At 69.6% G+C, this 57,370-nt stretch carries 53 protein-coding genes (2 of these 53 cut by a window edge); 19 read left to right on the top strand and 34 right to left on the bottom strand.

Going from position 1 to position 57,370, the window contains the following annotated elements; all coding sequences use genetic code 11:
* Positions 1–640: the 5' end (the start) of a sensor histidine kinase gene (locus DMC64_RS12980; protein WP_037341059.1), read on the bottom strand. It extends 884 nt beyond the left edge of the window; only the first 640 of its 1,524 coding nucleotides appear in the window; the start codon lies at positions 638–640; its stop codon lies off the left edge, out of view.
* Positions 641–746: 106 nt separating this feature from the next.
* On the opposite strand from DMC64_RS12980, the gene DMC64_RS43665 reads away from it, so the two are divergent.
* On the top strand, positions 747–821 hold the full coding sequence (locus tag DMC64_RS43665; RefSeq protein WP_369299112.1) for a 50S ribosomal protein bL37: 75 nt from the start codon (positions 747–749) through the stop codon (positions 819–821).
* A gap of 69 nt (positions 822–890) precedes the next feature.
* On the opposite strand, the gene rsrA is transcribed toward DMC64_RS43665, so the two are convergent.
* Both rsrA and DMC64_RS12970 read right to left on the bottom strand, forming a co-directional pair.
* Entirely contained in the window at positions 891–1,214 is a 324-nt protein-coding gene (gene rsrA, locus DMC64_RS12975; RefSeq protein WP_125733630.1) for a mycothiol system anti-sigma-R factor, read from the bottom strand.
* Complete coding sequence (locus DMC64_RS12970) at positions 1,211–1,849, bottom strand: sigma-70 family RNA polymerase sigma factor (protein ID WP_026466946.1); 639 nt, start codon at positions 1,847–1,849, stop codon at positions 1,211–1,213. The genes rsrA and DMC64_RS12970 overlap by 4 nt, the downstream gene beginning before the upstream one ends.
* 190 nt (positions 1,850–2,039) lie before the next feature.
* Between DMC64_RS12970 and ybaK the strand changes: the two genes are divergently transcribed.
* Positions 2,040–2,516, top strand: coding sequence for a Cys-tRNA(Pro) deacylase (gene ybaK, locus DMC64_RS12965; RefSeq protein WP_038508656.1), 477 nt, complete (start codon positions 2,040–2,042; stop codon positions 2,514–2,516).
* A gap of 82 nt (positions 2,517–2,598) precedes the next feature.
* Here ybaK and DMC64_RS12960 read toward each other — a convergent pair whose 3' ends face one another.
* Positions 2,599–3,207 (bottom strand): alpha/beta family hydrolase, encoded by a 609-nt coding sequence (locus tag DMC64_RS12960; RefSeq protein WP_037341054.1) that lies wholly within the window; start codon positions 3,205–3,207, stop codon positions 2,599–2,601.
* The gene (locus tag DMC64_RS12955; RefSeq protein WP_125733629.1) at positions 3,204–3,962 is read right to left on the bottom strand and encodes an SOS response-associated peptidase; all 759 of its coding nucleotides are present in this window, start codon (positions 3,960–3,962) and stop codon (positions 3,204–3,206) included. Before DMC64_RS12955 ends, DMC64_RS12960 begins: the two co-directional genes overlap by 4 nt.
* A 101-nt stretch (positions 3,963–4,063) precedes the next feature.
* On the opposite strand from DMC64_RS12955, the gene rsgA reads away from it, so the two are divergent.
* From rsgA to DMC64_RS12930, 5 genes are all read left to right on the top strand, one after another.
* Complete coding sequence (gene rsgA, locus DMC64_RS12950) at positions 4,064–5,074, top strand: ribosome small subunit-dependent GTPase A (RefSeq protein ID WP_037341048.1); 1,011 nt, start codon at positions 4,064–4,066, stop codon at positions 5,072–5,074.
* 60 nt (positions 5,075–5,134) lie between these two features.
* Positions 5,135–6,028, top strand: coding sequence for a hypothetical protein (locus tag DMC64_RS12945; RefSeq protein WP_125733628.1), 894 nt, complete (start codon positions 5,135–5,137; stop codon positions 6,026–6,028).
* Entirely contained in the window at positions 6,028–6,903 is an 876-nt protein-coding gene (locus tag DMC64_RS12940; RefSeq protein ID WP_125733627.1) for a hypothetical protein, read from the top strand. The genes DMC64_RS12945 and DMC64_RS12940 overlap by 1 nt, the downstream gene beginning before the upstream one ends.
* A 141-nt stretch (positions 6,904–7,044) precedes the next feature.
* Positions 7,045–7,725 (top strand): hypothetical protein, encoded by a 681-nt coding sequence (locus tag DMC64_RS12935; protein ID WP_125733626.1) that lies wholly within the window; start codon positions 7,045–7,047, stop codon positions 7,723–7,725.
* Positions 7,726–7,797: 72 nt separating this feature from the next.
* Positions 7,798–8,592 (top strand): hypothetical protein, encoded by a 795-nt coding sequence (locus DMC64_RS12930; protein WP_125733625.1) that lies wholly within the window; start codon positions 7,798–7,800, stop codon positions 8,590–8,592.
* Positions 8,593–8,786: 194 nt separating this feature from the next.
* Here the strand turns inward: DMC64_RS12930 and DMC64_RS12925 are convergent, their stop codons facing one another.
* Both DMC64_RS12925 and DMC64_RS12920 read right to left on the bottom strand, forming a co-directional pair.
* Positions 8,787–9,278: a hypothetical protein gene (locus DMC64_RS12925; protein ID WP_125733624.1), complete on the bottom strand. Its 492-nt coding sequence runs from the start codon at positions 9,276–9,278 to the stop codon at positions 8,787–8,789.
* Positions 9,275–10,681 carry a wax ester/triacylglycerol synthase family O-acyltransferase gene (locus DMC64_RS12920; protein ID WP_125733623.1) on the bottom strand — a complete coding sequence of 469 codons (1,407 nt, stop codon included), beginning with the start codon at positions 10,679–10,681 and terminating at the stop codon, positions 9,275–9,277. The genes DMC64_RS12925 and DMC64_RS12920 overlap by 4 nt, the downstream gene beginning before the upstream one ends.
* A gap of 34 nt (positions 10,682–10,715) precedes the next feature.
* On the opposite strand from DMC64_RS12920, the gene DMC64_RS12915 reads away from it, so the two are divergent.
* Complete coding sequence (locus DMC64_RS12915) at positions 10,716–11,495, top strand: RNA methyltransferase (protein WP_125689887.1); 780 nt, start codon at positions 10,716–10,718, stop codon at positions 11,493–11,495.
* On the opposite strand, the gene DMC64_RS12910 is transcribed toward DMC64_RS12915, so the two are convergent.
* Positions 11,470–11,874 (bottom strand): HAD family hydrolase, encoded by a 405-nt coding sequence (locus DMC64_RS12910; RefSeq protein WP_125733622.1) that lies wholly within the window; start codon positions 11,872–11,874, stop codon positions 11,470–11,472. The genes DMC64_RS12915 and DMC64_RS12910 overlap by 26 nt on opposite strands.
* 112 nt (positions 11,875–11,986) lie before the next feature.
* Between DMC64_RS12910 and DMC64_RS12905 the strand changes: the two genes are divergently transcribed.
* Complete coding sequence (locus DMC64_RS12905; protein WP_037341031.1) at positions 11,987–12,490, top strand: Rv3235 family protein; 504 nt, start codon at positions 11,987–11,989, stop codon at positions 12,488–12,490.
* Between the two features lie 65 nt (positions 12,491–12,555).
* Here DMC64_RS12905 and secA read toward each other — a convergent pair whose 3' ends face one another.
* From secA to DMC64_RS12865, 8 genes are all read right to left on the bottom strand, one after another.
* Positions 12,556–15,387, bottom strand: coding sequence for a preprotein translocase subunit SecA (gene secA, locus DMC64_RS12900; RefSeq protein WP_037341027.1), 2,832 nt, complete (start codon positions 15,385–15,387; stop codon positions 12,556–12,558).
* A gap of 235 nt (positions 15,388–15,622) precedes the next feature.
* On the bottom strand, positions 15,623–16,312 hold the full coding sequence (gene hpf, locus DMC64_RS12895; protein WP_037341024.1) for a ribosome hibernation-promoting factor, HPF/YfiA family: 690 nt from the start codon (positions 16,310–16,312) through the stop codon (positions 15,623–15,625).
* 552 nt (positions 16,313–16,864) lie between these two features.
* A complete protein-coding gene (locus DMC64_RS12890) occupies positions 16,865–17,503 on the bottom strand; it encodes a ComF family protein (protein ID WP_125733621.1) in 639 nt (212 codons plus the stop codon).
* Positions 17,504–17,873: 370 nt separating this feature from the next.
* Positions 17,874–19,604 (bottom strand): LpqB family beta-propeller domain-containing protein, encoded by a 1,731-nt coding sequence (locus DMC64_RS12885; protein WP_037341019.1) that lies wholly within the window; start codon positions 19,602–19,604, stop codon positions 17,874–17,876.
* The gene (gene mtrB, locus DMC64_RS12880; RefSeq protein ID WP_125733620.1) at positions 19,601–21,316 is read right to left on the bottom strand and encodes an MtrAB system histidine kinase MtrB; all 1,716 of its coding nucleotides are present in this window, start codon (positions 21,314–21,316) and stop codon (positions 19,601–19,603) included. The genes DMC64_RS12885 and mtrB overlap by 4 nt, the downstream gene beginning before the upstream one ends.
* A 7-nt stretch (positions 21,317–21,323) precedes the next feature.
* The gene (gene mtrA / locus DMC64_RS12875; RefSeq protein WP_005150760.1) at positions 21,324–22,001 is read right to left on the bottom strand and encodes an MtrAB system response regulator MtrA; all 678 of its coding nucleotides are present in this window, start codon (positions 21,999–22,001) and stop codon (positions 21,324–21,326) included.
* A gap of 111 nt (positions 22,002–22,112) precedes the next feature.
* Positions 22,113–23,249 (bottom strand): NAD(P)/FAD-dependent oxidoreductase, encoded by a 1,137-nt coding sequence (locus DMC64_RS12870; protein WP_125733619.1) that lies wholly within the window; start codon positions 23,247–23,249, stop codon positions 22,113–22,115.
* The gene (locus DMC64_RS12865; protein WP_037341010.1) at positions 23,246–23,563 is read right to left on the bottom strand and encodes a bifunctional 3-phenylpropionate/cinnamic acid dioxygenase ferredoxin subunit; all 318 of its coding nucleotides are present in this window, start codon (positions 23,561–23,563) and stop codon (positions 23,246–23,248) included. Before DMC64_RS12865 ends, DMC64_RS12870 begins: the two co-directional genes overlap by 4 nt.
* 152 nt (positions 23,564–23,715) lie before the next feature.
* On the opposite strand from DMC64_RS12865, the gene DMC64_RS12860 reads away from it, so the two are divergent.
* The 4 genes from DMC64_RS12860 (at position 23,716) to DMC64_RS12845 (ending at position 29,472) form a co-directional block, all read left to right on the top strand.
* Positions 23,716–24,501, top strand: coding sequence for an IclR family transcriptional regulator (locus tag DMC64_RS12860; RefSeq protein ID WP_125733618.1), 786 nt, complete (start codon positions 23,716–23,718; stop codon positions 24,499–24,501).
* A 266-nt stretch (positions 24,502–24,767) separates the two neighbouring features.
* Positions 24,768–27,206, top strand: a complete 2,439-nt coding sequence (locus DMC64_RS12855) for an FAD-dependent oxidoreductase (RefSeq protein WP_125733617.1) — start codon at positions 24,768–24,770, stop codon at positions 27,204–27,206.
* A complete protein-coding gene (gene solA / locus DMC64_RS12850) occupies positions 27,203–28,348 on the top strand; it encodes an N-methyl-L-tryptophan oxidase (protein WP_125733616.1) in 1,146 nt (381 codons plus the stop codon). The genes DMC64_RS12855 and solA overlap by 4 nt, the downstream gene beginning before the upstream one ends.
* On the top strand, positions 28,345–29,472 hold the full coding sequence (locus DMC64_RS12845) for an aromatic ring-hydroxylating dioxygenase subunit alpha (protein WP_125733615.1): 1,128 nt from the start codon (positions 28,345–28,347) through the stop codon (positions 29,470–29,472). Before solA ends, DMC64_RS12845 begins: the two co-directional genes overlap by 4 nt.
* Positions 29,473–29,501: 29 nt before the next feature.
* Here DMC64_RS12845 and DMC64_RS12840 read toward each other — a convergent pair whose 3' ends face one another.
* From DMC64_RS12840 to DMC64_RS12830, 3 genes are all read right to left on the bottom strand, one after another.
* Complete coding sequence (locus DMC64_RS12840) at positions 29,502–30,134, bottom strand: dTMP kinase (protein WP_199754968.1); 633 nt, start codon at positions 30,132–30,134, stop codon at positions 29,502–29,504.
* Positions 30,135–30,273: 139 nt separating this feature from the next.
* Positions 30,274–31,041 (bottom strand): hypothetical protein, encoded by a 768-nt coding sequence (locus tag DMC64_RS12835; protein WP_037340997.1) that lies wholly within the window; start codon positions 31,039–31,041, stop codon positions 30,274–30,276.
* Entirely contained in the window at positions 31,038–31,607 is a 570-nt protein-coding gene (locus DMC64_RS12830; protein ID WP_037340996.1) for a papain-like cysteine protease family protein, read from the bottom strand. Before DMC64_RS12830 ends, DMC64_RS12835 begins: the two co-directional genes overlap by 4 nt.
* 250 nt (positions 31,608–31,857) lie before the next feature.
* On the opposite strand from DMC64_RS12830, the gene DMC64_RS12825 reads away from it, so the two are divergent.
* Complete coding sequence (locus DMC64_RS12825; RefSeq protein ID WP_052120762.1) at positions 31,858–32,892, top strand: hypothetical protein; 1,035 nt, start codon at positions 31,858–31,860, stop codon at positions 32,890–32,892.
* A gap of 67 nt (positions 32,893–32,959) precedes the next feature.
* Here DMC64_RS12825 and ahcY read toward each other — a convergent pair whose 3' ends face one another.
* Positions 32,960–34,432: an adenosylhomocysteinase gene (gene ahcY, locus DMC64_RS12820; protein WP_037340993.1), complete on the bottom strand. Its 1,473-nt coding sequence runs from the start codon at positions 34,430–34,432 to the stop codon at positions 32,960–32,962.
* Positions 34,433–34,523: 91 nt separating this feature from the next.
* On the opposite strand from ahcY, the gene DMC64_RS12815 reads away from it, so the two are divergent.
* On the top strand, positions 34,524–36,818 hold the full coding sequence (locus DMC64_RS12815) for a hypothetical protein (RefSeq protein ID WP_233629633.1): 2,295 nt from the start codon (positions 34,524–34,526) through the stop codon (positions 36,816–36,818).
* Positions 36,819–36,862: 44 nt separating this feature from the next.
* Here the strand turns inward: DMC64_RS12815 and DMC64_RS12810 are convergent, their stop codons facing one another.
* The 3 genes from DMC64_RS12810 to DMC64_RS12800 all read right to left on the bottom strand — a co-directional run bounded on the left by DMC64_RS12810 (position 36,863) and on the right by DMC64_RS12800 (position 40,496).
* Positions 36,863–37,567, bottom strand: coding sequence for an LPXTG cell wall anchor domain-containing protein (locus tag DMC64_RS12810; RefSeq protein ID WP_052120760.1), 705 nt, complete (start codon positions 37,565–37,567; stop codon positions 36,863–36,865).
* Positions 37,568–37,823: 256 nt separating this feature from the next.
* Positions 37,824–39,344, bottom strand: a complete 1,521-nt coding sequence (locus DMC64_RS12805) for an amino acid permease (RefSeq protein ID WP_037340988.1) — start codon at positions 39,342–39,344, stop codon at positions 37,824–37,826.
* A gap of 237 nt (positions 39,345–39,581) precedes the next feature.
* Positions 39,582–40,496 (bottom strand): cation diffusion facilitator family transporter, encoded by a 915-nt coding sequence (locus DMC64_RS12800; protein WP_125733613.1) that lies wholly within the window; start codon positions 40,494–40,496, stop codon positions 39,582–39,584.
* A 144-nt stretch (positions 40,497–40,640) separates the two neighbouring features.
* Between DMC64_RS12800 and DMC64_RS12795 the strand changes: the two genes are divergently transcribed.
* The gene (locus DMC64_RS12795) at positions 40,641–43,640 is read left to right on the top strand and encodes a BTAD domain-containing putative transcriptional regulator (protein ID WP_125733612.1); all 3,000 of its coding nucleotides are present in this window, start codon (positions 40,641–40,643) and stop codon (positions 43,638–43,640) included.
* 52 nt (positions 43,641–43,692) lie between these two features.
* On the opposite strand, the gene DMC64_RS12790 is transcribed toward DMC64_RS12795, so the two are convergent.
* The 6 genes from DMC64_RS12790 to DMC64_RS12765 form a co-directional block, all read right to left on the bottom strand.
* Positions 43,693–44,202 carry a hypothetical protein gene (locus DMC64_RS12790; protein ID WP_125733611.1) on the bottom strand — a complete coding sequence of 170 codons (510 nt, stop codon included), beginning with the start codon at positions 44,200–44,202 and terminating at the stop codon, positions 43,693–43,695.
* Positions 44,203–44,391: 189 nt separating this feature from the next.
* Positions 44,392–45,615, bottom strand: a complete 1,224-nt coding sequence (gene manA / locus DMC64_RS12785) for a mannose-6-phosphate isomerase, class I (RefSeq protein ID WP_016337106.1) — start codon at positions 45,613–45,615, stop codon at positions 44,392–44,394.
* Between the two features lie 66 nt (positions 45,616–45,681).
* Positions 45,682–46,773: a hypothetical protein gene (locus DMC64_RS12780; protein WP_037340981.1), complete on the bottom strand. Its 1,092-nt coding sequence runs from the start codon at positions 46,771–46,773 to the stop codon at positions 45,682–45,684.
* The gene (locus tag DMC64_RS12775) at positions 46,757–46,978 is read right to left on the bottom strand and encodes a Trm112 family protein (protein ID WP_037340979.1); all 222 of its coding nucleotides are present in this window, start codon (positions 46,976–46,978) and stop codon (positions 46,757–46,759) included. Before DMC64_RS12775 ends, DMC64_RS12780 begins: the two co-directional genes overlap by 17 nt.
* A 52-nt stretch (positions 46,979–47,030) precedes the next feature.
* Complete coding sequence (locus DMC64_RS12770; RefSeq protein WP_037340978.1) at positions 47,031–48,386, bottom strand: phosphomannomutase/phosphoglucomutase; 1,356 nt, start codon at positions 48,384–48,386, stop codon at positions 47,031–47,033.
* 72 nt (positions 48,387–48,458) lie between these two features.
* Positions 48,459–48,812 carry a DUF3499 domain-containing protein gene (locus DMC64_RS12765; protein WP_073848429.1) on the bottom strand — a complete coding sequence of 118 codons (354 nt, stop codon included), beginning with the start codon at positions 48,810–48,812 and terminating at the stop codon, positions 48,459–48,461.
* Positions 48,813–48,928: 116 nt separating this feature from the next.
* Here DMC64_RS12765 and DMC64_RS12760 point away from each other — a divergent pair, with 116 nt between their 5' ends.
* Positions 48,929–49,360: a metallopeptidase family protein gene (locus DMC64_RS12760; protein ID WP_005150818.1), complete on the top strand. Its 432-nt coding sequence runs from the start codon at positions 48,929–48,931 to the stop codon at positions 49,358–49,360.
* A gap of 287 nt (positions 49,361–49,647) precedes the next feature.
* Here DMC64_RS12760 and DMC64_RS12755 read toward each other — a convergent pair whose 3' ends face one another.
* Entirely contained in the window at positions 49,648–52,914 is a 3,267-nt protein-coding gene (locus DMC64_RS12755; RefSeq protein ID WP_233629632.1) for a glycosyltransferase family 2 protein, read from the bottom strand.
* A gap of 132 nt (positions 52,915–53,046) precedes the next feature.
* Positions 53,047–53,430: a WhiB family transcriptional regulator gene (locus DMC64_RS12750; RefSeq protein WP_007028952.1), complete on the bottom strand. Its 384-nt coding sequence runs from the start codon at positions 53,428–53,430 to the stop codon at positions 53,047–53,049.
* A 171-nt stretch (positions 53,431–53,601) separates the two neighbouring features.
* Between DMC64_RS12750 and DMC64_RS12745 the strand changes: the two genes are divergently transcribed.
* Positions 53,602–54,363 carry a site-2 protease family protein gene (locus DMC64_RS12745; protein WP_038508544.1) on the top strand — a complete coding sequence of 254 codons (762 nt, stop codon included), beginning with the start codon at positions 53,602–53,604 and terminating at the stop codon, positions 54,361–54,363.
* Here DMC64_RS12745 and DMC64_RS12740 read toward each other — a convergent pair.
* Genes DMC64_RS12740 through mshB form a run of 3 tightly spaced genes read right to left on the bottom strand, consistent with a single transcriptional unit; the run spans position 54,347 to position 56,401 of the window.
* On the bottom strand, positions 54,347–55,153 hold the full coding sequence (locus DMC64_RS12740) for a hypothetical protein (protein ID WP_037340963.1): 807 nt from the start codon (positions 55,151–55,153) through the stop codon (positions 54,347–54,349). The genes DMC64_RS12745 and DMC64_RS12740 overlap by 17 nt on opposite strands.
* Positions 55,146–55,562: a hypothetical protein gene (locus DMC64_RS12735; RefSeq protein ID WP_125733610.1), complete on the bottom strand. Its 417-nt coding sequence runs from the start codon at positions 55,560–55,562 to the stop codon at positions 55,146–55,148. Before DMC64_RS12735 ends, DMC64_RS12740 begins: the two co-directional genes overlap by 8 nt.
* Entirely contained in the window at positions 55,559–56,401 is an 843-nt protein-coding gene (gene mshB / locus DMC64_RS12730; RefSeq protein ID WP_037340958.1) for an N-acetyl-1-D-myo-inositol-2-amino-2-deoxy-alpha-D-glucopyranoside deacetylase, read from the bottom strand. Before mshB ends, DMC64_RS12735 begins: the two co-directional genes overlap by 4 nt.
* A gap of 156 nt (positions 56,402–56,557) precedes the next feature.
* On the opposite strand from mshB, the gene DMC64_RS12725 reads away from it, so the two are divergent.
* Positions 56,558–57,370, top strand: the 5' portion of a protein-coding gene (locus DMC64_RS12725) for an ABC transporter ATP-binding protein (RefSeq protein ID WP_052120758.1). It continues 969 nt past the right edge of the window; 813 of the gene's 1,782 nt are visible here — the first part of the coding sequence; its start codon is at positions 56,558–56,560; its stop codon lies beyond the right edge, outside the window.

Here is a 57,370-nt window from a genome sequence, read left to right as displayed (position 1 = left end):
CGACGAGATCCGATTCGTGCCCCATCCGGTGATAGGCCGACAACCCGTTCGGGCTGGCGAAGACCACGGTGCCGGTCGGGTCGAGACGGATGAGACCGTCGCCGACCCGCGGGCTGGTGTGGGTGTCCGTCTGGTTCCCCGGGCTGGGGAAGGTGCCGTCGACGATCATCTGGCACAGGTCGCCCGCACTCCCGAGATAGGCGATCTCGAGCGGACTCGGCACGCGGGACGCGGCCAGGTTGGTCTCGCGGCTGAGCACGGCGATCACCGTGCCGCCGAACACCACCGGGATGGCCTCACGCCGCATCGGCAGGTCGCGGTACCAATGCGGGTCCTCTTCGCGGCAGATCCGCACCTCGCGGCTCGCCTTGGCCAGCTGCGGATGCTCGTCCTCGGTGAACCGGGAGCCGACGACGTCCTCCGGATGGGCGGTCGGCGCCGTCGTCGGGCGCGCGTGCGCGACGCACACGAAGTCGCCGCCGTCGGGCTGCAGCTCCTCCGACACGGCGACCCAGAGCAGGAAGTCGGCGAAGGACAGGTCGGCCAGCAGCTGCCATTCGGCGACCACGGTCTGGAGATGGTCCGCGGCTTGACCGGACAGGCCGGTGTTCTCCGCGAGGAGATCGGAAAGGGTGGACACGTCCCCATCCAAGCAGGGTGAGGGCCGCATGACACACTGGAGAGGTTGACCCTGGCCCAGCGGTGTCGTATCACCCCGCGCGGGCCACTCGGACGAGGAGTGAAACATGTCGAAGCGCGCCCGCAAGCGTCGCGACCGTAAGAAGAACGGCGCGAACCACGGCAAGAAGCCCAACTCCTGATCATCGATCAGACGACGAAGGCCCCCGCACCGATCCGGTACGGGGGCCTTCGTGTGTCCTGGGCCGTGGTTACTCGAACGTCTGCTCGATCTTGACCTCGGTCCGCTCGATGGTGACCGAGCCCTTGGTCTGCACCGTCTGGCGGATGGAGGCCCGCAGCCGGGACTTGAGGTCGTCCGGCGCGTGGTCGCCACCGCATTTGCGGGCGAGCAGCTGCTTGATGTGCTCGTCGATGCCGTATTCCTCGAGGCACGGCGGGCAGTCCTCGATGTGCTTGCGCAGGGCGGCGTCACGCTCGGCGCTGCACTCCTTGTCCAGGAGCAGGTAGATGTCGGCGAGGGCCTCCTCGCACCTGACCTTGTCGTCCGCTCCGGCGCAGTAGTCCTCGCTCATCGCCCCGCCACCTCCTGCTGTTTGCCCGCGCGGATGAAGCCGCGCTCGCGCGCGACGTCGGCGAGCAGGTCACGGAGCTGGGCGCGGCCGCGGTGCAGCCGGGACATCACGGTGCCGATGGGCGTGTCCATGATCTCGGCGATCTCCTTGTACGCGAAACCTTCGACATCGGCGAGGTAGACCGCGAGGCGGAACTCCTCGGGCAGCTTCTGCAGCGCTTCCTTGACGTCGGCGTCGGGCAGGTTGTCCATCGCCTCGACCTCGGCCGAGCGCAGCCCGCTGGAGGTGTGACTCTCCGCCTTGGCGATCTGCCAGTCGGTGATCTCCTCGGTGGGCTGCTGCACCGGCTGGCGCTGACGCTTGCGATAGCCGTTGATGTAGGTGTTCGTGAGGATGCGGTACATCCACGCCTTGAGGTTCGTACCCGCCTTGAAAGACGCGAAGGCCGCGTACGCCTTCAGGTAAGTCTCCTGGACGAGGTCCTCCGCGTCGGCGGGATTCCGGGTCATCCGCATGGCGGCCGAGTACAGCTGGTCGAGCAGGGGCATCGCGTCCCGCTCGAAGCGCTCGGCCCGCGCGGCCGCCTCTTCGGCGTCCGTGCCCGTGTCCGGCGCGGGATTCTGCGTGCTCGGCAAACCGTTCCCTTCCCGATCGGCGTCGATGCGCTTGTGCGCATGAGACGTCGCCGAGTTTACGCGCGGACGGATCACCTGGCCGCCCGGCGTGCGCGGGATCAGGATTCGGGGGGCTTCGAGTGTGGTGGACACGTGCCTTTCAACAGTGACGCCCGGCCGGGCATTCCCGGGCCGCTCGTAGACTCCGCCCATGGCAGGCAAGGGAACCCCGGCGACGGCGCTGCTGGTGAAGCAGAAAGTGGCGCATGTTCTGCACGCCTACGACCACGACCCGCGGGCCGAGTCGTACGGCCTCGAAGCTGTCGAAGCGCTGGGGCTCGACCCCGCGCGCGTGTTCAAGACGCTGGTCGCCGAGGTCGACGGGAAACTGACCGTCGGTGTGGTCCCGGTCACCGGTCAGCTGGATCTGAAGGCGCTGGCGGCCGCCGCGGGCGGGAAGAAGGCGAAGATGGCCGACCCCGCCGCCGCGCAGCGCGCGACGGGGTACGTGCTCGGCGGGATCTCGCCGCTCGGGCACCGGAGCAGGCTGCCGGTGGTGATCGATTCGTCGGCGGAGAAGTTCGAGACCGTGCACTGCTCGGCGGGGCGGCGCGGGCTGGAGGTCGAACTCGCGCCCGGCGATCTGGCGCGGCTCACCGGTGCCGTGGTGGCGCCGATCGCCGGCTGACCACTCCCCGCGTTTCGTCCTCTGAATGCGGTCGTTGCACGCGCAAGGACCGCATTCAGAGGACGAAACGCGGGCGAAGAGGTCAGGTCAGCGGCCGCAGCACCCGCTGCAGCCACTCGGCGGCCGCGCGTGACACGCCTTCGAGGTCGGCGCTCAGGTTGTGATCTCCCTGGAGCACCACGATCTCGTGATGCGGCCCGGCCTTCGGCAGCCCGAACGGGTCCCGTTCACCTTGCACCACCAGCGTCGGGACCTCGACGGCGTCCAATTCACCCTGCCGGCTCTTCTCCGGCTTTCCCGGCGGATGCTCGGGGAAGGCCAGGCAGAGCACCGCCACCGCCTGCCCCGCCGCGGCGGTCCGGCAGGCGACGCGGGCCCCGGACGATCGGCCGCCGAACACGATCGGGAGGTCGTCGAAGCGCTCTGAGATCTCGTCGGCGACGGTGAGCCAGGCGGTGTCGAGCTGGGTGGCGGGGGCGGGCGCCCGGCGGCCCGCCACCCGGTACGGCTGCTCGACGAGCGCGACGTGGACACCGGCCGCCTGCGCCGCGCGGGTGACCGCGACCAGATCCTTCGCGCCGATCCCGCCGCCCGCGCCGTGGCCGAGCATCAGGACCGCGACCCCTTCTTCGGCACAGTGCAGCTCGGCCCGCGCGGGGCCGTAGGCGGTGTCGATCTCCAGTTTCGTCATGGGTTCGGCAGCTCGAAGAGCGCGCTGTCGGCGGCGGGTTCGACGCGGTCCAGCAGCTGCGGGCCGTTGTTGCGGACGTTGTTGACCAGGCTGGACACCGGCCGCAGCTCGATCGTATCGACCAGGTCCACCGGGGGCGGGACGAGCAGTTCGGTGACGTCGGGCCGGTCGGGGTCGAGCCAGGTGTCCCACTTCTCGCGCGGCATCAGCAGCGGCATGCGGTGGTGGATGTCGGTGAGCCTGCCGACCGAGTCGGTGGTGATCACGGAGAAGGTGATCAGCGGATCGGCGTCCTTGTCGTCCTTCGGCCGCCAGGTCTCCCAGATCCCCGCGAACGCGAGCGATCCGTCACCCGGCCCGGTCATGAAGAAGGGCTGCTTCTCCTTGCCGTCGCGCCGCCACTCGTACCAGCCGTCGGCGGGGACCAGGCAGCGCCTCGCCGAGACCGCCTTCTTGAAGGACGGCTTCTCCTTCGCCGTCTCGGCGCGCGTGTTGATCATCTTCGAGCCGACACCGGGGTCCTTCGCCCAGAACGGGACCAGGCCCCAGCGCATCATCCGCAGCGACCGGACGGCGGGTTCGTCTTCGAGCACCGCGCCGTCGGCGTCACGCGGATGCCGTTGCACGACGGTGGGCACGTCCTTGGTCGGCGCCACGTTGTGATCGGTCCGGATCCGGCCTTCGGTCAGGTCCACCGCGGCGAACTCGTCGATCAGCGCCGCCGGGTCCTTGGTGGCGGCATAACGCCCGCACATGCGAAAACCTCCCTAATCGACAGCCATCGTTACACGCCGGACAGACGATGGCGAGCAGCATGGGATCATTGTTCCGCGGTGTTCGAAGAGCAGGAGGCGGTTTGGCGGGCAAGGACTGGCGCAGGCTGGACGAATCCGACGTGCGGATCCGTCCCGGCAAGGGCACCAGGCCGCGCAGCAAACGTCGTCCCGAGCACGCGGACGCCTCCACCGCGATGGTCATCGGCAAGGACCGCGGCCGCTGGACCTGCGCGATCGACTCCGATCCGGATCGCGTCGTCACCGCGATGCGGGCCCGTGAGCTGGGCCGGGTCCCGGTCGTCGTCGGCGACACCGTCGGCATCGTCGGCGACGTGAGCGGGAAACCGGACACCCTCGCCCGCATCATCCGGGTGGACGAGCGCTCCAGTGTGCTGCGGCGGACCGCGGACGACACCGACCCCTTCGAACGAGTGGTGGTCGCCAACGCCGAGCAGCTGCTGATCGTGACCGCGCTGGCCGATCCCCCGCCGCGGACCGGATTCATCGACCGGTGTCTCGTCGCCTGTTACGCGGGCGGTCTCGAACCGGTCCTCTGCCTGACGAAGGCCGACCTCGCGAGCCCGGACGAGCTCCTCGCCGGTTACGCGGGCCTCGACATCCCGGCGGTGGTGACCCGCCACGACGAGCATCCGGAGGAACTGACCGGGCGGCTCAAGGGCCGGGTCACCGCGCTGGTCGGGCATTCCGGGGTCGGCAAGTCCACTTTGGTCAATCGCCTGGTGCCCGACGCCGGACTCGCGACCGGCGTGGTCAGCGCGGTCGGCAAGGGCAGGCACACGTCCGTCGCGGCGGTCGCGCTCCCGCTGCCCGGCGGCGGCTGGGTGGTCGACACCCCCGGCGTCCGCTCGTTCGGGCTGGCGCATGTGACCGCCGACGACATCGTGCTCGCGTTCGAGGAATTCGCCGCGGCCGCCGAAGAGTGTCCGTCGGGCTGCGGTCATCTCGGACCGCCTTCGGACCCGGACTGCGCGCTCGACGACGTGGTCACAGATGGTGATGCCAGTCACGAACGACTGGAGTCTTTGCGCCGCCTTCTGGGTTCCCGAGCCGGTCATGACGACGATCGGTAACTAAATCCGATCTTGCGCGATACCCCGTTCGGATTAGATCAACTTTTCTGAGGGGTCCACTTGAAGCGCGTAACCATGCTCGCCGCCATCACCACGGCCGCCGTCCTGGCGCTGTCCGCTTGCGGTGGCGAGACGCAGCCCGGCACGGCTGCTCCCGCTCCTTCCGAGGGGAAGAGCCTGCTTTCGTCGCCGCTCGGCGACCCGATCCAGCTCGCGGCGCTGACCCGCGAGAGCACCAAGAAGGCCAAGTCCTCGAAGGTCTCCATGGATGCCTCCTCCGGCGGCCAGACCATGACCGTGACCGGTCAGGGGCTGTACGACGGCGAGAACAGCAAGTTCTCGATGTCGATGGACAGCGACGGCAAGAAGATGGACATCCTGTTCGTCGACAAGGCGCTGTACTTCAAGCTCGACGCCGCCGACAAGGCGGAGATGAAGACCGACAAGGAGTACGTGAAGGTCTCGGCCGACGGCCAGGACCCGCTCTCCCAGCTGCTCGGCAAGATGATGTCGAAGGCCGTCAAGGACAGCGACCCGTCGCGCACCCTCGAGCAGGTTTCGAAGGCGGGCAAGATCACGAAGTCGGACCAGGCCCAGCTGAACGGTGAGCTGACCAACCACTACGTGATCGACATCGAGGTCGAGAAGGCGATCGCGCTCGTGGTGGGCGAAGCCGGTGTGCCGCTCCCGCCGGAGGCGCAGAAGCAGCTCGACGCGAAGCTCAAGGGCAAGAACGTCACCATCCCCACCGAGCTGTGGCTCAACGCCGACAACCTTCCGCTGCAGGTCACCATGGACCAGACCGCGTTCATGAAGGCGCTGGGCGCTCCGGGTGAGGGTTCGTCGACGGCCACGATCAAGTACACCGACTGGGGAACGCCGATCACCGTCACCGCCCCGCCCGCCGACCAGGTCGGCGACCTGGCCGAGATCATGAAGAAGGCCGGACGCTGATGCGTGCCGGCTTCAAGCTCGTCGCGGTGGCCGCGGCCCTGACCCTCGTGGTCACGGGCTGCGGCACCCGCCCGGCCGGCCCGGCCGAGAACAAGGGCGGCGAGCTCGCGCTGGCCAACCCGTTCGCCGACGCCTCCGGTCTCGTCGAGGCCGCGAAGCAGGGGACACGGAAGACGAAGTCGTCCAAGACGACCATCGACGCGATCACCAAAGACGCCAAGGTCACGGGCACTCTGCTGGCCTACTACGACGGTCCGGCCTCGAAGATCGAGGCGAACCTGACCATCGCGGGCGAAGCAGGCGTCCTGCGTCTGGTCGACCAGACGCTGTACCTCAAGCTGCCCCCGTCGGAACAGGCCGAACTCAAGACGGACAAGGCCTGGGGGAAGATCGAGCTGAACAGCGCGGATCCCCGGGCGAAGGCCATGGGGAAGGCCTTGCTGCGGTCGTTCGAGATGGGCGACCCGGCGAAACAGCTGGAGCTGATCGAGAAGGCCGGGCGCATCATCCGGTCCGAGCAGACCCAGCTGGACGGCGTCCCGGTGAACCACTACTTCGTCGAGTACGACGTCAAGAAGCAGATCGAACTGTTCCTCGGCGGCGATGTCCCCGCCGACCAGCGGGCCGAGATCGAGAAGCGGCTCGGGGACAAGGATGTGCGGGTCCCGGCCGAATTGTGGTTCAACGCCGAGCAGCTCCCGCTGAAGCTGACCATGGATCTGACCTCGGTCATGAAGTCGACCGGAGCGTCTGAAGCCGGCGAGGTCAAGTCGACCTACACCTACAGCGACTGGGGCACGCCGGTGAATGTCACCGCGCCGCCGGCCCCCGAGGTGGCCGACTACACCGAACTGCTGAAGAAGGCGGGCAACTAGCCCGTTTCGCGCGTGAAGGCCCCCTTCCCTCGGCTGAGCCGAGGGAAGGGGGCCTTCACGCGCTTCCGAACCATCGGACGGTGGAAATTCACGCGACAGGCACTACGGTGGTGGTTCAGACCATTCACCCGAGGGAGTCCCATGCGTGCCACCGGATTCGCCGTCGTCTGTACCGCTCTCCTGCTCGTGGCCGGCTGTTCCGGCGAAGAGAAACCGGCGGCGCACCCGGTGAATGACGCGGCGCAGCTGGCCTCGGTCGCCGCCGCGGGCACGCAGAAGGCCCGTTCGTCCAAGATCTCGCTCGAAACCACCGCGGACGACGGCCGCAAGGTCGTGGTCACCAGTTCCGGGCTCTACGAGGGACCGAACAGCAAGTTCTCCATGGTCGCCGAGGTCGCGGGCGAGAAACGGGACCTGATCTTCGCCGACGGCGTCCTCTACTACCACCTGTCGGACACGCAGGTCCAGGAACTCAAGACCGACAAGGAATGGGTCAAGATCACCGCCGACGGCAAGGACTCGCTCTCCACCGCCAACGGCGCGCTGATGACGAACGTCGTCGAGACGATGGATCCGACCCGGACGATCGAGCGGATCTCGAAGTCGGGCAAGGTCACCAAATCCGAACAGGGCGACGTGAACGGCACGGCCGCCACGCGGTACGTCCTCGACCTCGGTGGCGCGCCCGCCGAGATGTGGCTGGACGCCGAGCAGCGCCCGGTGCAGGTCAGCATGGGCAAGGCGACGGTCAAGTACGACAGCTGGGCTTCGGACGTGGTGATCATCGCGCCGCCGCCCGAGGCGGTCGGCGACAGCCGCTGAGCCGTTCCCCCGATCGGGGTGTGGCCCGCGGCTGTGTTTCGCTTGGGTGCCCGCGATCGAAAGCAGGTCCTCATGCGGAGAACGGCCCTGTCCACCGTCGTGCTCGTACTCGGTGTGCTGCTCGCCGCCTGTGACGGCGACGCCGTCTCGTTCGCCGACGCCCGCGCGCTCGCCGACGGGGCCACGTCCGCCATGACCGGCAAGGCCGCGAAGTTCACCACCGACGTCACGGCGGGCACGATGCGGTCGAAGAGCCAGGGGCAGGCCAAGGTCGCGGGAACGGGTACCGCGCTGGCGATGACCACGGACTTCCTCGGCGAGCCGATCGAACTCCGGCTGGTCGACAGGATCGTCTTCGCCAAGGTCCCCGAGACCGCCCGCGAGGAGGTGCCCGGCGGGAAACCGTGGGTCAAGGTCTCCCCCGATGGCGCCGACCCGTTCTCGCAGGTCGCCGGGGGCAGCATCGACCAACTCGCGAAGCAGAACGACCCCGCCCGCGCGCTCGACCAGGTGCGGAAAGCGGGCACGGTCACCGGATCCGAGCACGGCGAACTCGACGGGATGTCCGCCGAGCGCTATCGGCTGGACGTCGACCTGGCCGCGCTGGGCGGTGACCTGCCCGCCGGTTTGTCGGCCGAGGCCGTCGCCGAGCTGCGGGGCAAGGTCGGGAAGCTCCCCATGGAGGTCTGGCTCGACGACGCGCGCTTGCCGCTGCAGATCGTGCTCGACCTTGCCCCCGTCCTCGCCGCTTCGGGGGCCCCGGACAGCGCGACCGCCAAGATCGTCACGCGCTACAGCGAGTGGGGAACGCAGGCCGACATCCAAGCGCCTCCGCCGGAGGAGATCGGGGAGATCCCGGCGGGCTGATCCGTCACGTTCTCGTCTTCCGTCTCGTCGGGTTCGTGAAGGCCGGATCGCCGCAGTGCGCGCGACCGCGCGGAAGTTGTCCGGCTGGGCCGAGAACGCCCAGTGCCCTCTTCCTGGTTCTGACGCGTTTCGTCCTCTGAATGCGGTAGTTGCGCGCGCAAGGACCGCATTCAGAGGACGAAACGCGAGGGAGGCTAGAGGAGTTCCAGCAGGAAAGGGAGCTCTTGGGGCGCGTACCAGGCGAGTTCGTGGTCTTCGGCGTCGCCGAGGGTGAACTCGGCGTCCGGGTCGCCGAGGTCGGCCTGGTCGATCACCGCAGCGGCGGCCTGGACGGACTCGGCGGCTTCGGCCGCGTCGACGTGGATCGCGGCGACGTCGGCGATCTTCACCGGCCCGGCCAGCCGCACGACGGCGGCGTCGAGATCCGGGCGCAGCGTGACCTCGTCGATGTCGGCCGAGATCACCACCCGCCGCGGCTCGGGCTTCTCCTCGGCCGCGATCAGCCGGAGCGACGCCCTGGCGGCGTCGAGCAGCGCGGCGTACTCGAGTTCTTCGTCGGATCCGCTGGCGTAGGACTCCCGCAGCGCCGGGGTCAGCGCGAATCCCGTGCCGCTGCGCGCCCGGAGCTCTCCGGCGGTTTCGAGCTCACGGAGCATCGCGATCGTCCCGGGTAGATAAACCCTCACCAGTGCGCACCCTTCAGCTCTTCCAACGATTCCTCGATCATCCCGGCGAGCACGTCCACATCGGACACGGCCTTGCGATCGCCGTTCAGTCCGAAGTAGACACCGCCGTGATACGAGGTGACCCCGATCGCCAGCGCCTGATTGCGCACCAGCGGCATGACCGGGAACATCTCCACCATCTTCGCCTGTCCCGCGTAGAGCGGCACCTGCGGGCCCGGCGAGTTCGTGATCAGCACGTTGAAAATACGTCCCGACATCGACCCGGCCACCCGCGCGCCGAGCGAATGCAGCGTCGGCGGGGCGAAACCGCCGACCGTCAGCAGCCCGCGCGCGGCGACCGAACGGCCCGAGTCGAGGTGGTCCGCCATCGCGTGGCCGATGTGCTGCAGCCGCAGCACCGCGTTCGGCTCCCCGACCGGGAGATCGACCAGGTAGGCGTCGACCTGGTTCCCGACCAGCGCCGGCGTCGAGTACTCGGCCGTCTCGGCGTCGCGGACGGCCATCGGCACCAGCGCGCGCACGGTGGTCGTCGCGGTCAGGTTCGAGCCGCGGGAGAGCAGCCATTCCCGCAGCGCGCCGGTGATCACCGCGACCACGACGTCGTTGACCGTGCCGCCGTGCGCGGCGCGGACCTTGCGGAGATCCTCCAGCCGCGTACGGACCCCGGCGAACATGCGGCCGCCGGAGGTGCGGACGTTGAGTGGCCCGGACGGCGCCGGATTCACCATGGTCTTCAGCGCCGAAGCGACGTCGCCGACCGTTTCGGTGACCTTGCCCGCCATCGCGGTGGCGTCGTGGGCGATGGAGCGGACGTTCTCCACCAGCTCCGTCGGCCGCTGCACGGTCTCGGCGACCGCGTCGAGGATCAGCTGCGTGCGGCTCGGTTCCCGGCGCGGATGCCAGGTGTCGTCGAACGGTTCCGGCTCCTGCGGGGTGGCGTCGAGTATCAGCTGCCCGATCTCGATGGTGCCGATCCCGTCCACGACCGACTGGTGCGTCTTGGTCACCAGCGCGACGCGGTCGCCCGCGAGCCCCTCGACGAAGTACGCCTCCCAGAGCGGCCTTCCCGGGTCGAGCCGCCGCGACATCAGCCGCGCCACGAGGTCGAACAGCTGGCCGTCGGAGCCCGGCTGGGGCAGCGCGGACCGCCGGACGTGATAGTTCAGGTCGAAGTCGACGTCGTCGACCCACGCCGGCCGGGCGAGATGACCGGGCACCTCCAGCACCCGCTGCCGGTAGCGCGGCAGGAACGCCAGGCGCTGCCCGATCAGGTCGAGCAGCCGCTCGTGGGTGAAGCCCTCGCGCGGTCGCTCGAAGATCGCCACGCCGCCGACGTGCATCGGGGTCGAGTGGTCTTCCACGTACAGGAACGAGGCGTCCAGCGCGGAGAGGCGGTCGGGCATGGGCCGATCCTTACACAGTGGGACACTCGCCGGTGTGGGTGATGAGTCGGTGATCTCGCCGAAAGACCGGTTCCTGACGGTGTACGGCCGCAAACCGGTGCTCGAGGCATTGGACGACGCGGCGCTCGAGGTGGACAAGGTGATCCTCGCCGACACCGTGCGCGGGCCGAACGCCGCCGAGATCCAGCGTGCCGCGAAAGCCGCCGGGGTGCCGGTGCAGCGGGCGAGCGCGCATCGCGTCAAGGTGCTGGCGGGCAACGGCAAACAGGACCAGGGCGTGCTGGCCGACGTCGTCGCCCCGCGTATGCGATCGCTGCACGCGGCGCTGTCCGACGGCAGGCCGCCGTCGCGGGTGCTGCTGCTCGACGGCATCACCACCCCGGCGAACGTCGGGATGATCCTGCGCACGGCGACCGCCGCCGGACTGGACGGGGTCGTCGTGCCGCGGCGCGGGGTCGCCGCCCTGGACCCGATGGTGGTCAAGGCTTCGGCCGGGGTCGCGTTCCGCGCGCCGGTGCTGCGGTGCGGCAGCGCGCGCGAAGCGGCCGAGATGCTCACCGAAGCCGGTTACGGGATCTACGCGCTGGGCGCTTCGGCGCGCAGCTCGGTGTTCGACGTCGAACTGCCGCAGCGCGCGGCGTTCGTGCTGGGCGGGGAGACGAACGGCGTCGGCGCCGAGGTCGGCGAACTGGTGACGGAGTGGGTGTCGATCCCGATGCCCGGCGAAGTCGAGTCGCTGAACGTCTCCGCCGCCGCCGCGGTGCTGTCGTTCGAGCTGGTGCGCCGGGCTAAGGCTTCGGGAACAACGCGCTGAGCTCGGTGAGCGTCTCCTCGACCGACGTGTGGTGCACTCCCGCCATCCCGGCCGCGACCGCCGCGCGGACGTTGTGCGGGGCGTCGTCGACGAACACGCACCGGTCGGCGGGCAGATCGAGCAGCCCCGCGGTGAGCAGGTAGACCTCGCGGTCGGGTTTGGCCACGCCGACCTCGCCGGAGAAGACGAGCGCGTCGAAGAACGGGCCGAGTGACCGCTTGGCCTCGTCCGACGCGCCGGGAGCGTTCGAGAGCAAGGCCGTTTTGACACCGCGCTCCCTGACCGAGCGCAGGAAGGCGTACAGCTCGTCCGCGCCCACGTCAGTGAGCACCCCGGCGTAGTCGACGACCAGCCCTTTCAGCACGCGCCCACCGTACACAAGCGATCACCGCCCGGTTCATCCTCTCGGGCGGTCCTTGTCGCGGCTTCGCCCGCCGCGTGCCCCTTAGTTGCTGGGCGTGGCCGAGGGGGCCGCGGAGGGGGACTGCTCGATGAAGTCGTACGTACTGAGACGGCTCGAACCGTACGAACCGCCGTACCGGGTCGCCGACCGGCCCGACGGCCTGACGCACCGGGCGGCGGCGCCGGACAACCAGCTCGTGCTGGATCTGCCGCTGGCCGGGGAAAGCGTCGTGGAGGAACCGCGGCCGTCACCGGACACCCCGGACGGCAGGCAGATCGGCAGGCTGCTGACCACCATCCTCGAAGCCTGTGACGGCCGCCGTCCGCCGGTCCAGGTGCGGCCGATCCTCGACCCGGCGCTCCACCACGCGTTGCTCGAAAGCGGCCTTCGTCGTCCGGCGGGCGGCTACCGGCCGAAGTCGGTCCACCTGGGTCATCCGGCGGACGGCGTCGTCGAAGCCTGCGCGACCGTCGAACAGAACGGACGCTGCCTCGCCTTGGCCGCCCGCTTCGAGCGGACGCCGTCGGGCTGGGTGTGCACCCGCTTCCATCTGCTGAAGCCTCCGCGACGGGTCTCCGCGCTCGCGGCCTGATGCGCGTGAAGGCCTCCTTTCCTCGGCTGAGCCGAGGGAAGGAGGCCTTCACGCGCTTGGGGCCGTTAGCGGCGCGGGCCCTTCTTGCCCTTCTTCTGGGAGGCGCGCTGCGCGGCGCGACGCTCCCGGCGGGTTCCGCTCTGGTCGCCACCGGCACTGCCGGCACTGTCCGAATGCGACTCGACGCCGCCGTCCTCGGACGGGCCCGACATGGTCAGCCCGGACTGCGAACCACCGCCGAGTCCCTTGCCCCGCAAGGCGGACGGCACGGACTTGGTGTCGGTCGCCGGACCCTGCGGAGGCGTCGGACGGGCGTGCCTGCCGTCGCCGTTCGCGGCCTGGCCGTTCCCGGAGCCGACCCCGGCGGGCAGCGCGGACGCGGACTCCGGCGCCGGGGTGGTGGGCTCGGCCTGCTCGACCTGGAGGTTGAACAGGAAGCCGACGGCCTCCTCCTTCAGCGACTCCAGCATCGCGCGGAACATGTCGTAGCCCTCGCGCTGGTACTCGATGACCGGGTCGCGCTGCGCCAGGGCACGCATGCCGATGCCCTCCTTGAGATAGTCCATCTCGTAGAGGTGCTCACGCCACTTGCGGTCGAGCACGGTGAGCATCACCTGACGCTCCAGGCTCCGCATCGCGCCTTCGCCGACCTTGCCGTCGATCTCGGCCTCGCGCTCGTCGTACGCGCGGTGGGCGTCTTCGAGCAGCGCCTCACGCAGCCTGTCGGCGTCGAGGTCGTCGTCCTCGGTGAGCTCTTCCCAGGTGACCTTGACCGGGTACAGCTGCTTCAGCGCCGTCCACAGCTTCTCGTGGTCCCAGTCCTCGGCGTAGCCCGAGGAGGTCTCCTCGGTGACGTACGCGTTGATGACGTCGACCAGCATGTGCTCGATCTGCTCGCGCAGATCCTCGCCTTCGAGGACGCGCAGACGCTCGGCGTAGATCACCTTGCGCTGCTCGTTCATGACCTCGTCGTACTTGAGGACGTTCTTGCGGATCTCCATGTTCTGCTGCTCGACCTGCGTCTGAGCGCTCTTGATCGCCTTGGAGACCATCTTGTGCTCGATCGGCACGTCGTCCGGCAGCCGCATGGTGGTCATGACCCGCTCGACCATCGTCGCGTTGAAGCGGCGCATGAGCTCGTCACCGAGCGAAAGGTAGAACCGGGACTCGCCCGGGTCGCCCTGACGGCCGGAACGACCGCGGAGCTGGTTGTCGATCCGGCGGGACTCGTGCCGCTCGGTGCCGAGCACGTACAGCCCGCCGGCCTCGCGGACCTCCTCGGCCTCGGCCTTCGTGTCGGCCTGGACCTCTTCGAGCACCTTCGGCCACGCGGCCTCGTACTCCTCGGAGTGCTCCACCGGGTCGAGGCCGCGGGCGCGCAGCACCTCGTCGGCGATGATGTCCGGGTTGCCGCCGAGCACGATGTCGGTACCGCGGCCCGCCATGTTGGTGGCGACCGTGACCGCGCCCTTGCGCCCGGCGCGGGCGACGATCAGGGCCTCCCGGTCGTGGTGCTTGGCGTTGAGGACCTCGTGCGGGACACCCAGCTTGAGCAGCAGCTTCGACAGGTGCTCGGACTTCTCGACACTCGTGGTGCCGACCAGCACCGGCTGGCCCTTCTCGTGCCGCTCGGCGATGTCCTCGGCGACGGCCTCGAACTTGGCCTGCTCGGTCTTGTAGATCAGGTCGGCCTGGTCGGCGCGGACCATCGGCTTGTTCGTCGGGATCGGCACCACACCCAGCTTGTAGGTCTGGTGGAACTCGGCCGCCTCGGTCTCGGCGGTACCGGTCATCCCCGACAGCTTGTCGTAGAGCCGGAAGTAGTTCTGCAGCGTGATCGTGGCGAGCGTCTGGTTCTCGGCCTTGATCTCGACGCCTTCCTTGGCCTCGATCGCCTGGTGCATGCCCTCGTTGTAGCGGCGGCCGTGCAGGATGCGGCCGGTGAACTCGTCGACGATGAGGACCTCGCCGTCGCGGACGATGTAGTCCTTGTCGCGCTTGTAGAGCTCCTTGACCTTCAGCGCGTTGTTCAGGTAGCCGACCAGCGGCGTGTTCGCGGCCTCGTAGAGGTTGTCGATGCCGAGCTGGTCCTCGACGAAGGCGACACCCTTCTCGGTGACACCGACGGTGCGCTTGCGGATGTCGACCTCGTAGTGGATGTCCGGCTTCATCAGCGGCGTCATCCGGGCGAACTCGACGTACCAGCGCGAGGACTGGTCGGCCGGGCCGGAGATGATCAGCGGCGTCCGGGCCTCGTCGATGAGGATGGAGTCCACCTCGTCGACGATCGCGAAGTTGTGGCCGCGCTGCACGCAGTCCTCGAGGCTCCACGCCATGTTGTCGCGGAGGTAGTCGAAACCGAACTCGTTGTTCGTGCCGTGCGTGATGTCGGCGGCGTACTGCTGGCGGCGGACCTCGGGCGTCTGGTCGGCCAGGATGACCCCGACCTCGAGGCCGAGGAAGCGGTGGATGCGGCCCATCCACTCGGCGTCACGTTTGGCGAGGTAGTCGTTCACCGTGATGACGTGCACGCCCTTGCCGGAGATGGCGTTCAGGTACGCGGGGAGGACCTGGGTCAGGGTCTTGCCCTCACCGGTCTTCATCTCCGAGACCTGGCCGAGGTGCAGCGCGGCGCCGCCCATCAGCTGGACGTCGTAGGGGCGCTGGCCGAGCACGCGCCAAGCCGCTTCCCTCGCCACCGCGAACGCCTCCGGCAGGAGGTCGTCGAGTGACTCGCCGTCCGCGTGCCGTTTACGGAACTCCTCGGTCTTGGCCCGCAGGGCGGTGTCCGAAAGTTCCTTGACGTCGTCTTCGAGGGTGTTGATGTGATCGGCGATGTTGCGCAGCCGCTTCACCATTTTGCCCTCGCCCGCGCGGAGCAGGCGGTTCAGCACCATCCGGTCGACCTCACTAGCTGATTGTGATCGCACCCGAGCCGGTCCCGGGCAATCTCGTCCGCGGCGGTGCCTGGTAACGCACCACCGTCCGCCCCCATCGTAGGGAACACCTCGGTGTTCGCGCACGCACCGTCTGTCGGTACCTGACGAGACGGGGGCGGGTCCCGCCTGATCCGGACATGACGGCGGCCCGCACGGGACGCGTGCGGGCCGCCGTCAGGGCAGTAGGGGCCGGCTAGCTGAGCCGGATGACGCCGTAGTCGAAGCCTCGCCTCCGGTAGACGACGCTCGGGCACCCGGCGTCGGAGTCGTTGAACAGGTAGAAGTCGTGACCGACCAGTTCCATCTCGTAGAGAGCCTGGTCGACCGTCATGGGCTCCGCGTCATGCTTCTTCTCGCGGACGACGCGACCGGGCTGGTGTTCGGTCACCCCGTCATCCCAGCGCTGCTGCTGGGGCATCTCGAACTCACCGCTCTCGACAGCGAAACCGTTGGCCATGGGTTCGGCCTCAGGCGCTTCGAGCACAGCGGTACCCGCCAGATGTCGGGTGTCGGTGGTCATTCCACCGGCGGCCGCCATCGAAGTCGCCTCGGCGACGGATTCCGGGCGGCTGCGGCCGTAGTGCACGCGCCGGCGGTCGTGTGTCTTCCGCAACCTGTTCTCGAGCTTGTTCAGTGCGGAATCCAGCGCTGCGTAGAAGTCGCCGGCACACGCTTCGGCGCGTACGGCGGGGCCACGGCCCTTACCGGTGATTTCGACGCGCTGGCAGTTCTTCGACTGCCGGCGATTGGGCTCGTGGAAGAGCTCCACGTCGTAACGGATGACCTTCTTGTCGTAGCGCTCTAGCCGGGCCAGCTTTTCGCTGACGAGTGCCCGATAGTGGTCGGGCACCTCCACGTTGCGGCCCTTAACGACGATGTCCATACACGACCTCCCTCGCTGAAATGACTGCGAGCTGTAGATGTGTTCACTAGGGCGCCGGTAATGCGGGGACGAAGCCCGGATCGCGGGCGGTGAGGGAACTCGGCATACGGCCACGACGTCTCGTGTCGGATGTCCGAGCGCGGACTCAGCGCGGCTCCGGCGCCAGGGACATGGGCTGGTCACCTCCCTGCCTGCCGGGATTGCTGATAGCGCTGCACGTTAGCTGCATCACGCCGCGAGCAACAGCCCCCGAGCCGGGGGATATCAGGACGTGAGACCTCGTCACCGCACGCGACGACGACGCTGTGGCCAGCGGGACAATCCGGCTTGTCGGGCGTCGTCCCCGTGATTTCTTTTCACGCGGACGGCGCAAGCCTTCGGACAGGAAAATGCGGAGGGTGCCCAGTGGGCCGTGCCCGGGGGAATCCGCCGCCACCCCGGTGGAGTGGCGGGCCGTCGGAGTGTTCCCCAGAAGGTCCCTCATATCCCGTCAACGCCCATGTACCCATTCCCGTTCCCGATCATTCATCACTCTTGTAGGTGACGCTCCGATCACCCGGCGGCGGCCAGCGCTACCACCGCGGAAACGTGAATTCCGCTTATGTCCAAAAAGCGCGTACAAGCGGCGGCGGTCGCTCCGGTTGTGATCACGTCGTCAAGAAGAACGACCTTCTCCCGGCAGGCTCCCGGGACCAGGCGAATACGGCCGTCGAGGTTCGCCGATCGCTGGACCCTGGTGAGCCCCACCGCATCACGGACACCGGCCCCGAGCTTGAGGACAGCTGCCACCGTCGCCGGCTTTCCCTTGTCCGCCAGTGCTTTCACGCATTCCTCGGCGATCCGCCGGACGTGCGGTCCACCCCGGACACGCGAGGCGGACCGTCGCGAAGGGACCGGGACGAGGCACGGTTCCGGCTCCGGTTCCGGCAGGTGGACGAGGGCTTCGGCGACGGCCCGGCCGAAGGAGGGGGCGAGGTCGCGGCGGCCGCGTTCCTTGTACGCGAGGATCAGGCGACGGGCGTCGTCGGCGTAGGGGGCCAGGGCGTAGACGGGCACCAGACCGGCCGTCGGGCCGCGGATGATCTCGCTGAGCGAACCCCAGGTGGTCTGACAGGTCGCACAACAGGGCGCACCCGGTGCTCCGCAGGACGCGCAACGGGCGGGGATGAGGAGGTCCAGGAGTTTGGGCATGGGGCGAGTGTCGGCCGGGGCTCCGACAGTTCCGGGCGCCGCCGGGGTGTGAGAGGTCCGGTTTGGACACTTTGCGGCGTGAGGGGGCCGGTCATGGCTGGGCGCCGCTGAAAAAGTCAATCGAGGAGAAGGCTGCTTCGCGGCTTCGGGGCTCCTTCGCACGGCTCTCGGTCCGTGAAGGCCTCCTTCACTACCTTGAGGGTAGTGAAGGAGGCCTTCACGGACTTTCCGCGTGCTAGCACCGCTAGGAAAGCTAGCGGTAGCAAAGGTCCCTTGCTCACCTTGGCGATGTCCTGAAGGCCACCTTCAGGACGCTGGACGTCTCAAAGGTGGCCTTCAGGGCATGACCTGCGCGCCCGAGCCCGAAACCTCAGCCCGGGTAGAACGGGTCCGCATCGGTGACGGTGTGCGCCTGCGGCCGCCAGACCTCGCCCAGCTCGGAGGCGACCCACAGCCCACCCGCGTCCGCGACCAGGTTCTGCCTGCTCGGCGCCGCGGTGACGCCGTGCACCGGCGGGGTCAGGTTCGAGCCGCTGAAGGGGTCCATCCGCTGCCCGTCCAGCGGCACCTTGACCACCGGCAGCGAATTCGACGACGTCGCGACGATCAGGTGGTCCTGGGTCGCCCAGTCGACGTCGACGACGTCCTTGAGGTCGCGTTCCTGCAGTTTCCGCGGCGCCCGCAGGGCCACCGAGTCCGCCGTCCGCACGATCGAGGCGACCACCAGCTGCCCGTTGACCACCGCGGCGAGCCGGGATCCGTCCCGCGAGAGGCGCAGTTCGGTGATCTGCCCCAGCCCGGTGAGCATGGTCGCGTCGACGCCTGCCTTCACCCAGCGGCCGTCCGCGGCCAGCGTGACCCGGGCGACGGTGTTGTGGTCGACCACCGTCCAGACCTCGCCGGAGACCCCGCCGCCACCACGGGCGACCGGACGCCAGGTGGGGCGGCTCAGGCTGCCGCCGAACAGGTCCACCGAAGCGAGGTCGTGTCCCAGATCGCCGACCCGCAGCCATTGCCTGCCGTCGCGTTCTTCGACCACGGCGAGGCGTTTGCCGTCGACGGACTGCGCGGCGCTGACGACCTTGTACCCGCCGTTGCCCGCGGGTCCGCCGACCGGCTGCCCGTCGCCGAGCGACCGGACCCGCCCGTTCACGGTCATCAGGCCCAGCAGTTCCGAGTTGGGCGCGATGTCCACGTTGTAGTTGGGCAGTTCGCTGGAGCGCCAGTATTCGTGTTCCGGCACCAGCGCGGTGCCGTCGGCCAGCAGCCGGACCCGGCTCAGCGTCACCGTCTGCAGCGACAGGACGATCTGCGCGGCGATCAGGTTCCGGTCCACGAGGCTGGCCCCGCCGACGCCGGTCAGGTTGATGTCCAGTGTCCCGTCGTCCGTGCTGCGCACGTTGCTTTCGATGGTGACCTGGTCGCCGAGCAGGTCCTTGACCGCGCCCTTCAACCCCTCCGACGGGCCCTGCAGCACCAGGTCCATCACCCGGCCGGGCAATCCGGCCTGCGGTTTCGCCGCGACGTACCGGAGGTCGGGGACGAAGGCGCCGGAGTCCGGCGAGTAGAAGCTGATCGGCACCCGGAAGTAGTTGAGCGCGAAGTCCTCGTCGGTGACGGCGAGTTCCTGCGGCGGGTCCACGATCCGCCACTGGCCGTTCTGCTGCTTCCGCAGCTTGAACTGCTGCGAGTACTCGGCCTTCACCGGGAGGAACGCGCTGTCGGGGCTGAGGGTCCCGAGTTTGAACCCGCGGACGTTCACGACCTGCTCGTCCGGGTTGCCCGACGAAGACGAAGTGTCGTAAACGGTGCCGAAGGTGTCGTCGATGATCGTCAGCCCCGGCGACGGCTTCCAGTTACGCCGGGCGTCGTCGTCGAGGTAGACGCGCGCGGCGGCGCTCGCCGTACCCGGCGCCGCCGAGTTGCGGATGAACTGGCGGGTGACGGTCAGCGGGTCGATCCCGGCCGCGGGTTCGGGGACGTCCGCCGGCGCCTGGCCGGGTTTGTCCCCGGACACGACGACGGGCTGGGATTCGAGCGGGATGTTCGCGCAGCCTGCGACCAGCAGGAACACCGCGAGCAGGACCAGCAGCCGTTTCACCGGCCGACCTCCTCGGGCTCGGCGAGGATCGCGTCGGGCGCGGGCCGGACTTCGAGCAGTCCGGACGACCCGTGCGTGTCGGTCGCCTTGTGATCGGGCGGGGGCAGGACCAGCGGGCTCTCCCCCATCGGTGTGTCCTGCCGCCGCGGCAGCACGAGCCGGAAGCAGGCGCCGTGGCCGGTCTCGCCCCAGGCGTCGAGCACGCCGCCGTGCAGCCGGGCGTCCTCCTGGCTGATCGCGAGGCCGAGGCCGGTGCCGCCGGTCCGGCGGTTACGGGACGGGTCGGCGCGCCAGAACCGGTTGAACACCAGCTCCGCCTCGCCGGGCCGGAGCCCGACGCCGCGGTCCCGCACGGTGATGGCGACCGCGGTCTCGTTGACCGCCAGCGTCAGCACCACCGGGTTCCCCTCGCTGTGGTCCACCGCGTTCGCCAGCAGATTGCGCAGGATCCGCTCGACGCGGCGCGCGTCGACCTCGGCGGGTGCCTCCTCGTCCGGGAGGACCAGTTCGACCGAGCTTCCCGCGTTGCCCGCGATCACCCGGACCTGCTCGACGGCCCTGGTCGCGATCGGCCGGACGTCGATCAGCTCGGCCGAGAGCTCCTCGACACCGGCGTCCAGCCTGCTGATCTCCAGCAGATCGCCGAGCAGTGCCTCGAACCGGTCGAGTTCGTCGACCAGCAGTTCGGTGGAGCGGGCGAGCCCGGCCGGGAACTGCTCGCGCGACGCGTGCAGCACGTCGGCCGCCATCCGGACGGTGGTCAGCGGGGTGCGCAGTTCGTGCGAGACGTCGGAGGTGAACCGGCGCTGCAAGCCGCCGAACTCCTCCAGCTGGCGGATCTGCCGCTGGATGCTCGCGGCCATCTCGTTGTAGGACACGGCGAGTTTGGCCAGATCGTCCTCGCCGAGCACGGCGAGCCGCTGGTCGAGGTCCCCGCCCGCGAACTGTTCGGCCGCCGCGGCGGCCTGCCGGACCGGCCGGACCACCTGTCTGGTGACCAGGTTCGTGATCCCGGCGAGCAGGAGCAGCAGGACGAGCCCGCCGACGAGCAGCGTGTTCTGCACCGTCGAGACGGTGTTCTGCTCACTGGTCAGCGGGTACAGCAGGTAGAGCTGGAGCGGGTTGATCATCGTGCTCACCGGCGCGCCGACGATCAGATACGTCGTCTTGCCGCCGTCGGCCTCGGTGACCGTGTGGGTCAGGTAGCTGAGCTGCTCGGTCTCGACGAACTGGCGCAGCCGCACCGGCACGCGGTCGTAAGGACCGGCGGCCACCGGTTTGCTGGACTGGTCGCGGCCGCCCGCGGCCAGCACCGGCTCGAAGGTGCCCGCCGTCGATCCCGCGCCGTCCTGTGAGGACGTCGTGCTGGAGATCTTCTTCAGCGCGTTGCTCATCCGCGCGGTGAGCGCTTCCGGGCTTTCGGTGCCGACACCGACCAGCTCGGCGGCCGCGGTCTCGACGACCGCCCTGGTCTGGGCGATCGCCGCGTTCTGTTTGGTCTCGACCAGCCGATCGGTGATCTGGTTCTGCAGCACCATGCCCAGCACGAACACCACGGCCGACGACAGCGCCAGCGTGGAAACGGTGACCCGGAACTGCAGCGAATACCGCCACAGTTCGTTGAACGACACGATCTTGCGGCGCACGAAAACCACGATGCGCCGGAACTGGCGCATCGTGGTTTGGGCGAGCCTTCGCAAGCGTCCGGTCATGGGGTGATCACGGCGGGCCGGCCTTGTACCCGACACCGCGAACGGTCAACACCACCTCGGGGTGCTCCGGGTCCTTCTCGACCTTCGACCGCAGCCGCTGGACGTGGACGTTCACCAGCCGGGTGTCGGCGGCGTGACGGTAGCCCCACACCTGCTCGAGGAGCACCTCGCGGGTGAACACCTGACGCGGCTTGCGGGCGAGCGCGACCAGGAGGTCGAACTCGAGCGGGGTCAGCGGGATGGCCTTGCCCTCCCGCGTCACCTCGTGGCCGGGGACGTCGATCGCGAGGTCGCCGATCGTCAGCGACTCGGCGGGCTCGGCCTCGGTGCGGCGCATCCTGGCACGGACGCGGGCCACGAGTTCCTTCGGTTTGAAGGGCTTGACCACGTAGTCGTCGGCCCCCGACTCGAGCCCGAGGACGATGTCCACGGTGTCGCTCTTGGCGGTGAGCATCACGATCGGCACGCCGGATTCGGCCCGGATCGCCTTGCAGACGTCGATGCCGTTCATGCCGGGCAGCATGAGGTCGAGGAGGACCAGGTCCGGTTTCAGCTCACGAAGCGCGGGCAGCGCCCGTGAGCCGTCGGCCACGACGGCTGTGTCGAACCCCTCCCCACGCAGCACGATGGTGAGCATCTCCGCGAGAGCAGGGTCGTCGTCGACGACCAGAACACGTGCCTTCATAAACCTATGTTCGCACTAGTTTCCCCACGCGGGCGCGCGACCCGGCGATGTGACCACCAGAAAGATCATCGAATCGGGCAAATTGCTCCATCCGAGTAGGGTCTTCGGGCCCTAGAGACCGCGGCGGAGCCTGGTGAACGGCCTCGGGGAGTCGATCGCGAAGACACCGGTCAGCACATCGCCGCGGTGATAGGTCGCGACGAAGCGCTTCGAAGCCACGTCGCCTTCGGCGATCCGCACGTCTTCCGTGGCCACTCCGGCGAATTGGAGCCGCCGTCCGTACTGATCGGACCAAAAGTAACCGTGTCGTGCGAAATGCGTGACGGTCGAGCCGGCGAGCAGGTTCGCGACCGCGACGCCCGGCTGTTCCCCGGCCGCCGTCCAATGCTCGGCACGGACGCGTACGCCACGCAGCGGGCAGCGGTACCGCGCGACGTCACCCACCGCGATCACTCGGGGATTCGCTGTGACACAGCCGGAATCGACCAGCACCCCGTCGTCGACGGCGAGCCCGGAGCCGGTCAGCCATCCGGTGGCCGGCCGCGCCCCCACTCCGGCGACGACGAGATCGGCGCGGATCTCCCGGCCGTCGGCGAGCCGTACACCGGTGACCCGGCCGGTGCCGGTGAATCCCGCGACGGGAACGCCCGCGATCAGCCGGACGTCGTTCTCGGCGTGCAGTTCCCCGCACACCGCGCCCATCCGCGCGCCGAGGACGGGGGCGAGCGGCACGGGCATCGCCTCGATCACGCTCACTTCGTGGCCGAGCAGGCGGCACGCGGACGCGACCTCCGCGCCGATGAATCCCGCGCCGATGACGACGACCGCGGAAGGCCCGGCCGCGAGAGCCTGCTTCAGGGCGACCGCGTCTTCGAGTGTTCGCAAGGTGTGCACGCCCACCAGATTCCTTGCCGCGTCGAGGGTTCTGGCCACCGCTCCGGTCGCGATGACGTAACCGTCGGCGGCGATCGTGGTGCCGTCGCCGAGTGTCACGCCCTCGCGGCCGAGCTTTTCGGCGCGGACGCCGCGGTGCCATTCGGCGGCCAGCGCGTCGAGGTCGTCTTGCCCGGCGAGCGCGATGTCGGCGGCGGAAACCTTGCCCAGCAAGAAATCCTTCGACAACGGCGGCCGGTCGTACGGCGCTTCGGCGCCGATCATCACCAGGCGCCCATCGAAACCTTGGGCGCGCAATTCCTGTGCCGCGCGGAGCCCCGCCAGGGCGGTGCCGACGACGGCGACGGTTCTCAAGCGACGTCCTGCCGCACCTCGGTGTCCACGTAGATCACCCCGTCGGCGACCACGACCGGGTACGTGCGCACGGCGTTCTTGGCCGGCAGGCAGTCCGGCGCGCCGGTCCGCAGATCGAACCGCGCGGCGTGCAGCGGGCATTCGACGTAGCAGCCTTCGATCCAGCCGTCGGCGAGCGACGCGTCCTGATGGCTGCAGGTGTCGTCGAGCGCGTAATACGCGCCCTCGGAATGGAAGACCGAGACGGGCACAGGACCCGCCAAGCGGACGGCTTCGCCTTCGGGCAGTTCGGAGACGGAGCAGGCACGGATCATCGGGGCCTCCGGGGAAAGGACCGACGGTTGTTGATGTTGCGTATTACGAGACGGGACGTGCTCTGCGCAACAATCGCCCCCGAGGGGCCGGTGCGTCAAGGGATTCGCCCACTCAGCCGAGCGGATCCGGGCCAAACGGCTACTGTTGCGTCATGCGGAACCAGGACGCGGGGAACGCAACATCCAGCCAGGTGCAGTCCGTCGACCGCGCGATCAGCGTGCTGGAACTGCTGGCACGCAACGGGGAAACGGGGATCACCGAGATCGCGGGCGAGCTCGGCGTGCACAAGTCGACGGCCTCCCGCCTGCTGAGCGTCCTGGAGAACCGCGGCCTCGTCGAACAGCTCGGCGAACGGGGCAAATACGCGATCGGCTTCGGCATCGTCCGGCTCGCCGGCGCCGCCACCGGCCGGATGGACCTGGCGAAACTGGGCAGGCAGACCTGCCAGGGCCTGGCGGAGACGCTCGGCGAGACGGTCAACATCGCGATCGCCGACGACGGCGTCGCGATCAACGTCAGCCAGGCCCGCGGCTCGGCCGCGATCACCACGCAGAACTGGACCGGGCAGCGCACACCCCTGCACGCGACGTCCAGCGGGAAGGTGCTGCTCGCGTACATGGGCGACGTCGAGCGCAAACGCTTGCTCCGGCGGAAACTCGAACAGTTCACACCGCGGACCACGGTCGATCCGGACGAGTTGACCGCGGAGCTGGAGCGGGTCGCCGAGGACGGGTACGCGGCCTGTTTCGAAGAGCTGGAGCTGGGGATGCACGCCGTCGCGGTGCCGGTGCACGGGCCAGGCGGCGACGTCGTCGCGGCGATGAGCGCTTCGGGCCCGTCGTACCGGCTTTCGAAACAGCGGGTGCGGCAGATCGTGCGGCCGCTGACCGAGGCGTCGGCTGATCTTTCGGCGCAGCTGGGGTACTTCGCCGACTGACGTGACCTGCCCTCTCACGCGGCCGGGCGCGCTAGGAACGGTCCTTTCCTTGCAAAATTCGCAAGGAAAGGACCGTTCCTGGCACTCGGGGGTTGACAGGCGGCGTTGAACCAGCCGACCTCTTCGGGCTCTTGACAGCGCGCCCGCCGGTGCCGCACTTTGTTGCTGAAGACGGAACAACGTGCCTCATCCGCAACAGCGCCTGTCACCCCGATGCCCGATCGTCCTTTGTGGACTTTCCGGGCAGGCAGGAGGTACCCCTCACCATGCCCCCCGTACCCCGCGTCGTCGTGATCGGCGCCGGCATCGTCGGCTGCGCGCTCGCCGACGAACTCACCGAACGCGGCTGGACCGACGTCACCGTGCTGGAGCAGGGCGACCTGTTCGCCACCGGCGGGTCGACCTCGCACGCGCCCGGTCTGGTCTTCCAGACCAACGCCTGCCGCACGATGACCGGGTTCGCCCGCTACACCGTCGCCAAATACGGCACGCTCGACCTCGACGGGGATCCTTGTTTCCGCCCGGTCGGCGGGCTGGAGGTGGCCACGACGCCGGAACGGCTCGCCGACCTGGCGCGGCGGCACGGCTGGGCCACCGCGTCGGGGGTCGAAAGCAGGCTGATCGATCCCGGCGAGTGCGCGGCACTGCATCCGTTGCTCGATCCGGCCAAGGTGCTCGGCGGATTCCACATCCCCTCCGACGGTTTGGCCCATCCCCTCCGGGCGGCCGAGGCGCAGGCCCGCCGCGCGATCGGGCGCGGCGCGAAATTCCTCGCGCGGCAGAAGGTCGTCGGCGTCGAACGGTCGGCCGGCCGGGTCACCGGCGTGACCACCGAGACCGGGAGCTTCCGCGCGGACATCGTGGTCTCGTGCGCCGGGATGTGGGGGCCGGTGCTCGGCGAACTGGTGGACCTCACGATCCCGCTGGTGCCGATGGCGCATCAGTACGCGCGCACCAGTCCCCTGCCGTCACTCGCCGGCGTGACCGAGGAGGCCACGAGGCCGATCCTGCGACATCAGGACGCCGACCTCTACTTCCGCGAGCACGTCGACCGGATCGGCATCGGCGCGTACGGTCACCGGCCGATGCCGTTGCCCGCCAAGGAGATCGGCACCGGCGACGGTATGCCCTCGGAACTCACGTTCACCCCTGCGGACTTCGAAGCGTCGTGGGCCGCCGCCGTCGACCTGCTGCCCTCACTCGGCGAAACCAAGGTCGAGGAGGGCATCAACGGCCTGTTCTCCTTCACCCCGGACGGCATGCCGCTGTTGGGCGAACATCCCGACCTCGACGGGTTCTGGGTCGCCGAAGCGGTCTGGATCACGCATTCGGCCGGGGTCGCGCGCGCCATGGCGCAGTGGCTGGTCGACGGCAGGCCCGAAACGGATCTGCACGGTTGCGATCTCGCCCGGTTCGAACGGGTACAACTGGCGCCGGACCACGTCATGAAACGGAGCTGCCAGAGCTTCGTCGAGGTCTACGACATCGTCCATCCCTTGCAGCCCATGGAAGAACCGCGGCCGCTGCGGACGAGTCCCTTCTACGAACGGCAAGCCGAGCTCGGCGCGTTCTTCCTCGAAGCGGGCGGCTGGGAACGTCCGCACTGGTACGAGGCGAACGCGAACCTGCCCGAGGTCGACCGCGTCCCCGCGCGCAACGACTGGGCCGCGCGGTACTGGTCGCCGATCGGCGGCGCCGAGGCACTGGTCGCGCGGCAGCGGGTCGCGATGTTCGACATGACGTCGTTGAAGCGGGTGGAGGTCACCGGCCCCGGCGCGCTGCCGTTCCTGCAGACGATGACCACGAACCAGCTCGGCAAGAAACCCGGCTCGGTCACCTACACCCTGCTGCTCGACGAAGACGGCGGCGTGCGCAGCGACCTGACCGTCGCCCGGCTCGGCGCCGAACGGTTCCAGGTCGGCGTCAACAGCGCCATCGACATCGACTGGCTCCGGCGGCATCTCCCCGGAGACGGCGCCGCGCAGATCCACGAGACCACCCCGGGCACCTGCTGTATCGGACTCTGGGGCCCGCTCGCGAGAGTCGTACTGCAACCACTGTCCACAACGGACTTCTCGCATCAGGCCATGGGCTACTTCAAGACGAAACAGGCGTACGTCGGCCATGTGCCGGTGACCGCGATGCGACTGTCCTATGTGGGCGAACTCGGCTGGGAGCTGTACACGAGCGCAGACCTCGGCCGCGAGCTCTGGGACACGATCTGGGAGGCGGGGCAGGCGCACGGGATCATCGCCGCCGGACGGGACGCCTTCTCCAGTATGCGGCTGGAGAAGGGATATCGGCTGTGGGGCACGGACGTCACCACCGAGCACGATCCGTACGAGGCCGGTCTCGGTTTCGCCGTGCGGATGGACAAGGGCTACTTCATCGGCCGGGACGCGCTGGCAGGCCGTTCCGAGGAAACGGTGACCAGGAAGCTGACCTGCCTCACCGTCGACGATCCGTACTCCGTCGTGCTCGGCAAGGAACCGGTGTTCGCCGACGGCCGTCCCACCGGGTACATCACGAGCGCCGCGTACGGCTACACCGTAGGCAAGAACATCGCCTACGCCTGGCTTCCGGTCGAGTTCAGCCGGCCGGGAAGGCCGCTGGAGATCGAGTACTTCGGCGAGCGCATCCCCGCCGTCGTCGCGAGCGAGCCCTTGTTCGACCCCGCCATGGCCCGGATCAGGAGCGCCGCATGAGTCATTACGACGTCATCGTCATCGGCCTAGGCGGGATGGGCAGTGCCGCGGCGTACCGGCTCGCCCGGCGAGGACGCCGCGTGCTGGGCATCGACCGCTTCGCGCCCGTGCACAACCTCGGGTCCAGCCACGGCGGCTCGCGGATCACCCGGCAGGCGTACTTCGAGGATCCCGCGTACGTCCCACTCCTGCTGCGGGCGCACGAACTGTGGGAGGGCGTCGAACGCGATTCCGGCCGGAAGATCTTCACCCGCTGCGGCGGGATCATGCTCGGCGGTCCCGATTCGCGGACGGTGTCGGGCAGCCTGGCCAGCGCGCGGACCTGGGATCTGCCGCACGAACTCCTCGACGCGGCCGAGATCCGCCGCCGGTTCCCGACGATGAACCCGGCGGACCACGAAATCGCGCTGTACGAGGAGAACGCCGGCTTCGTGGTGCCGGAAGGCAGTGTGGCGGCGCATCTCCAGCTCGCCGCGCGGGCCGGGGCGGACCTGCACCACGAGGAGGAGGTCCTTTCCTGGCGGGAGACGTCCACCGGGGTCCGGGTGGGCACGTCGCAGAACTTCTACACCGCCGAGCAGCTGGTGATCTGTCCCGGCGCCTGGGCACCGGGCCTGCTCACCGAACTCGGCATCGAGTTCACCATCGAACGCCAGGTCCAGTACTGGTTCGCACCGTCGGGCGGGGTCGCGCCGTTCCGCGCCGAACGGCATCCGATCTACGTCTGGGAAGGCGAAGGCGGCCGCCAGTTCTACGGTTTCCCCTCCCACGACGACACCGGAAGCTTGAAGGTCGCGTTCTTCCGCGGCGGCGAGCCCTGTACGCCCGAGACCATCGACCGGACGGTGCACGCCGAAGAGGTCGCCGAGATCTCGGAGTTCGTCGGACGGAAGATGCCGGCACTGCCCGGCACGTTCCTGCGCGGGGCGACCTGCATGTACACGAACACGCCCGACGAGCATTTCGTCATCTCCCGCCATCCCGAGCACGAGCGGGTGGTGGTCGCCTGCGGTTTCTCCGGGCACGGCTTCAAATTCGTCCCGGTGGTCGGGGAGATACTCGCCGACCTGGTCGTGGACGGCACCACCGCGCAGCCGATCGGCCTGTTCGACCCCGCCCGGTTCGCCGGAGTCGCGAGATGACGAGTCTCATCCCGACGCTGGGCGGCGGCTACTACACCGACGCCGCGATCTTCGCGGCCGAGCAGGAGAAGATCTTCGAACGCCGGTGGTTCTGCGCGGTCCGGTCGGCGGATCTGCCGTCGGCAGGTGACTTCCGGACCGTCCACGTAGGACGGGAGAGCGTGCTCGTCAGCCGAGGCCGGGACGGCGGGCTGCGGGCGTTCCTCAACGTCTGCCGCCATCGTGGCGCGCGGCTGTGCACGGAGGAAGCCGGCACGGTGAAACGCGCGTTCCAGTGTCCGTACCACGCGTGGACGTACGGGCTCGACGGCAAGCTGATCGCGGCGCCGAATCTGGCGAACCTTCCCGATATCGACCGGACCGAGTACGGGCTGCACACCGTGCACCTGCGGGAATGGCTGGGGTACGCGTGGGTCTGCCTCGCCGCGGACCCGCCGTCGTTCGAGGCCGACGTCGAAGGCGCGGTGCGCGAACGGCTGGGCGATCTGGAGTCGATCGAGCGGTACCGCCTCGACAGGCTCTCGGTCGGGCGCCGGATCACCTACGACGTCAAGGCGAACTGGAAGCTCATCGTCGAGAACTTCATGGAGTGCTATCACTGCGCGACCATCCATCCGGAGCTGACCGAGGTACTGCCGGAGTTCGCCGACGGATACGCGGCGCAGTACTACGTCGGCCACGGCGCCGAGTTCGGCGAGGACGTGGAGGGGTTCACCATCGACGGCCGTTCGGGTTTCGACCGGCTCGACGGTGTCGCGAACGAGCAGGACAGGCGGTACTACGCGATCACCATCCGGCCGCAGGTGTTCGTGAACCTGGTGCCGGACCACGTGATCTTCCACCGGATGTACCCGCTCGCGCCGGACCGCACGGTCGTCGAATGCGACTGGCTCTATTCGGAGGAGGTCGTGGCGTCGGGGCGGGACGTGTCACGGTCGGTGGAGCTGTTCCACCGCGTCAACGAGCAGGACTTCGACGCCTGCGAACGCTGCCAGCCCGCGATGGCGTCCCGCGCCTACCGCGGTGGCGGCGTGCTGATGCCCTCGGAACACCACATCGGCGAGTTCCACACCTGGCTGCTCACGCATTTAGAAGCCACGCATTTAGAGGACGAAATGCGGTAGTTGCACGCGCAAGGACCGCATTCAGAGGACTAAGTGCGGAGGAGGGACGTCGCGAGGGCCGGGGTGTCGACACCGGCGACGCCGTCGAGAACGTGCCAGGGCGCGAGCCAGTCCGTCGCGGCGAGTTCGTCGTAGACCACCGAGCACCGCTTCTGGAGCGCGTCGTCGGTCTCGAAGGAATCCCGCGCGCGGTCGGCGTCGGTCTCCGCGCGGCGCTGCGCGCGGTCGGCGGCGACATCGGCGGTGACCCGGAGCAGCAGATGCGCTGCGGGCACCGGCAGGCCGAACCGGCCGATCTCCAGTTCCTTGAGCCAGCGCACGAACTCGCCGTCCGCGCCCTGGTGGAGGCGGGCGGCGCCGTACGCGGCGTTCGACGCGACGTACCGGTCGAGCAGCACGACGTCGTGATCGCCGAGCCGCGCGCGGATCTCGTCGGCCGCGCCCCGGCGGTCGAGCGCGTAGAGCATCGCCATGCCGTAGACGGAGTCGGCGAGGTCGCCGTGCCCGCGGTGCAGCGCTTCCTTCACGAGGTCGGCGTGCACGCTCGCGCCGTAGCGCGGGAACGCGATGGACGTGACGCTCGCCCCGGCCGCGTTCAGCGCGCCGGTCAGCGCGTCGGCGAGCGTGCGCTTGCCCGCACCGTCCAGACCTTCGATCACCACGAGTCGTCCCACGGGCCAAGAATATGACCAGCACCGCGAAGCGGTTCCATTGAGGGCGGTGGCGGGGGCATGGATGGATAAGGCGCGGTGGTCGACCGGCGGGCCAGACGGGTCAGCTCACGTCCGGCCCACCGGTCCGCTAGGGGACGCGCCTCTTCGAGTGCAGGAAGAAGCCCGCGACACCGATGAGGAGCAAGCCGCCGAAGATCAGCAGCGGGACGAAGCCGGTGTCCTGCGCGTCGGGCGCGGGGCCGCCGTCGCCGCGGGGCATCACTTGGGCGTTGTAACCGCCGGCCTTGCCCTCCTGGGCGTACGGCGAGCTCGCGAGCATGTCGCCGTAGCGGCCGGAGACGGTCTTCTGATACTCCGCGAGGGTGGCCGAAGTGCCCGTCGCCGAGCCGCTGGCACCGGAGTCGAGCAGCGTCACCTGGCCGTCGCGCAGCGCGTACCAGGCGTCGACCTGGGGTTCGTGGAGCAGCGTCGCACCGGCGGGCAACCGACGCGCCAGCGCGCTTTCCCGGTCGCCCGACGCGATGTTGCCGACGCGCCAGGCGCCGTCGTCGCCGCGGACCGACCACACGGTCGCGGTCTGCCCGTCGGAGGCCGTCACCGGCACCGCCACGTAGGCGAGCCGTCCGGCGATCGCGCCGTCACCGGCGACGAAATCCCTCGAAAGCTCGTAAACCGGGAAGGATTCGTCGATGACGCTGACCGACGGCGCGTGGCTCGAACCACCCATCTGCGTGAAGAAGCGGCCGAGCTCCGCACGGAGCGTGGGGTCGTCGGCAGCCGCCTTCGCGGCCGCGAGATCTTCACCCGACAGGTGATCCGCGCGCGCTCCGGGCGCCGAGACCAGCAGCGCGACCGCGACCAGCCCGGCCAGCCCGAGGAACCGCCGCGCGCTCATCGCCGGATCCCGGTGAGCGTATGGGTCCAGGTGAAGGACTTGTTGGCCGAGTAGAAGTCGTAGGTCGACCAGTTGTACCGGTTGCCGGTGGGCAGTGGATCCCCCCACGAGACCCACTTCCGGCCGGCGTCCGCGCCGTAGAGGACGTGCATGTGGCCGCCGCCCGAGGCCCAGCCGACCCGCGTCTGGACGGGTTTGCCGTCGCCGGTCTGCGCCTGGACGGCGGCGAAGGGGATGCGGCCCTTGACGTAGTTCCCCGGGGCCGAGAAGCCGAGCTTGCCGAACGCGCGCCGGACGTCGCCCAGCGTTCCGGGCTTGTCGGCGCACTCCCGGCGTCGCTCGTCGTGGGCGATCCGGCAGAATTCGTTCTGGGTGAGGGCCACGCCGTGGTGCGCCGCGATGGTGTTGCCGGAAGCCACCCAGCACCACTGGGACTTCTCCTGCGCCTGCATGGCGATGGGGTGCTGGCGGGCAGGCGGCGACGGCAGCGCGCTCGCCGGGGTCTGGATCGCCAGCCACGCCACGAGACTCGCGGCGCCGGCGGCGCAAACCCTCCTCGAGAACACAGGCACGACGGGCCTCCTGGTCACCATGGCGAACCAATGTGGTCACAACGGTGAACAGCAGGCTCACACTGAGCAAGATGGGCACTCGGCGGAACGGACCGTTCCGGGGCGTTTCCACACCCCGGAACGGTCACTCTTCCGGGGTCAACAACCCCGAACGGGGGACGTAGTGTTCACAGTGCGCTGCTAACGTGAACGTTCCGCGGTGTTCACGCTCAGCGCACACACTGGTCTGGTGAAGGGACGAGCGGTGACACGAGACGGTGCTGATACGTCCTCGGCGGGAAGGCTTGCCTCGGACGTGGACACCCCGACGATCATCGACGGCACGCGCCGTCAACCGCTCGAAGCCTTGCCCAAGGAACTCGTCGAGGCACTCCGCAGCGGCGAATTCCACCACGCGCTTCGTCAGGCGATCGCCTATCGCGGCCTGTCCCTGGCCCGGCTCCGCGCTCACCTGGGGCTCCGCGGTGTCCAAATCGGACAGTCGACGTTGAGCTACTGGCAGCGTGGATTGCGCCAGCCGGAGGTACCCAAGGCGCTCCCGGCCGTACGTGCGCTGGAATCGGTGCTGCAGCTGCCCGCGGACGCGCTCGTCGTGCTGATCGGGCCGCGGACGGCGCGGGCGCGCGGGCACCAGATGGCCGCGTCGTTCCACGACATCCGGTCCGGCGACATGGGCTCGATCGTCGACCAGCTGCTGGCCGAGCTGGGCGCGTACCCGTCTTCCAACCGGTACAACGCCGACCTCGAGATGCTCGCGGTGCACGACACGATCACCTTCGACGCCGCGCACCGGCAGGTCGGCCTCCAGACCCGGCTGGTGTGCCGGGCCCGGCGGCACGGACCGGACCGGTACGTCACCGTCTACAACGGCGACCCCGGCTGCAACATCGGCGACGTCGAGCTGATCACGGCCGAGGGCTGCCGGGTCGGCCGGATCCGGCGCAACGCCGAAGCCGAGACGATGGCCACCGAGCTGCTCTTCGACCGGAAGCTCGCCGAGGGCGAGATCCACGTGTTCTGCTTCGAGGTCCGCGACGACTCCGGCACCGCTTCGCCCGGCTACTTCCGGATGCTGCGGGACCAGTGCGCCAGCTACCTGGTGCAGCTGAAGTTCGCGCTCGGCGCGCTGCCCGCCCGGTGCACCAGGCAGTTCCGGACGCGTGACGACGCCGTGCCCGTCGAGTCCGAGGAGCTGCCGCTCGACATGGGCGGCGTGACCAGCGGTTTCTTCAGTGACGCCGGGCCGGGTCTGGCCGGCATCGAGGTGGAGTGGCAGTAGCGTCCCCATGCAATGAAAGGTCCTTTCCTCGCAAATTTTGCAAGGAAAGGACCTTTCATTGCAGCGGTCAGTACCGGTAGTGGTCGGTCTTGAACGGACCTTCGACGTCCACGTCGATGTACTCCGCCTGCTCCTTGGTCAGCTTCGTGAGCTCACCGCCGAGCGCGTCGAGGTGGATCTTCGCGACCTTCTCGTCGAGCTTCTTCGGGAGGCGGAAGACCTCCTTGTCGTACTCCTCGTGCTTGGTGAACAGCTCGATCTGCGCGATCACCTGGTTGGAGAAGCTGTTCGACATCACGAACGACGGGTGCCCGGTCGCGTTGCCCAGGTTCAGCAGACGCCCCTCGGACAGCACGATGATGCTCTTGCCGTCGGGGAACACCCACTCGTCGACCTGCGGCTTGATGTTGATGCGCCGGATGCCCGGGTAACGCTGCAGGCCCGCCATGTCGAGCTCGTTGTCGAAGTGGCCGATGTTGCCCAGGATCGCCTGGTGCTTCATGCGCGCCATGTGCTCGACGAGCACGACGTCCTTGTTCCCGGTGGTCGTGATGATGATGTCGGCCTCGCCGAGGACGTTCTCCAGCTTCTTGACCTGGTAGCCGTCCATCGCCGCCTGCAGCGCGCAGATCGGGTCGATCTCGGTGACGATCACCCGCGCGCCCTGGCCGCGCAGCGATTCCGCGGCGCCCTTGCCGACGTCGCCGTAACCGCAGACGACCGCGACCTTGCCACCGATGAGGACGTCGGTGCCGCGGTTGATGCCGTCGATCAGCGAATGCCGGATGCCGTAGCGGTTGTCGAACTTCGACTTGGTCACCGCGTCGTTCACGTTGATCGCCGGGAACAGCAGCTCACCGGCGGCGGCGAGCTGGTAGAGCCGCAACACGCCGGTGGTGGTCTCCTCGGTGACCCCGCGGACGCCTTCACCGATCTTGGTCCATTTGCCGGTGTCGGCGGCGACCGAGGCCCGAAGCAGTTCGAGGAACACGCGGAACTCGTCGGAAGTGTCCTCGTCCGGCGTGGGCACCACACCGGCCTTCTCGTACTCGGTTCCCTTGTGCACCAGCATGGTGGCGTCGCCGCCGTCGTCGAGGATCATGTTGGGACCTTCGCCGTCCCAGGTCAGCATCCGCTCGGTGCACCACCAGTACTCCTCCAGCGACTCGCCCTTCCAGGCGAACACCGGGACACCCTTGGGTTCCTCGGGGGTGCCGTGCGGGCCGACGACGATCGCCGCGGCCGCGTGGTCCTGGGTGGAGAAGATGTTGCAGGAGGCCCAGCGCACCTCGGCACCCAGCGCGACGAGGGTTTCGATCAGCACCGCGGTCTGTACGGTCATGTGCAGCGAGCCCGAAACGCGGGCTCCCCGCAAGGGATACACCTCGGCGTATTCGCGGCGCAGCGCCATCAGGCCCGGCATCTCGTGCTCGGCGAGGCGGATCTCCTTGCGGCCGAACTCGGCGGCCTCGAGATCGGCGACGGCGAACTCGATGCCGTTGCGGGTGTCGTGCCGCTTGGCAACGCTTTCGGGGGTCATATGCGCGCTTCCTCCAAGGTTGGATGACATCTGAACAGTACCGTTGTCGGTTCAGTCCCCACTGGAACGGTTTGGAGGCTTCACCGTGGTCATGCCGGGTCCCGATACCCGCGTCGTCGAAATACGCGTACCCGGGCTAGTGGGCACGAGCGGTGAAAGCCTGCTGGATTCGACGTCGGTGGTCGACGTCGCGGGCGACGGCGTCGGCAGGCTGATACGGCCGTCGGACCGGCTGCGCCGTCCCGCTCCCGGTCCGGTGCTGCCCGCGCTCGGCCGTTCGATCCCGCGCATCCTCGAAGGCTACCTGTGGAGCGGCATGACCTCCGGTGGCGCGGCGAAGGCGACCTGGGCGCTGCTGTTCCCGTTCTCGCTGGCGAACGTCGCGCACTGGATGCTGCCACCGGTCCCGGAGGGCAGGCGGTCCGCGGCGCTGCTCGGCGGCGTCTGCCGGGGGCTGCTGCGGGTGGCCTCGCTGCTGCTGACGATGTTGCTGATCAGCCAGCTCGCGGTGGTCTCGCTCGACCTGTTCGCCGCGCAGTGCCTCGCGCCGGGTTCGACCTGTCTCGAAGGAGCGCCGTCGTTCCTGCGCGATTTCGCGCCGCTGCGCACGGCGATCGGCGTAGTGCCGTTGCTGGCGCTGATCTTCTTGCTCGACCGGATCCCCTCGTCGGACTGGCGCTCACGGAACCGGGTGCACCGCGCCCGCAGTTCGAGCCCCCTGCAACCCCAGGATCTGCCGCGGACGCCGGGGCTGCGGACGCTGCACACCGTCGCCGCCTTGACCTGCGTCGCGCTTCCGTTGCTCGGCGGGCCGTTCCGGCTGCCGTCCGCGACCTTCGACCTGGTCGTCTGGATCTGCGCGCTGGCGCTCGTCCTCGCCGCGCTGGTGGCCTCGACGGTCGGCTTCTCGGCCGGGCCGGTGATCCGGGGCGGGCTGATCGCGTTCGCCGTCGTGCTGGTCGGGATCGCCGTCGTGCGCCGGACGCCGCTGCCCGCGGGCCTGCCGGGCGGCGGGCTCGGCGGAGCGGACGGGACGGTCGAAGCACTGGGCGCGGCGATGGTCACGGTGACCGTGCTGTTCGCGCTGATGCTCGTCCCGGCGGCCCTGCTCGGCCGATCGACGTGGAAACACCTGCCGCACCGGCTGCGGCCGTGGCTCGGCGGCTGGGCCGCGGCGCCGGTCGTCGCGCTGGCCGGGCTGCTCGGCGGCGGGTTCGGCGCGGGGCTCGCGGTCGCGCTGCGGCAGCTGGTCGGCGCGAGCGAACTCCGGCTGCCTGACACCTACTCCCTGGTGACCGTGCTGTGGGGTGCCGGTCTCGCGCTCGCCCTCGTGCTCGGCGTACTGGGTTTCGCGGTCGCCGTCCCGCTGCGACGGCTGCGCCGGGGCATCCCGAAGATCGTCGCGCTCATGGAGATCAGCAAAGCGCAGGAAGAAGAGGCAGCCCGGGTATGGGCCCGCGCCTCGTGGGAACGCAAGCATCTGCACCATCTCGCGCTCACCGTGGCGCTCGCGATGGCGGCGGGCGGCGGCGCGCTCTTGGTGCTGCGCTTCGGTTTCGGCCCGCTGGGCGCCTGGTCCAAGCCGATCTCCGCGATCGGCGTGTTCGCGCTCGGCGCGATGGCGGCGGGGCTGCTGCGCGTCGTGTTCGCCGCCGCGACGACCCCCAAACGCAGCCGCCACCTCGGGGCGCTGGCGGATCTCGTGTGCTTCTGGCCGCGTGCCGCCCATCCGACCGTGCCGCCGAGTTACGCGCTCCGGGTCGTCCCCGAACTCGCGGACCGCGTCAAGGAACATCTGGCCGACCCCGGCACGCGGGTCGTGCTGTCCGGCTACAACCTCGGCAGCCTGCTGACCGTGCTCGCCGCCGCGCGCGTCATCGCCGACCTCCCGCCGGAGGACCGTGACCGCGTCGGGCTGCTGACCGCGGGCTCGCCACTGCAATGGGGCTATCAGCGCGCGTTCCCCGCGATGCTGCCGCAGACGCAGCTGGCCGGGCTCTACGAAGGTCTCGACGGCCGCTGGCGCGCGCTGTGCCGCGGCACGGACATCTTCGGCGGCGGCGTCACGACGTGGCGGCATCGCGTGGTGGGCGGGAAACTGCTGGGCGACGGCTACCTGCCCGGTGGCGGCACCGGACCGCTGGCCGCCGAACCCGACGAGCAGGGTGTCCTCGTGCTCGGCGGCGATCACTGGCTGCCAGACCCGATGCGCGGGCCGACCGGACGGCACCGCTGGGCGCCCGGCGTCCTCAAGCACACGGACTACGTCGTCGACGCCGAATGGGACAACGCCGTCGCGATGGCCGCCGGTCTCGGCCGCCCCCGCCCGAAGAATCCTTGGGGCGAGCAGGGTTCGCTGTTCGGGGACTTCCCGCAGATGCGCTGAAGGCCCCCTTCGCGAGGAAGAGGGCCTTCAGGCGTCAGCTAGGTTCAGTCGGTCTTGCCGCGGCGCACGCGCAGCAGGACCAGGACGCCGGCACCGGCCAGGACCAGCAGGCCACCGGCCCACAGCAGCCAGGCGTTGTCGAAACCGGTGTCCGCGAGACCGCCACCGTTGCCGCCGTTACCGCCGACGTTCGGGGCGGGAACCGCGGTGCTCGAGGGAGCGGAGGTCTCGGACGGCTTGTCCGTGGTGGTCGGCGCGCTCGTCGGCGGCTTGGCCGTCGTCGTCTTCGTCGGCTCGCTCGGCTTCGTGGGCTCCGACGGCTTGGTCTTCTTCTCGCCACAGGCGAACCAGTGGCTGATGTCGGCCTGCTGACCGCCGCCGTTCATCGGCGAACGCAGCTTCTCCCACGGCGGGGTCTGGCCGAGGCCGCGCTTGCCGGGCTCGTAGATGTTGTAACCGTCGCCGCCCTTCACCACGATCGCGGTGACGGTGACGCCTTCACCGACCGCGGTGATGTTGAGGTACTTGTCCTTCTCCGTGCCACCGGTGAAGGTCAGGTCCTTCGTCGAGATCTCGGTGCCCGGCAGCTTCGCCTTCTCACAGGTGCTGACGTTCTTCGGGGTCGGGATGGCGCGGGGGTCGTCGGTGTGGCACGCGAGCGCGGTGCCCGTGACGCCGAGCAGGGCGGCCGTCGCCAGCGCGACGACGGTGGCGGCGGAGCGGACACGCCGCGCGGAAATGATCTGCATTCAGAGCTCTCCTGTACCGATCGGGGGACAAACGAGCAAAGCGTGGTGCCACCTCCGAGGGAACGCGGTCAACTCGCGGTGTTTCTGCAGGAGTCGCGTTAACCCATCAGGGGGAAGCAGGTCCCGGACGGTATCGCACACGGATTTTACGGCGGCATCGGGACCCCCGGGTGTTATCGCTCCGAGACCGGACGGCCCGCGCACGAAAACGGCCCACCATCCACAAAGGAATGGTGGGCCGTCGAAACGAGAATGATCAGTCCGAAACGGACGTCGGGACCTCGTCCTTCTTCTGCTTGCCGAGCAGCGAATGGCGGCGGCTGTAGACGAAGTAGATGAGGACGCCCAGCACCATCCACGCGATGAACCGCAACCAGGTCAAAACGGTCAGGTTCAGCATCAGCCACAGGCAGGCGAGGATCGCCAGGATCGGGACCACCGGCACCCACGGCACCCGGAAGGCGCGGGGCAGATCCGGTCGGGTCTTGCGCAGCACCATGACACCCGCGGAAACGAGGATGAAGGCGAACAGCGTGCCGACGTTGACCATCTCTTCCAGCTTGTCGGCCGGGAAGAAGGTGGCGGCGACGGCGACCAGTCCGCCGACGACGATGGTCGCCCGCTTCGGCGTGCCGTTCGCGCCGGTCTTCGCCAGCGAACGCGGCATGAGGCCGTCGCGCGACATCGCGAAGATGATCCGGATCTGGCCCAGCATCAGCACCATGACGACGGTCGTCAGACCGGCGAGGGCGCCGACGGAGATGATGTTGGCCGCCCAGTCGACGCCGTTGGCCGCGAACGCGGACGCGAGCGTCTTCTTGCCGCCGTCACCCGCCGAGGTGGCGAGTTCCTTGTAGTTGACCATGCCGACGACCACGAGCGACACGGCGACGTAGAGCACCGTGACGATGGCGAGCGAGCCGAAGATGCCGCGGGGCACGGCCTTCTGCGGGTTGCGGGTCTCCTCGGCGGTGGTCGCGACGATGTCGAAACCGATGAACGCGAAGAACACCAGCGAAGCCGCGGCCAGCAGACCGAAGACGCCGAACGAGCTACTGCTGCTGCCCGCGAACACCGAGAACAGCGACTGGTCGACCCCGGTGGCCGACGATTCGGCGCCGGACTGGGCCTCCGGGATGAACGGGCTGTAGTTGGAGCCCTTGATGTAGAAGATGCCGAGCACGATCACGAACAGCACCACCGCGACCTTGATCCCGGTGATCACCATCGAGAACCGCGAAGACAGCTTCGTGCCGAGGGCGAGCAGGGTCGCCAGCACCAGCACCACGACCAGGGCGCCCCAGTCGACGGGGACACCGCCGATCTCGAACGTCGTCTTCGTGCCCTTGCCGAAGATGTAGGAGAGCACGGTTTCCAGGTAGGCGGACCAGCCCTTCGACACCGCGGCCGCGCCGACCGCGAGTTCCAGGATGAGGTCCCAGCCGATGATCCACGCCATGAACTCGCCGAAGGTGGCGTAGGAGAACGTGTACGCACTCCCGGCCACCGGGACGGTCGACGCGAATTCCGCGTAACAGAGGGCCGCCAGCGCGCAGGCGATGGCGGCGAAGACGAACGAAAGCGACACCGACGGGCCCGCGTAGTCGCCGGCCGTGCGCGCGGTGAGCGTGAAGATACCGGCACCGATGACGACGGCGACGCCGAAGACGGTCAGGTCCCACGCGCTCAGGTTCCGCCTGAGCTTCGTCCCCGGCTCGTCGGTGTCCGCGATGGACTGCTCGATGGATTTCGTACGCCACAGACCGTTTCCGGGCACCCTTGACCTCCTACACCTGACTGCGGTTCAACGGACCCTATCGCCCGGTCGTGGCGGCAGCGCGGTGGGAGAGCAACGAAGTACCCGGAGGTCGTGGCGGTAATCGGCGGAGTACGGAGAGTTGCTCCGGATGGTGGTCGCGCCCTGCCTGGCTCAGATGTCATGAAAGGGCCGTTCAGGACGAAAAACGTCCTGAACGACCCTTTCATGACATCCGTGAAGCGAGCGGAGACCGGCTCACGCCAGCGCGCGGTCCAGATCCGGCTCCAGGTAGATCAGCTTCGCCGTCGGCACCTTCGCCCGCACACGCGCTTCGGCGTCGTCGATGGCTTGCGCGATTTCCGCGGTTTCCAGCCCCGGCACCAATGCGAGCTTCGCGGCCACCAGCATCTCGTCCGGCCCGATGTACAGCGTCCGGATGTGGATGACGCGCTCGACCTTTCCGGCGGCGAGTTCGTCGACGATCACGTCGAGGTCGGTCTCGGAGGCGCCCTCGCCGATCAGCAGGCTCTTCATCTCGATGATCAGGATGATCGCGATGACGCCGAGCAGCAGGCCGATCGTCACGGTGCCGATGCCGTCCCACACCGGGTTCCCGGTGACGACGGAAAGCCCGACGCCCGCGAGCGCGAACACGAGGCCGAGCAGCGCGCCCGCGTCTTCGAGCAGCACCACCGGGAGTTCGGGGGTCTTGGCCTGGCGGATGAAGGCCCACCAGCCCACGTCGCCCTTGATCTTCTTCGACTCCTGGATCGCGGTGTAGAAGGAGTACGACTCCAGCCCGATCGCGACCACGAGGATGCCGACCGCCACCAGCGGCGAGGTCAGGTCCTCGGGATGCGAGATCTTGTGGATGCCCTCGTACAGCGCGAACACCGAGCCGAGGCTGAAGAGCATCAGCGCGACGATGAACGAGTAGAAGTACCGGTCCCGGCCGAAGCCGAACGGGTGGGCGCGGGTCGCCTTGCGCTGCGAGGTCTTCTGGCCGAGCAGCAGCAGGCCCTGGTTCGAGGTGTCCGCGAGCGAGTGCACGGACTCGGCCAGCATCGAGGACGACCCCGTGATGAGGAAGCCGGTGAACTTCGCGGCCGCGATTCCGGCGTTCGCCACGAGCGCGGCGATGATCGCCTTGGTTCCGCCACCTGCAGACACTTGCAACTCCCCAAATGGTGTCCCGATATGCCGGGTTCGAAGGCTAGCAGTGCAGATGAGCCGGTACGCGCCGGGCGGGACAGGTCACAGAATTGTCGGGGCCCCTCGCTAGTCTCGCCCCTCTCATGACCTGGGGAGGTGCCCGTGCCGCGATTCGGCGTGCTCGGACCGTTGACGATCGAGGATCCGCCCGGGCGGCGCACCACGCCGCGCGGCGATCATCAGCGTGCCCTGCTGGCCGTCCTGCTGCTGAACGCGAACTCGTCCGTCCCGGTCGACGCCCTGGTCGAGACGCTTTGGCCGGATACTCCGCCGAAGTCGTACTCCTCGAATCTGCACACGTACGTCTCCCGCCTGCGAGCTCGGTTCGCGGGGCTGGAGATCGAGCGGGATCCGCACGGCTACCGGCTGGTCGTCGCGCCCGCCGACCTCGATCTGCTGTCCTTCCGCGAAGCCGCCGCGGCGGGGAAGGCCGCGGCGCGGGCGGGCGATCCGGCGTCGGCCGCGGGGCATTACCGCCGGGCCCTGGCGGAATGGCGCGGGCCGGTCCTGTCCGGGCTGCACATCCCCCGGCTCGACGCCGACGTCGCCCGGCTCGAGTCGGAGCGCTTGGCCGCCTTCGAAGACTGTGTCGACGCCGAGCTGTCCGATGGCAGGCACGGCGAGCTCACCGGCGAACTCCAGGCGATGATCACCGAACATCCGTTGCGCGAGCGGCTGGCCGCGCAGCTGATGATCGCGTTGCACCGCGCCGGACGGCAGGCCGATTCGCTGGCCGTCCACCGCGAGCTGCGCGCCACCCTCGTCGAGGAGCTCGGCGTGGAGCCCGGCGCCGAGGTCCGCCGGGTGCACGCCGCCGTGCTGCGCGGTGAGGATCCGGTGCCCTCGGCGAAGGCCACGCCGATCTTCCCGATCTGCCAGCTACCGCCGGACATCGCGGATCTCGCAGGCCGCGAGAGCGAGATCGCGAAGCTCTCCGGGCTGCTCGGCGACGGCACGGGGGTCCCGGTCGCGGTGGTCACCGGCGAGCCGGGCGCGGGCAAATCCACGCTCGCGGTCGCCACCGCGCACAGGCTCCGCCGGTCCTTTCCGGACGGACAGCTGTTCGTCCCGCTGGCCGGCGCCTCCGACCCTCGCGACCTCTCCGACGTCCTCGGCGACCTGTTGCGCGCGCTGGGTGTCACCGGGCCCGCCATCCCGGACGACGTCGAAGCCAGGGCTGCGGTCTATCGAGGCCGTCTCGCCGATCGCCGGGTCCTCGTGGTGCTCGACGACGCCGCCAGCCCCGAGCAGGTCCGCGCGCTGCTGCCGGGCACACCGGGCACCGCCGTCCTGATCACCAGCAGGCGACGGCTTTCCGGGCTCGCCGGGGCGGATCGTCTCCCCCTCGCGCCACTGTCCGGTGCCGAGGCGATGACCCTGCTCGCCCGCCTCGCCGGGCCGGATCGCGTGGGCGCCGAACGCGCGGACGCGGAACGGATCGCCAAGGCCTGCGGCAATCTCCCGCTGGCGTTGCGGATCGCGGGCAGCAGGCTCGCGATGCGGCCGGGCCTGCCGCTGGGGAAGCTCGCCGGGCGGCTGGAGGACGAGGTCTCGCGCCTCGACGAGCTCCAGGTCAGCGATCTCCAGGTCCGCGGCAGTATCGCGTTGAGCTATCAGGCGCTGAGCCCGGCGGCACGGCGCGCGTTCCGGCTGATCGGCCGTTGCCGCACCCTCGACCTGCCCGCGTGGGCGGTGACGACGCTCATCGATGACGAAGGCGCCGACGAGGCCATCGACGAACTCGTCGAGGCCAGCCTGCTCGAAGCCACCGGCCTCGACCCGACGGGCGAGCAGCGGTTCCGCGTGCACGACCTCGTCCGCGTGTTCGCCACGGAACTCGGCCGGGAGCTGGAAACCCGTGCCGAGCGGGTGGCCACCGTCGCGAAGGTGTCGGACGCGGCGCTGTGCCTCGCCGACACGGCGGCCCGCCGCCTGCCGAGGACGGTGCCGATGCCGTTGTCGGAGCACGACGTCCCCGCGCAGCCGCTGGACGCGGAGCTGGTCGAGCGGTTGCTGCGTGATCCCGGCACCTGGTTCTCCGTGGAGCGGGCGAACCTGGTCTCCGCCGTCTCGTCCCTGTGCGCCGTGGGCTGGCGGCGGAAAGCGTTGCTGGTACTGGAAAGACTGAGCGCGTACCTGTACCTGCACAGTCATTACACCGACATGCGGACGTCTTACGAGACGTTGCGCGACGCCGCCCGTGAGGCGGACGACCGGCACATCGCCGTCATCGCGGACGCGAATTTGGCGGTACTGCTGCATGTTCGCGGTGAGTACGAACGCGCGGCCGAGGGTTATCGCGCGTGCTCGAAGGACTTGGCGGAGCTGGGCGATCTCGCCACCCGGGCGTGGGTGGAGACCAATCTGGCGCATTGCCTGGTCGGGCTCGGCCGGGCCGGGGAATCGCTGCACGCCGCCACCCAGGCCCGCGAAATGTCCACTGTGGAGGATTCCGGGACCCACGCGAGACGAGCGGAATCCGCCGCCCTGCACCGGCTGGGCAAGATCTCCGAAGCGCTGGAGATCGATCGCCGGATCCTCGCCCAGGCGCGGGAATCCGCCGACGACCGACAGCTCGGCGTTGCCCTGCAAGGGCTTTCGTGGTCGCTGATGCTCGACGGCCGCCAGGAGGAGGCCCTGGCGACGATCGAGGAATCGGTCCGTGTCCTTCGCCGGACGACGGCGAAATCGGCGCTGGCGAAGTCTTTGCGCACCCAGGGCGCGATCCTCGCCGGCGCCGGGCGGCGCGACGGCGCGGTGAAGGCCTACGAGAACGCGCGGCGCCTGGCCGGAGCGCTCGAAGAACGGCCGCGAGAGCTTTCCTGCACCCGCGCGATCGCGGCGAGCTGGATCGGCGACGGCCGGGCCGACCGCGCGATCCCCGTTCTGCACCGATGTCTCGACGAATTCCGCGCCATGGGCGGGAAACCGGCGACCGGCCTCACCCTGCACGTGCTGCGCAGGGCGTACGAGGCCGTCGGGGAAACAGAAGCGGCCGAGGCGGCGGGTGAAGAGGCGAAGCGATTGGAAGTCCCCCACGACGCCAACGCTTCGACCCTCGTCCGGTTGCTGTTGTCGCTCACCGAACCCGCCCCGGCCTGACCGAGTGGTGCCCGACCCCTCAGACGGGCACCACCCGGAAGTCACCTGCACTTCACCGGGCGGCGTGCCGTGGTTCCCGCCGTGCGGCGGAGAACCAGGCCAGCGTGATCGCCAGCACGCCGTTGGCCACGGCGTCCCACACCGGCGGCGACGCTGCCCCGAGCCGTGAGACCGCGAACATGTTGATCAGTCCGGCGACGGTCAGCATCACGCGGACGGGCTGGGTGCCCATCACCACCAGCGCGGCGGTGAGCAGCACCTGCGCGCCGAGCGAGACGAGCACGACCAGCGGGAGGTTCAGCCTGCTCTCCGCACCCGCCGCGAGCTCCTGCAGACCGCTCCCCGCGGCCTTGACCGACTCGATCGCGTCACCGGCGAGCCCCGCCATCGCCTGCGCCGAGCCGACCAGCTCCTGGCCGCTCGGTACCGGGAGGACCAGGTCGACGACCGGGACGAGCGCGGTGACGACGGCGAATCCGAGCGCGGCGAGCAGGACGGTGGGGCGCACGGGAACCGGCACCCGGAAAGCACGTCCGCTCGCCGCGCCGGGATGGGAAGTCACTGCTGTCGCTCCTTGGCTATCGATGTCCGGGAGGAGCCGACGCCAAGCGCCGGGTCACCCCTTCGGTCGATAGTCGCGGAAGCCGCCACACGGAACGCACACACTTCGGCCAAGCCCGCGTTTCGTCCTCTGAATGCGGTCCTTGCGCGCGCAAGGACCGCATTCAGAGGACGAAACGCGGGAGGAGGATCAGCAGGTGCCGGCGGTGGCGCGGAACACCTGGGTGCGTTCACCGGACAGCGGCCGCACGCGGACCGCCGGATCGGCGGCCGGGAGCCACACCGACTGGCCGCGGCGGAGTTCGACCTGCTCGCCGTCGTCGGCCGTCACCAGCAGGCCACCCGCGGTGCACAGCAGGATCTGCGGGCCGACGTCGTGGACGGCGACCTCGCCGTCGTCCCCGGCCTCCCATTCGATCCGCGAAAGCTCGAACTCCGGCGCGTCGGTGCGGTACACCGACAGCCGCTCTTCGCGCTCTCCGCTCTGGACCGGCATCTCCCCGCACGCGAAGTCGACGACGCGCAGCAGTTCCGGCACGTCGACGTGCTTCGGGGTCAGCCCGCAGCGCAGGATGTTGTCCGAGTTCGCCAGGATCTCGACGGCGGTGCCGTGCAGGTACAGGTGCAGGTTGCCGGCGGGCAGGTAGATCGCCTCGCCCGCGCTGAGCGTGAGCCGGTTGAGCAGCAGCGCCGCGAGCACCCCCGCGTCGCGCGGATGCGCTTCGCCGAGTTCCAGGATGGTCCGGCATTCGACGTCGAACTCGCCGCGTTCCTGGACGTGCTTCACACACGAATCGAGGACCTCGGGCAGCAGCTCGTCGAGCGCGGCCTGCGGCAGCGTGATCCACGTGGTGAACAGCGCGCGCAGCCCGGCCGGATCCGGCTGGGCCTCCAGCAGCACCGCGTACTTCGCCAGCCCGGGCGTCTCGATCGCCTTCAGCAGCGCGATCGTCCGTTCCGGGTCGCGGAAGCCCGCGAGCGCGTGGAACTCCGTCAGCGCGCAGACCAGTTCCGGTTTGGCCGTCGGGTCCGGGTAGTTGCGGTTCGAGGCGTCGCGCGGGATGCCCGCCGACTCCTCGCGCGCGTACCCCTCCGCCGCCTGCGCGGCCGACGGGTGCGCCTGCATCGAAAGCGGCTCTTCGGCGGCGAGGATCTTCAGCAGGAACGGCAGCCTGCCGCCCCAGCGGCCGGCGCAGGTCGTGCCGAGCTGGCCGACGGGATCGGCTTCGACGAGCTCCAGCAGGCTCCGCTCGGTGCCGTCCGGGCCGATGACGTGGGACGGGTCGCCGGGGTGGGCGCCCATCCACAGTTCCGCCTCCGGATGCGGCGCCGGCACCGGACGCCCCAGCAGCTCGGGGATCGTCGTTCTGGACCCCCACGCGTAGGGCCGCACGGCATTGCGCAGCAGCTCCACTGTCACCTCAACTCCTCGCCGGGCACGGGTGGTGCCGGCCCTCATTGCTTACGTCGCGCTCGGGACTCACGCCGTTGCAGGCGTGTACCTCCCGGCGCCGCCGATGCTGCCGACGGCCAGCCCCAGGTAGACCGCGGCCAGCTCGAAACGCAGGGCGAGAACGGCCGCACGCACGATCTCGTCCGTTTCGATCTCTTCGGCCGGGGCGATCACGTCGCCGCCGGGCAGCAGGTCTTCCGCCTGATAGCGGGCCGCCTCCGCGGCGGGCCCGGTCCGGACCGAGAGGAGCAGCACCCTCGGCGTCGCGCCGGCCCCCTCCTCAGGGTCCGCGAAGATATCGCGATCCACGCCGCCGGACAACGCCGCCCGCCGCAAAGCGGGCCTGGCCAGCGCCTGGCGGTAGTCCTCCACGTCACAGACGACGGCGGCGTGCGCGGCGAACGCGTGGGCCGCGTGCTCGCCGACGGCGACCGCGACCGGGTCCAGCCCCCACAGCAGCGGCTGGCGCTCGGCCAGCTTCAGCGCCATCGCCTTGGCCGGGTTCGCGAACGACTCCCTGGCCAGGTAGTCCTTCTCGGCTTCCGCGTCGAGATGGTCCGCGAGCTGCTCCAGGTCGGCCACCAGCAGACCGAGGGCGTTCGCGGTGAGCAGGGCCGCGGCGAGCCCGCGCGGGAAGGCCATCTCCGGCGGCACCGGGAGCCTCGGCGCGAGCAGCAGTCCCTTGCCCGCGACGGAGGCCGCGACCGGGCCTTCGGCGGGCGCGGACAGCACGACGGTCGCGCCGAAGCGGGCGGCGCGTTCCAATGACGCGGCCAGCTCGCGGTCACCGGCGTCGTCGGTGTGCGCGAAGACCACGTCGAGCGCGCCGATCCAGCTCGGCACCACCTCGGCGACGACCACCGGCACCGGGCACGACGGGGTCAGGAGCGCGGCGACCAGCCGGGTCAGCGTCCGGCTGACCCCCGGCCGGTCGATCAGCACGAGCGAGCGCGGGCGCCCGACGTCCAGGCGATCGCTCAGCTCGAGTTCGGCCGCGGTTTCGGCGGTCGCCCGGACCTGGGCGCCCGCCATCGCGGCGGCACGGAGAAGCCCCGCGGTGTCGGCCTCGGCCAGCCTCGCGGGGTCGTCGAGCAGGGAATCGTCAGGGACCGTCGGCATGGGCGCCATCCGGGGTCGTCGGCTCGGTGGCTTCGTCCAGCAACAGTACCGGGATTCCATCACGGACCGGATACACGCGACCGCATTCCGTGCAGGTCAGCGAATCGGCGTCCGGATCGGCCGGCGTCCCCGGCCGCAGCGGCGCGTGATCGGGGGACGGGCAGGCCAGGATCTCCAGCAACTGTGCGTCGAACGTGACGGCCATGGTTACTCCCTACCTGTGGGACATCTCTATGTGTGTTTTCACGACACATTCGTTACCCACGGACTATCGCCAATACGTCTTCGGTCAGCGCCCGGACGGCCTCGGCGTCGGCGGCCTCGACGTTCAGGCGGAGCAGCGGCTCGGTGTTGGACGGGCGCAGGTTGAACCAGCCACCGCCGGGGAGCTGCACGGTGAGCCCGTCCAGTTCGTCGATCTCCACGCCGTCACGCGCGCCGAATGCGTCCTTGACCGCGAGCATGCGGGCGACCTGGTCGTCGACGGTCGAGTTGATCTCGCCGGAGGCCGCGTAGCGCGAGTACTCCGCCGTCAGCTCGGACAGCGGGCCCGCCTGCTCGCCGAGGGCGGCGAGGACGTGCAGCGCGGCCAGCATGCCGGTGTCGGCGCGCCAGAAGTCGCGGAAGTAGTAGTGCGCGGAGTGCTCGCCGCCGAAGATCGCGCCGGTCTTGGCCATCTCGGCCTTGATGAACGAGTGCCCGACCCGGGTGCGCACCGGCTTGCCGCCGTGCTCGGCGACGATCTCCGGGACCCCCTTCGACGTGATCAGGTTGTGGATGATGGTGCCGCCCGGCTCCTTCTCCAGCTCGCGGACGGCGACCAGGGCGGTGATGGCGCTCGGCGAGACGGGCTCGCCGCGCTCGTCGACGACGAAGCAACGGTCGGCGTCGCCGTCGAAGGCGAGACCCGCGTCGGCGCCTTCCTCGCGCACCTTCGCCTGGAGGTCGACGATGTTCTTCGGGTCGAGCGGGTTGGCCTCGTGGTTCGGGAAGTTGCCGTCGAGTTCGAAGTACATCGGGACGACCTCGATGGGCAGGCCCGCGAAGACCGTGGGGACGGTGTAGCCGCCCATGCCGTTGCCGGCGTCGACGACGACCTTCAGCGGACGGCTGCCCGAGAGGTCGACGAGCTTGCGCAGGTACGCCGCGTAGTCCGCGAGGACGTCCTTCTCGGTCACCGAACCGCGCTGGCCCGCGAAGGCGGGCACGCCCTGCTCAACGGTGTCGCGGATCTCCGCGAGACCCGAGTCCTGGCCGACGGGGGCGGCGCCGGAACGGCACAGCTTGATGCCGTTGTACTTCGCCGGGTTGTGGCTGGCGGTGAACATGGCGCCGGGCAGGTTGAGCGAGCCGGACGCGAAGTACAGCTGGTCGGTGCTGGCGAGGCCGATCGACACGACGTCGAGGCCCTGCGAGGTCACGCCGTCGGCGAAGGCGGCGGCGAGCTCGGGCGAGGAGTCGCGCATGTCGTGGCCGATCACCACGGAGTCGGACTCCGGCTTGATCAACAGGGCGAACGCCGATCCGAGGTCGCGGACGAGTGCCGCGTCCAGCTGCTCACCGACCACGCCGCGAATGTCGTAGGCCTTCACGATGCCCGAAAGGTCTGGCACGCCTGCTCCCCGCCAATAGTCTCGTTACAACGCCCTCTGGCGCGCTCGAAAGCCTACCGGCGAGCTCTCGCGTCAGGCGCGGCCGGGCAGGACGCGCAGGTGGCCGCGCCTGCCCGAGGGTCCTTCGGGTTCGGGCTCGGGTGCGGGCTTGTCGGAGCGGCCGGCCTCGCGCACGGCCTCGGCCAGCGCGGTCAGCTCGTCGGCGGAGGGGTCCGGGGCGGCGAAGGCGCCTTCGTGCCGGACGACTTCCCAGCCCTTGGGCACGGTCAGCCGGAGGGCGTGTGCCTCGCAGAGGTCATAGGAGTGCGGCTCGCTCGCGGTGGCCAGTGGGCCCACCACGGCCGTCGAATCGCTGTAGGCATACGTGAGCGTGGCGACAGCGGGTTCGAGACAACCCGTTCGCGAACACTTTCGTACGCTCCGCACGATCGAGAACGATAGCGCGTCGCGAGCCCGGCGTACCGGCGACACGCGCTTTGAATCGCCGAGCGCGTACCCTTCGGTTCGTGGCGACGGCTCGTGATTCCCGACAGCGACGGCGGATGCGACGGGACCGGCACGGCCGGGGCCTGCGCGGAGCGCTGTATCCGTCGACCCTTCCCGCCGCCGCTAGCAGGGCGGAAAGGTTCGACGCGCTGGTTTTGGACGCGCTCGAACCGATCGAAGCGCGGTGGCGGCACGAGCTGACGAAGCTCGACGTCGCCGTCGACGACGTCCCCGAAGTTCGCTCGGATGGCGCACCGGCCGGAGTCGACGGCGTGCTGCACGACGGCGCCGTCCCGCTGTCGCGGCTCGTACCCGCCGGCGTCGACCGCGCCGGCCTCCCGACGCGGGCCCGCATCGTCCTCTACCGCCGCCCCCTCGAAGCGCGCGCGAAGGACCCCGGCGAACTCGCGGAACTCGTCCACGACGTCCTCGTGGAGCAGGTGGCGGGCTACCTGGGCGTCGAACCCGACGTCATCGAAGGCGACTGACCCCCCTCGCCACTCCCTCTCCACCCCGTACCCAGCCCCCGCCCTTCCCCGGGGGGCGTCCCCAGCCCAGTGTATCGCCGCCCACCGACGGGACCTGCGGAAACGGCGCCGGAGGGCGGAGTTGTCCACAAGGGGAAGGGGCTGTGGACAACTCGTGGGAGGTGGCTCGGGGGTTCCCAATGTGGCATTGGGGGCACCGAGCGTCCCCAATGCCACATTGGGCGCCGCCAAGGCCTCCTGAGGGACGCTCAACGTCTCAAAGGGGGCCTTCAGGACAACCCGCAAGCTCAAGAAGGACGCCGCCGCGTAGGAACAGCCGTCAGCAGCGTGAACAGCACCGCCGCCACCTGCGCCAGCAGCAACAGGTTCCGCGTCGTCCCCTGATGCTCCACCACGACCTCCGAAGGCGTGGCCGGCACCGAGACCGCCACCTGATGCCCCCAAGCCCGCACGATCGGCACGGCCTTCCCGTCCACGCTCGCCTGCCAGCCCGCCTCGAACTCCGCGGCCAGCACGAGCAGCCGTCCGGTCGGGCCTTCCGAGACGCGCACCCGCACGTCCGGCAGCCCGGCCTGCACCGGCGCCACCCCGGGTGACGCTCCCGGCGCGCCCTTCCCGGTCACGGCCGCCTGAGCCAGTTCCGGCGAGATCAGCGCCACCTGCCCGCCGGCGGGCAGCAACCGCAGCACCGGACGCCCGTCCGAGGTCGGCGCGGCCAAAACCACCAGGTCCCGCGCGAGTTCGACGAAGGCGCCACCATCCGCGCCGCTCGGCAGCACGACATACGACACCCCTGAAGCCAAAGCGGCGGCGAAGGCCTGCTTCACCGCGTCCGGCGAGCCTTGCAGGAGGTCCCGGCGCCACGAAGCCAGCCGATCGGCGCTGCCCGGCGTCGGCGCGAACTCGTCGTCGCCGAAACTCGGCAACCGACCGCCGGTCTGCCGGGCGACGTCACCGATCACCAGCACCGAGCGGCCACTCGCAGCCAGTTCCGCCGAAATCTCCGGCGCCAGCGAGGGACGCTCACCCGCCCGCAGGGGCCCTTCCCGTCCGGCGACGACCGCGCCGGTCACCAGCGCCAGCAGCACGAGCACCCCGGCCACGGCCGTGACCTTCGCCAGCCACGGCGCGGGCTCGACCCCGGATCCGCCCCGCTGCCAGGTCGCCAGCACCGTCCACAACAGACCCGCGCCGATCACCAGCAGCGGCACCCCGGCGTACCCGGTCGCGTGCGCGCCGCCCGACATCGGCGTCACCGCCACGAACCGCACCGCGACGAGCCCGAGCGCGCCCAGCACGACGACCGCCACACCGGCGCCCGCGCTCTTCGTCGGCCGCACCACCAGCGCGACGATCGCGGCCGCGACCAGCGCCACGCCGATCGGCCAGGCGCCGGGGCCGCCCGGGTCCAGCCCGGCGAGGTCGGCGCCGGACGCGGCCATGGCGCCACCGCCGAGCCCGTGCAGCAGCAGTTCCGGATGCCGCAGCAGCACACTCGGCCACGGCAGCAACAACGCCAGCGGCAGGAACACCACGATGCCGACCGACGCGATCCGCCGCGCGAGGCCGGTCGGCGAAGGCAGCACCACGAAGCCGATCACCAGCCCGACCAGCGCCAGCGCGTGCGCCAGCGGGGAGAAGGCGCCGATCAGCGCCAGCCCGATCGCGCTCAGCGCGGAAACGTGCAGCCAGCGCGAGTCCGCGCGGACCAGCAACCCCACGATCCCCGCGATCACCAAAGGCAGCAGCAGATGCACGACGACGACGTCGAGCCGTCCCTGCGCGACCGAAGCCGTGGCCGCGGGAAGCACGCCGTACGCCGCCGCCGCGACGGCACGCACCCAGCGACGCACGCGAAGGTGCCGAGTGGCCACGTACGCGCTCAGGGCGGCGAGTGGGATGTCGCCGATCAGCAGGATCGCGACCAGCGCCGCGGGACCGCCGATCGGTGTGAAGATCGCGCCGATCGTGCCCAGCACCGGCAGCGTCGCGGGCGCGGGGCTCGCCGTCCCGCCGGCGATCGCGTGCCACGGCGCGAGATACGACGACCAGATCTCGCCGAGCCCGCCGACGGGCAGCAGTTTCCCGCCGAAGAGATCGAGCCCGAGGCGGGATCCGTTGACCACGAACGCGAGCGCCGTCAGCACGACGAGCACGATCACCGGCGGCGCGAACACGGTCGCGCCGAGCACCCGCTTCCGGTCGACCTCCACGAAGACGAGTTCCGGTTCCGGCCGCGGCCCGCCGTCCCGCGGCACCGGCGACGGCTTCGGCCCCTCCGTCGCGGGCTTTTCGGGAACCGCGACCGCGACGACCGCGCTGGGCCGTCGAAGGCCCGTCCCCCGCGAGCCGACACCGCGCATCGCGCCCGCGGGCAGCGCGCCGGGACCGACCGGCCGATCTTGCCCGGCCTTCAACGCCTCCGGCGGGATCCAGGCGCCTTCCTGATCCACGCCCTCCGGCACCGTCCCGAGGGCGAAATCCCGTTCCACGCCACGCCGTACGAGGCCGACGACACCGGCGCGCACGGCGTTGCGCACCCGCGTCATCCGTCCGGTGAACAAACCGCCGACCTTGCCGGGCCGACCGGTCTTCCGGCGTTCCGCGCGGGCGGCGCGCAGTCCGGCGCGACCGCGCAACAGGTGCCAGGTGGCCGCGAGTTCCGCGCCCGCCTCGCCGGTGCGCCGCAGCAGCAGGAACGCGAGCGCCCGCAACACCGCGAAGACCGGAATTCGAAAAAGGCCGAACCAAAAGGACAGTGGCGGGCAGTTGACGAGGAACACCCGGAGCCCGTGCGCGCGGTTCGCCGTCGCGAGGGAAAGGCCGAGGGCATCGGGTTCGCGCTGCCCGGTGCTGAGCGCGCGGGCGTGCCGCAGCCGGGCCGACGGCACCGAAAGCACGCGGCCGCCCGCGGCGTTGGCCCGCCAGCCGAAGTCGAGATCCTCGCGCAGCAACGGAAAGCCGGGGTCGTAGCCACCGAGGTCGTGCCAGACTTCCCGGCGCACCAGTGATCCCGCGCTCGGCACGGCGAGGACGGCGGTGTCGTTCTCATCCGGTGAGATCTGCTGCCGATGGCCGATGGCGTCGGTCGACAGACCGGCTTCGACGATCAGGCGCGGGTCGCTCCAGTCGACCGCGAGCGGGCCGAGCACCGTCGCCGCGGGCTCGTTTTCGGCCGCTGCCAACAGGTTTTCGAGACAGCCGGGTTCCGGCGCGCAGTCGTCGTGCAGCAGCCAGAGCCAACCGCCGGGGTCGCCCCAGCGTTCGACGGCGTGCTCGACGGCCTCGCCGACGGCGGCACCGAAGCCGACTTCACCGGAAAGTGTGAGAATCCCGTCCAAGACCGGCGCATCGCCGTCGGCCGCCGCGTCGGCGAGGATCTTCGCGGTCCCGTCGGTGGATCCGGTGTCGACGGCGAGCACGTGCCGCGGCCGAACACCGCTGCGCCGCAGCGCGGAAAGCGCCAGTGGCAACCAGTTCTCGCCGTTGTGACAGACCACAATGGCCAGAACGGGGGCCGTGCGCGGCACAGATGACGCGGCAGTGCGAGACAACGGGCACTCCAGATGTGGCGGCGAAGTCGAGTGCCGCCACCCTACGACGCGACCCTGTCACCCGTTGGTGGCCCCACGATATGGAAGCGAACGGAAGCGATCTCCGGTGCCCGAGGCCGCCGGAGATCGCCGTCACACAGCTCGCTTTTTCAGTTTCCTACGCTCACGTTCGGAGAGCCCGCCCCAAATACCGAACCGCTCGTCATGCGCGAGGGCGTACTCGAGGCACTCGTCCTTGACCTCGCAACCGAGGCAGATCCGCTTGGCTTCACGGGTGGAGCCGCCCTTCTCGGGGAAGAACGCCTCCGGGTCCGTCTGCGCGCAGAGGGCCCGTTCCTGCCAGTCCTGCTCTTCCGCGGAGGCATCGTCGAAAAGCTCGGTGAGATCTCCCAGTTGCTGCTCCGGGACCTCACCCCAACCCACGACTTGCCCCCATTCCCTTCCATCTGCTTCCAACCGCACGTCCGCCTCCTCGCTGTCCACGCACTCCCCAGGCTGGCGGTGTTGAAACACCATCCGCCGCCCCCTTCCAGCGACGAATGACATCACTGTGATTACACCCGTGTAGTGCGGTCAGGTCAAGCGGAGTAGCGAGTTCGGGGGATACTCACGCCTCATCGCGCAAGGGGACACGCCGACAACTTCACATCGGGCATACGGAAGACTGGAGGGGTGCAGAGATCAGCAGTGCGGCCAAGCCCGATCTTCCTCGGCATCCTCGCGGTCACCGTCCTGGGCGGTGTGCTGGCGGCTTTCGGTGACACGACGACGATTTCCAGCCAGAAGTACGACCCGCTCATCATCATCGGCGTCGTCCTGCTCGTCGCGGGCGGCTGGGTCGCGTCACTGACGCTGCACGAGTTCGGTCACGCGATCGTGGCGTTCCGCGGCGGCGACCACAGCGTCGCCCACAAGGGTTACCTGTCCATGGACGTCCGGAAATACACGGATCCGGCACTGTCCATCATCCTGCCGTTGGTATTCCTCTTCATCGGCGGCATCCCGCTGCCGGGTGGCGCGGTGTGGATCGAACACGGGCGCCTGCGGTCGCGCGGGGTCCAGTCGTGGGTTTCGCTCGCCGGCCCGCTGAGCAACCTCGGCGTCGGCGTCCTGCTGACCCTCGTCGTCGCGCTCGTGCCGATGTCGTCCGGTCTCGTGATCGGGCTTTCGTTCCTGGCGCTGCTTCAGATCGTCACGTTCATCCTGAACATCCTGCCGATCCCCGGTCTCGACGGCTGGGGCGCGATCGAGCCGTATCTCTCGCCCGGCGCGCGGGAATTCGGCGCGAAGGCCCGGCCGTGGGCGCCGATCGCGTTGTTCGCCGTGCTGTTCCTCGTGGACGGTGCGAGCAGGCTCCTGTGGCAGGGGTCCTTCGCGATCTTCGACGCCGTCGGCGGGTTCAAGCTCGCGGCCATGTACGGCCAGGACGCGTTCATGTTCTGGAAGTGAGCTCGCCGTCCGGGTGTGCGGTGAACCATTCGTGCGCCCGCTTCCAGACGCGTTTGAGGCCGGACCGCTCGCCGAGGTAGTCGCCCGCCATGCCGACCACCGGCAGCTTCCCGAGCGCACGGTGGAAAAGGCGGCCGCGGGGCCGCTTCTCGAGTTCGTCGACGATGGCCAGCAGTCCCCGGCCGAGCCGCCAGAGCGTGCCCGCGGCGGCCTTCAAGGTGATCTTGCCGTGCTTCTTCTTCGCGTCGTCGAGTTCTTCGGTGAGCTTCGCCGCTTCGTCGTCTTCGGCGGCCTTGTCGTGTTCGGCGTGCTTGCCCGCCGCGATCACCGGATCGATGTCGCGTTCGAACAGCACCCACGCGATCAGCCGGACGCGGGCGCCGACGTCGGTCACGCCGTACTCCCCCGCGATCGCGCACAACAGCACCCCTTGTGCCGCCGAACCGAGCGCGTCCTGCACGGGCAGCCGGTCGGCGAGCGCGCCGCCGAGACCGGGGATCGCGGTGATCAGCGCGGTGAACCGGCCGACCCGGTTCACCCACCAGTCGGTCCGCTGGTAGTTCGACATCTCGGCCCACGCCGCGGTGCCGGGCACCTTGACCGAGGTGATCCCGTTGAGCAGCTTGTCCTTCAGCCCGGGTTCGACGCCGTCCAGATCCTCGTGGCGACGGCCTCTGGCCTGCAGCCCGAACGGATCCGCGTCCCGTAGCGCGTCGACCATCGGCCCGCAGGCGCGGACGAACGGCCGCAGCACCGCCACGACCTGGCGGTCCGAAATCGCTTCACCCACCGCTGACTCCCTTCGCGACCTTCGGCGCGGCGCCCAGGCCTCCGCCCAGCGCCAGCGCTCCCGGCAGCGCCCCGCCGCCGATCAGCAGCAGCGCCCGCCAGTCCTGTATCAGCACCAGATCACCGCCGGGGCCCGCCATGCCCATCCCGAGTACGACGAGTACCCAGACGAGCAACGGAATCACCGAAAAGGTGGGCCGGACCACTTTGGCGGTCGTCCGCACCAGCAGCGGGGTCGTGATCACCGCGAGCACCGTGGTCACCGGGACGGGCGCGTCCCCGAGCTTCGGCAGCACGATCCCGTCGAGGCGGAGCGGCAGGAAGAACAATTCGAGCAGGCCGAGCAGGAACGCGTCGAACGTCAGCAGGGCGAGCAGCAGCCGCTGCCGTGACGTGAGCGGCGTGCTCACTTCGCGAGCCCTCCGAACAGATCGGCCGCGGCGCCTTCGGCGGGCCCGTGGGCTAGGACGAAGTACTCGTCCGGGGTGATCGGCTGCGCGACGTCGTTGCTCAGCGCGAAGTGGTCGGCGAGATGCGGCGGGGCGGGCACGCTGACCTGGGTCTCGTGCGCCCGCAGCGCGGCCGCCTTCGCCGGGATGTACGCGGCGACGTCCAGGACGGTCGTGATGGTCTCGTCCGGCGTCACCGGCAGTTCGCCGTCTTCGGGGACCCGGAACGACGACCGCCCGCGCAGCGCGGCGAGCCCGGCCGTGACGGCGTCGCGGGAAGAGACGGTATGGAACACCCGCTCGACCGACGCGGCCTTCGGCGCCGCGGCCATCGTGACCTCGTGCGCGCGGATGTGGTCGGGATGCCCGTAACCACCGAAGGCGTCATAGGTGACGACGACCTGGGGCCGGACCTCGTCGAGGATCTCGGCGAGCTGAGCGGCCTGCTCGCCGAGGTCGCCGCCGGAGAACGCGCGCGGATGGGCCGCGGACGGCGTCCCGGCCATCCCGGAGTCACGCCAGCGGCCGATGCCGCCGAGATACCGGTGCCGGGTGACGCCCAGCGCCGCGCAGGCCGACGCCAGCTCGCCCGCGCGATAGCCGCCGAGCTGATCGGAAGCCCACGAACCGAGCCCGTCGAGGGACGGCGGGATGATCTCGCCTTCCTCACCGAGAGTGCACGTGACGACGGTCACTTCGGCACCTTCCGCGGCGTAACGCGCGATGGTGCCACCGGTGGTGATGCTTTCGTCGTCCGGATGGGCGTGCACCAGGAGCAATTTGGGCCGGTCGGAGATCACGGCTTGAAGACTAATTCGAACACGGCGCGCTTTCCTTTATAGGGTGTCGGGAACGGAAGCCGGAGAGGACCGACCTTAGTCGGGCGACTCTCGGTTATCCTCGCGCGAGTCATGGCCCGTGCCGTGACCATATGTACCCCCACGAAGGGCATCTTGGTGAGCACTGAAGCAGCATCGTCGGACCTCGGCGGCGTGTCGGGTTCGGTTCTGTCCATCTCCGACCTGAGCGTCTCGTTCCCGACCGACGACGGCGTGGTCGACGCCGTCAAGGGCATCGGTTTCGACGTCAAGCCGGGTGAGATCGTCGCCGTCGTCGGCGAGTCCGGTTCCGGCAAGTCGGTGACCTCGATGTCGGTGCTCGGGCTGCTCCCGAAGACGAGCCGGATCGCCGGCGAGCTCCGCCTCGGCGAGCGCAACCTCGCCGACCTCAAGGAGAAGGAACTCCAGAAGATCCGCGGCAACCAGGTCGCGATGATCTTCCAGGAGCCGATGACCGCGCTGAACCCGGTCTACACCGTCGGCTGGCAGCTGCGCGAAGCCCTCCGCTCGCACCAGGACATCTCGAAGGAAGCCGCCGACAAGCGCGCCATCGAGCTGCTGGAGATGGTCGGCATCCCGAACCCGCCGCTGCGCTTCAAGCAGTACCCGCACCAGCTCTCGGGCGGTCTGCGCCAGCGCGTCGTCATCGCGATGGCGATCTCGTGCGACCCGAAGGTCATCATCGCCGACGAGCCGACCACCGCGCTCGACGTCACCGTGCAGGCGGAGATCCTCGGCCTGCTGCGCAAGCTGCGCGACACCCTGAACACCGCGATCGTGCTGATCACGCACGACATGGGCGTCGTCGCCGACCTCGCCGACCGCGTGGTCGTGATGTACCAGGGCAACATCGTCGAGCAGGCGCCGGTGCGCGAGCTGTTCGCGTCGCCGTCGGAGGAGTACACCCGCAAGCTGCTCGCCGCGGTGCCC

The organism is Amycolatopsis sp. WAC 04197 (assembly GCF_003947475.1).
Lineage (GTDB): Bacteria > Actinomycetota > Actinomycetes > Mycobacteriales > Pseudonocardiaceae > Amycolatopsis > Amycolatopsis japonica.
The sequence above is the reverse complement of the archived record's forward strand: the minus strand, read 5'-3'. Positions and strand labels throughout refer to the sequence as shown.

Excerpts from the sequence above, each read along its gene's own strand:
- rsrA (WP_125733630.1), bottom strand. The coding sequence starts at position 1,214 with ATGAGCGAGGACTACTGCGCCGGAGCGGACGACAAGGTCAGGTGCGAG.
- ybaK (WP_038508656.1), top strand. The coding sequence starts at position 2,040 with ATGGCAGGCAAGGGAACCCCGGCGACGGCGCTGCTGGTGAAGCAGAAA.
- DMC64_RS12960 (WP_037341054.1), bottom strand. The coding sequence starts at position 3,207 with ATGACGAAACTGGAGATCGACACCGCCTACGGCCCCGCGCGGGCCGAG.
- DMC64_RS12955 (WP_125733629.1), bottom strand. The coding sequence starts at position 3,962 with ATGTGCGGGCGTTATGCCGCCACCAAGGACCCGGCGGCGCTGATCGAC.
- DMC64_RS12940 (WP_125733627.1), top strand. The coding sequence starts at position 6,028 with ATGCGTGCCGGCTTCAAGCTCGTCGCGGTGGCCGCGGCCCTGACCCTC.
- DMC64_RS12935 (WP_125733626.1), top strand. The coding sequence starts at position 7,045 with ATGCGTGCCACCGGATTCGCCGTCGTCTGTACCGCTCTCCTGCTCGTG.
- DMC64_RS12930 (WP_125733625.1), top strand. The coding sequence starts at position 7,798 with ATGCGGAGAACGGCCCTGTCCACCGTCGTGCTCGTACTCGGTGTGCTG.
- DMC64_RS12920 (WP_125733623.1), bottom strand. The coding sequence starts at position 10,681 with ATGCCCGACCGCCTCTCCGCGCTGGACGCCTCGTTCCTGTACGTGGAA.
- DMC64_RS12905 (WP_037341031.1), top strand. The coding sequence starts at position 11,987 with ATGAAGTCGTACGTACTGAGACGGCTCGAACCGTACGAACCGCCGTAC.
- secA (WP_037341027.1), bottom strand. The coding sequence starts at position 15,387 with ATGGTGCTGAACCGCCTGCTCCGCGCGGGCGAGGGCAAAATGGTGAAG.
- hpf (WP_037341024.1), bottom strand. The coding sequence starts at position 16,312 with ATGGACATCGTCGTTAAGGGCCGCAACGTGGAGGTGCCCGACCACTAT.
- DMC64_RS12890 (WP_125733621.1), bottom strand. The coding sequence starts at position 17,503 with ATGCCCAAACTCCTGGACCTCCTCATCCCCGCCCGTTGCGCGTCCTGC.
- mtrB (WP_125733620.1), bottom strand. The coding sequence starts at position 21,316 with ATGACCGGACGCTTGCGAAGGCTCGCCCAAACCACGATGCGCCAGTTC.
- mtrA (WP_005150760.1), bottom strand. The coding sequence starts at position 22,001 with ATGAAGGCACGTGTTCTGGTCGTCGACGACGACCCTGCTCTCGCGGAG.
- DMC64_RS12865 (WP_037341010.1), bottom strand. The coding sequence starts at position 23,563 with ATGATCCGTGCCTGCTCCGTCTCCGAACTGCCCGAAGGCGAAGCCGTC.
- DMC64_RS12860 (WP_125733618.1), top strand. The coding sequence starts at position 23,716 with ATGCGGAACCAGGACGCGGGGAACGCAACATCCAGCCAGGTGCAGTCC.
- DMC64_RS12855 (WP_125733617.1), top strand. The coding sequence starts at position 24,768 with ATGCCCCCCGTACCCCGCGTCGTCGTGATCGGCGCCGGCATCGTCGGC.
- solA (WP_125733616.1), top strand. The coding sequence starts at position 27,203 with ATGAGTCATTACGACGTCATCGTCATCGGCCTAGGCGGGATGGGCAGT.
- DMC64_RS12845 (WP_125733615.1), top strand. The coding sequence starts at position 28,345 with ATGACGAGTCTCATCCCGACGCTGGGCGGCGGCTACTACACCGACGCC.
- DMC64_RS12835 (WP_037340997.1), bottom strand. The coding sequence starts at position 31,041 with ATGAGCGCGCGGCGGTTCCTCGGGCTGGCCGGGCTGGTCGCGGTCGCG.
- ahcY (WP_037340993.1), bottom strand. The coding sequence starts at position 34,432 with ATGACCCCCGAAAGCGTTGCCAAGCGGCACGACACCCGCAACGGCATC.
- DMC64_RS12815 (WP_233629633.1), top strand. The coding sequence starts at position 34,524 with ATGCCGGGTCCCGATACCCGCGTCGTCGAAATACGCGTACCCGGGCTA.
- DMC64_RS12810 (WP_052120760.1), bottom strand. The coding sequence starts at position 37,567 with ATGCAGATCATTTCCGCGCGGCGTGTCCGCTCCGCCGCCACCGTCGTC.
- DMC64_RS12780 (WP_037340981.1), bottom strand. The coding sequence starts at position 46,773 with ATGCCGACGGTCCCTGACGATTCCCTGCTCGACGACCCCGCGAGGCTG.
- DMC64_RS12775 (WP_037340979.1), bottom strand. The coding sequence starts at position 46,978 with ATGGCCGTCACGTTCGACGCACAGTTGCTGGAGATCCTGGCCTGCCCG.
- DMC64_RS12760 (WP_005150818.1), top strand. The coding sequence starts at position 48,929 with ATGCGACGGGACCGGCACGGCCGGGGCCTGCGCGGAGCGCTGTATCCG.
- DMC64_RS12750 (WP_007028952.1), bottom strand. The coding sequence starts at position 53,430 with ATGGTGTTTCAACACCGCCAGCCTGGGGAGTGCGTGGACAGCGAGGAG.